This window comes from Rhizobium sp. SG741 (assembly GCF_012275435.1).
Lineage (GTDB): Bacteria > Pseudomonadota > Alphaproteobacteria > Rhizobiales > Rhizobiaceae > Rhizobium > Rhizobium lusitanum.
In genome coordinates this window covers 170518-228188 of record NZ_JAAZQP010000010.1, presented here as the reverse complement: position 1 = coordinate 228188, position 57671 = coordinate 170518, and the positions used below count along the sequence as shown (strand labels likewise).

Below are 57671 nucleotides of genomic sequence, written 5' to 3'. Positions count from 1 at the left end.
ATCGTACTCGCAGGCACAGCGCCCAAGGGCGGCGAAGAGCACCTGATGCAGGTCGTCGAGGAAGCATTCGCGCGAAATGCCGAGGACGTCCGCCTTCCCCTCTTCTTCACTCCGTCGGAAGCAAGCCAGGCTGCTGGACAGGCATTCATCAATCGTGCCGTTGTTCGGACACATCAGCGCGATCCGGAAAGTTCGGATTCCGTCAGCAATCCGCAGGCAGCCTCCATCATCGGATGGTGCGCTGACAAAGACCCCGACCACAAATCGTTGAAGGCGATCAAGCAGCCAACGCTCATCGTACATGGCAGCAGCGATACGATGTTTCCTTCCATCAACGCGTACGAGATGTTCAAGAACATGCCGAACGCCACGCTCGTTCTATACCCTGATTCCGGTCACGGCGCACTTTTCCAGTATCCCCAAACGTTCGTCGCGCACGTCCAGCACTTTTTAAACAGCTAAACAAAACAACTACGGAGAAGATAAATGCACTCCCTCGTCGAGAAAATTATTGCCGCTCATGGTGGCCTGGAAACCTGGCAGAAGTACACACGTCTCACAGCCCACCTCAAGCAAGGTGGCGTCTTGTGGCCGCTCAAGGGGCATTCCGGCCAGCTTGACGTAACCAACGTCTCGGTCGGCCTCGGCGAGGAGTGGGCTTCCCACGACCCCTTCAGCGCCGAAGGAAAAGTGACGCGGTTCGAGCCTGATCTGGTCCAGATCAAGGATGCACATGGGAAGGTCCTCGAAGAGCTCAAGCATCCCCGCACGTCGTTCACCGGCCACACGCTGGAAACTCCTTGGTCCGACCTACAACTTGCCTATTTCGCAGGCATCGCAATGTGGACTTACTTCAACATGCCGTTCCTGCTGGCAGCGCCCGGGGTCGAAAGTGAGGATGTCGGCGAGTGGACGGAAAGCGGAGAGACGTGGCAGCGTTTGAAGGTCACGTTCCCCGCCAATATCGCAACGCACAGCACCGTCCAGACGCTCTACGTGGACGACAGCGGTCTCCTCAAGCGGCACGACTACGACGTTGAGATTGCGGGAAACACTCCGGGTGCCCACTACATCGGCGGCTACAAGGAAGTTCAGGGACTGATGTTCCCGACCGAACGGCGCATTTTCCCCAGACAGCCTGACGGCAAGTCAATGCCGGAACCGCTCGTAGTATCGATCGATCTTTCGGACATACATCTTTCGTGAGGTAGCGGGCGCGCGGGCAACCACCCGCGCCCTATAACGCTAGCGGGGCTCGTTGCCCCGCTTCCAAGACCGGAATTGCTTGAAATCCCACCGAAATAGACCTGAAACATAGACTGGCCGCGTTCATGAAAGAGTTCACGAGAAACGTGTTGCCGCACGTTCCAGCCTTTCGAAGGTTCGCAAGCGGGCATGCGGCGGACATTGGGTCGGCCGATGCACTGGTGATGATTGCATTGAAAAAGCTGAAAGCACGATGGATGTTCCTCGGCTTCGGCGACCTCAGGATCGAAGGCTACGGTCTGATCCATAGTCTTGCGGAAAGCGATGTCGCGATCATCGACGAAGTCGAGAGCCAACAGATGCCGGAGAATGATACCGGGATCGCGTGCACCCTGAGAAGATTGACCGCACTCGACCGAAGCATGATCCTGCTCACTTCAGTCGAACAGCTGACTTTCCAGGAAGTCGGGAGCGCCTTGGGCATACCCCACAGCTTCGTAATTAACGAACTCCCTCTCGCGAGAGAGCGACTGAGGGAGTTCGTCGAGATTCCGCTACGGGCGAGCGCACACAAGGGCACACATCTCAGGAGCATCAAATAATATGCCAACCATAACTGAAATCGAAATCCAGCTGTACATCGACCACTCCCTTCCCGAGGAGCGCAATCGCGCTGTGAAACAATACCTGTACGATGACCTGACGACTGCGCAACGGGTCGGGGCTTACGAGCGCCACGCCGACGCACTTAGGAGAGCGCTCTCTCCTGTCGCCGAAATGCCACTTCCTTCGATCTTCGAGCCGAGCGCGCTCGAGACGGGGTTGTCGCTGTCGCCTTTAAGGCGTCTCAACTCGATCGCCGGAGCAATCCTCACGGCCGTCATCGCCTACATTGGATGGGGATGGTGGCGAGTGCTCGAAGAGCAAATAGCCCATTTTCTAGTACGTTAGCATAGGGAGTGTACGACGTCCGTTTCGCCTGCTCCATCCGGGCCGGGTTTCGTCTCTCGCTATGAAATACATGATGTCGTGGATAAACGCGTTTCCTCCAATAGCCCTTACTGTGCCTGCGCCTGCTTCCGTCAACCCGTGACGTCGAGAAACTTCAGCGCCTGATGTATCTGGCTGACGACCGCGGCCCCCTCGCCCACGGCTGCGGCAACTCTTTTGGTCGAGCCGGCGCGCACATCTCCGATTGCGAAGATGTTGGGTATGCTCGTCTCCAGGGCGAACGATTGCCGCCCGAGGGAAGACGAGAGGTCTTCAGCAAACCCTCTGCCTGTAAGCACAAAGCCGTTGTTATCAGTGTCTATTTTTCCGCCAGTCCAACTCGTGTTGGGGTCGGCTCCGGCGAACAGGAAGAGGTGGTCGAAATCACAGGCTCTCGTCTGCATCGATTTCTTATGCTGCAAGACGCCTGAGACATTTGGCCCATCGTCCCTCCTGACCGAGACTAGTTCGTAGCCGAGATGTATTTCGACATTAGGCAACGCCGCAATCCGTTCGATGAGATATGACGACATCGTCTCGGAGAGATCGCGGCGAACGATCATGTGCAGTCGCTTGACGCGTGGCGCGAGGAACACGACCGCCTGGCCAGCTGAATTTCCACCTCCGATAAGGGCAACGTCCGAGTTCTCGCAAAGCTTGGCCTCTAGCGCGGAGGCCCAGTACGAAACAGTGGAATCCTGTATCTTCTGCAAGCCATCGATCTCTGGCGTGCGATACCGCGCACCGGAGGCAATCACGAGCGACTTTGCACGAATTGACTGCCCATCTTCGAGTTTCAGCGATATGGGTGCTGACCGTACACGAGATATTTCGGGGGCCGTCAGTTCCCTGACCTTCAGCGGCAACGCAACCTCTACTCCGAATTTGAGCGCTTGGCTGAAGGCCCGCCCCGCAAGTGCAGCTCCGGAAATTCCAGTCGGAAAGCCGAGGTAATTCTCGATACGGGATGAACTTCCCGCCTGTCCGCCGATCGCGCGTTGGTCGATAACAATCGACCGCAGGCCTTCGGAGGCCGCGTAGACCGAGGTTGCCAAACCTGCCGGCCCTGCTCCCACGATCGCAACGTCATACAATATCTCCGGATCGAGCTCAGGCGTGATGCCGAGGCATGCCGCCGCCTCCCCTTCCGTCGGGTTTCTGAGCACCGTGCCGCTTGGGCAAATCATTAGCGGCAGTTCGCTCTGCGATATGCCGAGTCGCTCGACGAGAACCAGCCCTTCCTCGTTCGACGCGGCATCGAGGACCGTGTGGGGGTATCCGTTGCTGGCGAGAAAGCCCTGAAGGCGCAGTAGGGACGGATCACTCGATGTCCCGACCAGGATGGAGCCGCCCAGACCAGTATCAAGGTAGGCGACGCGACGAAGTATGTAGGCGCGCATAACAGTCTCGCCGACTTCCGCGGACCCGATGATGAGTGCTCGCAAATGTGCCGCATCAAATGGAATGGCCACACAGCCATCTGGACCGGCCCTAAGGCCCGCCAATGAGGGACGGCCCGATAGCTGGTTGATTTCGCCCGAGAACTGACCGGCCTTATGAGTAGCGGCAGCCTGATCCCCGCGAAAGCCATCGTGCCGAAACGCATCGATCCGCCCTTCGAGAACCAGAAAGGCCGGCGCGTTCCCCTCGCCAACAGGAAATATCTCTTGGCCAGGATTGAATGAAAGCGGCCCCTCACTGGCGAATCTGCGGGCTGTCTCTACCTGCAAAGGAGTGAGCGTCGGAAATCTCTGATAGTCGCGGGAACCGCTATCCATGGTCCATTCCTTTTGTCCACCAGCAGTGAGGCCGCGGACGACGTGCCACGCCTTCGAAAACACTCGACCAATATTTGAAGCTCGGACGGCGGCCTAGCTCTCGGTCATTCCATCTTGCCTGACGCCGGAGGATCGCTCGCCGGGAAACTTTCCTCGAGTGCTTCGTCGAGAAGTGCGTCCGCGGGAGAAGCAGGTGCGTCTCCTACTTCGAGGGTGATGTCCGACAGCTCCGGCAGAGTTTCAATACCGTCCCGAAGAGGCTCTTTGCTGACCTCAAGCTTCTTGTTCATCGATCCCGAGCTCCTTTCGTATCAGAGGTTTCCTAGTGATCATACCGACGTCGATATTGGACGATCGGGTTCCCTCGGGGAGGACCGATCTTACAATCGTTTTTTGCTCGCCTCCGGCACTCTTTTCGGACGTGCAGCATCGGCGTTGGCCTGTGACGCGCTTTTCCGCAACACCACAGGGGGCTTTGATGAAGTACCGCTCTATTCCATTTTCACTTTGGCTCCTCGCTTGTAGCGTCGCTTTGACTTCGGTCGGAGTTGCTCAGGAAACAGGTACCGCGCCGACGGTCGTCGTGGCCAAGCCAGTGCTGCGCGATGTCGTAGACCGCGATGAATTCATCGGCCGTTTTCAGGCGGCCGAAGAAGTCCAAATCCGGGCGCGCGTAGGCGGATACTTGCAGGCGATCAACTTCAAGGACGGTCAACTCGTCAAGGAGGGAGATCAGCTCTTCGAGATAGACCAGCGTCCCTTCGTGACTGCGCTTAATCAAGCGCGCGCAAACCTCGCCGTCGCCAATGCAGGCCTTACCTATGCGCAAGCGGAATTCGATCGCGTCAATTCGCTGGTGAAGTCCGGAAGCCAGACGATATCCACTCTGGACGACCGCCGGCGTGCGCTGGACTCGGCGCTAGCGAGTGTGCAGGGTTCGCAGGCGGCATTCGACCGCGCGAACCTTGATCTGACATACAGCCGGATCACAGCACCCCTCGGTGGCAGGATCGATCGCCATCAGATCTCGGTGGGCAATCTCGTGCAAGCCGACCAGACGCTACTGACTTCCATCGTCATGCTGGATCCGATCGACTTCTATTTCGACATTGATGAGCGCAGGCTGCTGAACTACGCCGAAACGGCACGCAAAAACGGCGAAGTCCTGCAGAGCGGCGGCGGTGGCCTCAAGGTCTCCGTCACCCTCGGTGATCGCAACCGCACCAAATTCCAAGGAATCCTGGATTTCGCCGAAAACCGCGTCGATCCCCAGACAGGCACGCTTCGCGCTCGCGCCCGGTTCGCAAATCCGGATTTCGCGTTGCAGCCGGGGCTATTCGGCAGGGTCGAGCTCGAGGGATCGAATTCCTATCAGGCTATTCTCATCCCTGACGAGGCTATCAGCTCGGACCAGGATGAGCGGGTCGTTTTTGTTGTCGGGAAAGACAATACGGTCAGTACGAAGGCCATCCGGCCCGGCCCGCGAATATTCGGTTACCGTGTCATCCGCAGCGGCCTTGACGGAAGCGAGTCCATCGTTGTGAGAGGCGTGGTGCGTGTGCACCCCGGCATGAAGGTCGATCCCAAGGAAACAACGCTGCCCCCGGAAAACAAGGACCCAGTCGGCTCCGCACCGGAAGCCGCTCCGGCAACGGAGGTCGGCCAATGAGATTCGCTCACTTCTTTATTTCCCGTCCGATCTTCGCCTGCGTGATATCGCTTGTCCTGATGATCGTCGGAACGATCGCCTACTTCGAACTTCCCGTCTCCCAGTATCCAGAGATCGCACCTCCCACCATCGTGGTCAGGACCTCCTACCCCGGGGCCGACTCGCAGACGATCGCCGACACCGTTTCGACGCCGATCGAGCAAGAAGTGAACGGCGTCGAGGACATGCTTTATATGTCGTCCTATTCGAGCGCGGACGGAGCAACGACGCTCACGATCACGTTCGCCCTGGGAACCGACCTCGACAAGGCGCAGGTCCTTGTGCAGAACCGCGTAGCCGTCGCCCTTCCTCGACTGCCGCAGGAAGTGCAGCGCCTCGGCGTCACCACCACGAAAAGCTCACCCGACCTCCTCATGGTCGTGCATCTGCTCTCGCCGAATGGTCGCTACGACCAGCTCTATACGTCCAATTACGCGCGAAACCGCGTCAGGGATGTGCTCGTCCGCCTGCAGGGCGTGGGCGATATCCAGATCTTCGGCGAACGGCAATATTCCATGCGGATCTGGCTCGACCCGGAGAAGCTGTCTTCATATGGAATGACAGCAACCGATGTCGTGAACGCTCTGCGCGATCAGAACGTCCAGGTTTCCGGCGGCTCCATCGGGGCTCCACCCACAGCAAGGGAGAACCCGTTCCAATATACCGTGCGCACGGACGGTCGATTCCAGGATGCCCGGCAGTTCCGCTACGTCATCGTGAAGTCAACGCCTGACGGCAGGCTCGTCAAACTCGAAGACGTTGCCAGGGTCGAGCTCGGCGCGCGGGACTACGTGACGAACTCCTACGTGAACAACCAGCCCGCGGTCGGCATGGGCATTTTCGCGCGGCCCGGTACGAACGCGCTGCAGACAGCTGCGCAGATCAAATCGATCATGAAAGACCTCTCCGGCCAGTTTCCGCCCGGTCTGGAGTATCGGATCATCTATGACACCACGGCTTTCGTGTCGGATTCGATCAACGAGGTCTACAGGACGATCGGCGAAGCGATCGTGCTCGTCGCCATCGTCGTTCTCATATTCCTGCAGTCGTGGAGGACCGCGATCGTGCCGATCGTCGCGATCCCGGTTTCGCTTGTCGGTACTTTCGCCTTCCTTGCGGCATTCGGCATGTCCCTGAACATGCTCACTCTCTTCGGTCTGGTGCTCGCAATCGGTATCGTGGTGGACGACGCGATCGTCGTGGTGGAGAACGTCGAGCGCAATCTTGCGAGCGGAATGTCGCCCCGCCGTGCGGCGCACGTTACGATGGATGAAGTGGGTACGGCGGTCATCGCCATATCGCTCGTTCTCATCGCCGTGTTCGTACCGACGGCCTTCATTCCGGGAATCGCGGGCCAGTTTTACAGGCAATTTGCTGTGACGATCTCGATCGCGACCGCAATTTCGGCACTCAACTCACTGACCCTGTCACCGGCCATTGCCGCGATCGTCCTGCGCGCTCACGGTCACTCGGAGAGGAAGACGAACCTTCTGGCGAGACTGGGGAAATGGTGTGCCGAGATATTCAATCACTGCTTCGACAAACTCAGCTACGGCTACTCCGCAATCGTCCGAAGCATCGTCAGCTCGAAAACCGGTCTAAGCTGTGCCGTTGTCGTCTTCGTCGCCCTCCTCGGAGCAACCTGGTTCCTCAACACCAAGGTGCCGAGCGGCTTTATTCCGATTATGGACCAGGGTTATGCGATCGTGGTCGTCCAGCTTCCGGAAGGCGCATCCCTCGACCGCACCGATGCGGTGATCAAGAAGGCCGGAAATATCGCCAAGGACACGCCTGGTGTCGCCAATGCGGTGCAATTCGCAGGTTTCAGCGGTGCAACCTTCACGAACGCTTCGAACGCTGGCGTGATTTTCACACCATTCAAGCCGTTCGAGGAGCGGCTGGCGACCGGGGACACGTCCGAAAAGATTATCCGGGCGCTCTATAAGAACCTGCAGAGCGTCGATGAGGCCTTCATCATTGCCATCCCCCCTCCACCTGTTCAGGGCATCGGCAATTCGGGCGGCTTCAAGATGCAAATTATGGATCAGGACAACTCGAACATGACGCGCGTCCTCGGCCTGGCTCAGCAGATGATGGTCGAAGCGAACCGGACGCCAGGTCTCACCGGGGTCTTCACCACCTTCTCGGAATCTAGCCCGGAGTATTTCCTGGATATCGACAGAGACAGGGCACAGTATCTGAACGTTCCGATCCCCAATATCTTCGACACTCTCTCCAGCAATCTGGGCGTCGCCTACGTCAACGACTTCAACGCGTTCGGAAGAGTCTATCAAGTCCGTGCCCAGGCGGACAAACAGTTCCGCCTCGAACGCGACGACATGCTCGATCTCAAGGTCAAATCCGCGACTGGAGCCCTTGTTCCGTTAGGAACGCTTGCGAATATCAGGGAGACAAGCGGCCCGACGCTCGTCCAGCGCTACAACATGTATGTCTCTGTCCCTCTCCAGGGCAACGCCGCTCCTGGCGTTTCCACGGGCGAGGCGATCGCAAAAATGCAGCAGCTTGCCGCAAAGACGCTACCACCAGGTACGACGTACGAGTGGACTGAACTGTCCTACCAGGAAACCCACGCTGGAGGCAGCGCTGTCTATATCTTCGCGCTGTCGGTAGTCTTCGTATTTCTCGCGCTGTCCGCACAATATGAGAGCTGGATCCTGCCGGCGGCAATCATCCTCATCGTTCCGCTGGCGGTGCTGGGTGCGCTTTTCGGGGTCTATTTGAGGGGAATGGACAACAACATTCTCACGCAGATCGGCTTCGTGGTTCTGATCGGCCTGGCGGCGAAGAACGCCATCCTGATCGTGGAATTCGCGCGCCAGGCACAAGACGCGGGAAAGACCGCAGTGGAAGCAGCGATCGAAGCCTGCCATCTGCGTCTGCGCCCGATCCTCATGACGGCACTCGCATTCATCTTCGGCGTCTTGCCACTCGCGATCGCCGAGGGCCCGGGAGCCGAGATGAGGCGCTCGCTCGGCACCGCCGTGTTCAGCGGCATGATCGGAGTCACGCTATTCGGCCTGTTCCTGACTCCGGTGTTTTACGTGCTGTTGCGGTCACGATATGTGCCGAGGAAGCACGTCGAGGACGAGTGGGTGCAGGAGACGAAACAGGCGGCTGAGTAACCTTCTCCGATCGAAGCCATCGCGAGCCGGAAGCCGCGGTGGCAATCGCAATATCGCCAATCCATATAGACAAGGTCTGCCGGCGTCTCCGATAGGAAGCAACGTCGGCAGTGCCGCATTCGGCATTGCACTGAAAACAGCAGGAGTAATCAGGACTATGCGCAGCGTGGGTTTCATTCTTGAGAATGGTTTCCAGGTCATGGGACTGGCGGCGCTGTCGGCGTTCGAATTCGCAAACCAGGAACTGGGCGAAGAGGCCTATAAGCTGACGGTGATGTCTGAAAAGGGCGGAACGGTCAGGTCGTCCTTGAGCATCGGCATCCAGACCAAGAAGCTGGAAGAGTATCCCGATACATTGATGGTCGTCGGCGAGCTGGTTCCGCGTGCGCCCTCACCGACACTTCGGCAATACATCGTCAATGCTGCCACGGAAAGCAGGCGTGTTGCGGGAGTCTGCACGGGAGCCTTCCTCCTGGCCGAAGCGGGCCTGCTCGATGGCCGGCTCGCCACGACCCATTGGGCACACGCACGCGATCTACAGCGGAAGTTCCCACAAGTTCATGTCGACGAAGACCGTATCTTCGTCCGCGACGAGAACATCTGGACATCAGCCGGAATGAGTGCCGCTATCGACCTGACTTTGGCGCTCATCGAGGACGACTATGGGGCCGCGCTTTCGAAGACGGTTGCTCGCAAACTTGTCGTCTATCACAGGAGGCCGGGCGGGCAGTCCCAGTTCTCGGCTCTACTCGAACTGGAACCGCGCTCCGACCGCATCCGAAAGGCGCTCATCTATGCCAAGGAGCATCTTCGAAATCCTTTGAGCGTCGAAGAGCTTGCGGATACCGCGAATCTGAGCCCCCGCCAGTTCAGTCGGCTGTTCCGTGACGAAACGGGGCATTCTCCGGCAAAAGCCGTCGAGCGACTCCGACTCGAGGCAGCAAAAGCAATGCTCGAAGACGGAACCCATCCCGTTGAAATCGTGGCACGCGACACAGGTTTCGCTGATCGGGACCGTATGCGCCGCGCGTTTCTTCGCTCATTCGGACAGCCGCCTCAAGCCGTTCGTCGCACGCTTAAAATGATCGGAGGTGCTAGACTGGAGAATGTGGAGAGCTGACGTCCTCGGACGTGCTGCGACCCTAAGAGCCTCTCAACGAATGGATGAAGCCATCGCCAAGCTGACGACCAAATAATGTCCTAAAATGCCGTTTCCTTGACATTTGAGACGATCGCATTTTGGGACATGATCCTCCAATCGAAGCCGAGCCGATACGCCTAGAAATACGCGCGTCTCTCAACGAACAGGAGCGATCCATGAAAACGACAGGTAACACGATCTTCATTACGGGCGGAACTTCCGGCATCGGCCGCGGGCTGGCGGAAGCCTTCCACAAGCTTGGAAACAAGGTCATCATCGCAGGCCGCCGCAAGGCCTTGCTCGACGAAGTCTCCGCGGCAAACCCAGGGATCGATGGCGTCGAGCTCGACATCAACGACATCAACGACATCCATCGCGTCGCCAGGAAGCTGATCGCCGAGTATCCCAAGCTGAACGTCTTGGTCAACAACGCGGGCATCATGCCGTTCGACGATGCTTCCGGCCTGGTTGACGACGAAGTATCACGTCGCATCATTGACACGAACCTGCTTGGCCCGATCCGTATGACCTCCGCGCTCGTCGAGCACCTGAAGGCGCAGCCCGAGGCGACGATCATCAATAACACATCGGTGCTCGCATTCGTGCCGCTCGCTTCGAATGCGGTCTATTCAGCGACAAAGGCAGCCCTTCATTCATACTCGCTTTCGCAGCGGTTCATGCTTCGCGACACCAATGTACGGGTCCAGGAAATCGCTCCGCCATGGGTCGATACGGACCTGGTCAAAAAGAGCGGCGATCCGCGCGCGATGCCGCTGGATGTTTTCATTGAAAAGACGATGAAGGGTCTCGAGACGGACGCCCCAGAAGTTTACGTCGAGGAAATTGCAGCCCTTCGTGACAACCCGGGGAACAACGAGCATGCCTTCGTCCATGGATTCAATGAATCCTTGGCGGCGAACCCGATCCCAGTCTAAGCCTCCAAAATCGCGGCATTGCCTTCCGGTCTACGGCCGGGAGGCAAATTGCGCAGGGAATCCGTCATGTCAAATCGACTGAAATCCAAAGACACCAGGTTGTCGAGTGACGACGTCGCGCAGAACGCGGAAACGTCGGCACCCTCCTTGGTCCCAGCTTATTTCCTCGCTCTCGGTACCTTTGCCATCGGCACCGAAGGCTTCATGATTGCGCCTCTTCTACCAACCATCGCCGACGATCTGGGGATGAGTATTTCGACGACCGCCATGCTGGTCGTCGTATTTACGCTCGTCCTGGCCATCAGCTCGCCGATCACGACCGTCGCCACCGGACGCATGAATCGCCGAGACACGCTGATCGTGGCGATGACGTTGTTCACTGCTGGTAATCTTGCCGCTGCGTTCTCTTCTACCTTTAGCACTCTACTCGTAGCGCGCGTCCTGATGGCGGTGGCATCGGGTCTTTACGTCCCAAGTGCCAATGCGCTCGCGGGTGCCATCGCTGGTCCGCATAGACGCGGCCGTGCCCTGGCGATTGTCAGCGGCGGAATGACCATCGCGATTGCACTTGGTCTGCCCCTCGGCGCGCTGGTTGGCCATGCGTTTGGTTGGCGTGCCACGTTCCTAGCTGTTGCGTTTATGGGCCTCATTGCGATCATCGGCATTCTGGCGGGCATACGCCGTCAGGTGGGAGACGGTATGACCGTTGCCAGCCTTTCCGAACGGGTCAGTGTTGTCCGCCAGACGGCGATACTTGAGCTACTCGCAGTCACCCTGTTCTGGTCTCTCGGGGCCTATACTGCGTACCCTTACATAGCGCCCTATTTGAAATCTGAGCTTGGCTTCGGAGTGACCGGCATCGCCGCAACCGTTTCAATGTGGGGAATCGCCGCTGCCGTTGGAGTAACCACAGGCGGAGCGCTAAACGACCGGTTCGGCTCGCGAAAGGTTGCTACAGCTTCACTGATCCTTCTGGCGCTCTCCTTCGTTGCACTTGCCGCAGTGACGGGCTTGACGCCAACAGCTGCATTAGTTCCAACTCTTGTTGCGATCGCCGCGTGGGGTTTCAGCGTCTGGTCCTTCTTCCCGGCGCAAATGGCGCGTCTCATCCAGGCCTCGTCACCGTCCCAGGCATCGGTATCTCTCTCGTTGAATACCTCGACGATGTATCTGGGTTTCTCTATCGGAAGCGCTATAGGAGCGGCCATCGTTGGTGCCGGCGACATCTGGCTCATCGGAGTGGCAGCAGGTGCAGCTGAAATAATCGCGCTGCTCCTTGACCGGCGCTTCAAGCGCCAAGGGGTTTGAGCACAAACAACCCTTGAATGCTCGGCGGCGATGTCGAACATCGCCGCCGAGCTTTTCGTCATTCGCGTATTACGGCATCGGATCGGGATCGTCGATAACTACGAGCCCGTGCCCCTCTGCGTTCAATGCATCTCGTACCGACTGCCTCTCAGATACAAGTTTGAGCAAATTCCTCACTCGTGGATACTCATCGGTCGCGATACCGAAGTGCCTCGTCCAGCTCCCAATCACAAAGAGATACGCATCGGCGGCCGTGAAGGTTTCCCCGGTCAGGAACGGGCCTTTGAGGCTCTCGTTAAGGAACCCGAGGCGGCTACGGATACGCTGCAAGACGAGCGTCCGCATTTCGTCTTCGATCGGCCAGAACATCGGGACGAAGCTCTTGTGCAGTTCCGCCGCCACGTAGCTCTGCCACTCCATGACACGGTAGCGCGGCATGGTGCCCGGTTCCGGCATAAGGTCACGACGCCCAGCGAGATCACAGAGGTACTGAGCGATCACGAGGTTCTCGGTCAGCATCTCGCCGTTTTCTAGTTCCAGAAGCGGTACCATTCCCCGCTGGGCGACCGTCCAGTAGTCGGAACCATCCGCGCGAACTTTGGCAGTGACATTGATCACCTCGAGGTCGAAAGGTAGACCCGTCTCGCGCAAAAGGATGTGGACGGAGAGCGAGCTTGCCCCGGGATGCGTGTAAAGTTTCATTGCATGATCTCGATTGAAGGTGAGAGGTTAGACAACGGTATCCGGTGTGAATTTTACGCCGGTTGATTTTTGCGACAGAACCATGGGGTTTCCCGACTTCCACGGCAGTCGTCGGCGATTTCCAGCCGAACTCCGGACCGGAAAGAGATTGCACTTACGAACTGCGAACGACGCTCTGTATCGACCAGGTGGTCCCCTGCCGGAGACGGCATGACCCACTTTTTGGTCAGCTGCCGATTCACATGACCGATAGCGGTCTGTTTTCGTTTGAGCCAAGAGACGTCGCGCGATCACAGTTGAGCCAACGCCGTCTCTCAGTTCCCGTTGTTAGCTCAGAGCTGCCTCCGCGAGTGGCAGCGAACGGATGCGTTTTCCGGATGCCGCAAAGATGGCGTTCGCGAGCGCACCTGCGGCAGCAGCCGTTGCGGCCTCACCCACGCCGCCCGGGCTCTCCTGGCTCTTGATGTGATAGATTTCGATCTTGGGGATCTCGTTGATCCGGAGCGCACGGTACATATCGAAATTGGTCTGGTCGACCGCCCCTTCGGTGAAGGTGACCTGATTGTACATGGCGCTGCTCAGCCCGAAAATCACACCTCCCTGCATCTGGGCTTCTACGGTATCGGGGTTGATCGTCATACCACAATCGACCGCGATGACCGATCGAAGAAGCTTCACTTCTTCTTTCGTAATCTCGATATCGAGGACGTGTGCGAGATAGCTTCCGAACGCCACCTGAAGGGAGACCCCCCGGCCTCTTCCGGCTGGAAGCTTTTCGCCCCAGCCCGCCTTCTCCGCCGCCTCGTTCAGGACCGCCAGCGCGCGCGGGTTTTTGGTCAGCATCCTGCGTCTGAATTCAACGGGATCCTGATTTATCGCCGCGGCCATTTCATCCACGAAGCTTTCAACTACGAAGAGATTGTGCGACGGACCAACTCCACGCCACCAGCTCGTATTGACGCCGTCGGGCTCGTTGCGGACATAATCCACGAAAACCGCGTCCTCGTCGTAGGGCGTCTCCGAGGCGCACTCGATGGCATCAGGATCGACGCCCTTGATGAAGGCAGCGGGCGCGTAGCGTGCAAAGATCGAGGATCCTGTCACACGGTGCGTTCGCCCAATGAGCCGACCATCCTCGTCCAGTCCTGCCGCGACCCTGTCATAATAATAGGGGCGGTAGTAATCGTGCGTCATGTCCTGTTCTCGGGTCCAGACGAGCTTCACCGGATACCGGATATCCTTGAGAAGCCGGGCGGCGAGTTCGATCGAATCCACATCAAGGCGACGCCCGAACGCCCCGCCGATCAGCTGATTGTTCACAACTACGCTTTCCTGCGGCAACCCTGTTGCTTCGGCGACTGCCTTCTGTGCCCGGACTGGAACTTGTGTGCCGACCCACATCTCTGCCTTGTGGTCCTGAATGTGAAGCGTGCAATTGAGCGGTTCCAGCGGCGAATGGGACAGAAAGGGCGATTCATAGACAGCGGAAAGCTTCACCGCTGCATTCGAGATCACCGCGGCGGCATCCTTGTCGTTCCGGATGATCACACCCTGTTGCTGCGACGCCTGTGCCAGCTTCTTGACGATCGAATTGAGGTTCATCGATCCATTGGCTCCGGCCTCCCACTCGATCTCAAGTGCATCGACGCCTGCCTTAGCGGCCCACATATGATCGCCGATTACGGCCACAGCATCCGGCAGCTTGACGATATCGCGGACGCCTTTCACTGATCGAGCCGCATTTTCATTCATCTTCAAGATGCGCCCTCCGACTACCGGGCTGATGGCCAGGGTCGCAAATTTCATATTGGGAATGATGATATCTATCCCGTAGATAGCGCTGCCGTTCACCTTATGTGGGGTATCGAGGCGTTTGGCGCGGGTGCCGATCACCCTGAATTCAGAGGGCTCCTTCAGCACAACGTTTTCAGGAACTGGCAACGCCGCAGCTTTGGGCGCGGCCTCGAGGTAGGTCATGGATCGTCCGGTGGCATCGTGATGGACCACACCTAGATCGACACGACATTCGAAGGCCGGCACCGACCAATCGGAAGCGGCGGCCTGAATCAGCATCGTCCGCGCGGCCGCCCCAGCTTGCCTCAAGCGCATCCAGTCGGCCCTCGTCGACGTCGAACCACCAGTTGACTGGTCGAAGAGAAGCGGATCGAGATATTTCGAGAGGTCTGGAGGCGCGGCTTGGAGCTTGACCTGATCAAGTCCGACCTCGAGTTCTTCTGCCATTAGCATAGCGCTGGACGTAAAGATGCCCTGACCGACCTCATGATGAGCCATGATCAGAGTGATGCCGTCATCATCGATCTTGATGAACGCATTCGGGAAGAACGATTTCTGGTTCTCCTGACCGGCGGCGGCTGCGGCTCGCCCGAAGCGCGGCAGCTGGACCGAAAGCACCAATCCACCCGTGGCCAAAACCGTACCCCTCAAGAAATTCCGTCGCGAGTGCAAATTGTTGATCATCGCTCTCTTCTCCGGTCCGGCACCATGGATCTGACAAGGAAGCCCACATTCCGGACAGACAAAATCTGTGAACTTCGATCCGAGAACTTGCCTCCGTATCGAATGGGTTTCTTGAACGATCCGGCAGCAACGGCGAGAACTTAAAAAAGCCTTCCAATCGGAAGCAGTCTCGGCCACAGGCGCATCTTACCAAGTGATTGTTGGAACCGGCATCCGATCCAGGACTCCGCTGAAACGATCTGCCCGGTTATGCGTTGCTAAATGTCTGCAGGAGCTGGTCATGTGAGCTCTGAGCACGCGCAAGGAAGCCTAGAGGCGGGAAAGTGCGGAGTTATGTAGCAAATGTCATAAGCGCCAGATTGTTATTCGCCCTCTCGAGCTTCCCTTACGAGCTGAGTGGCTTCTTCCATTATCTCGATCTCTGTGATTTCCGCATTGGGTCCGCCGAAACGGTGCTCCGAGGCTATTTCCAATGTGGCTTTCTCAAAACGGGCGCGCGCCGCGGCGGCTTGGCGCTTCCTCTCCGGGGAATGTTGGTTTTCACGCGGAACTGAGCCGGTGCGCCTAACCGGCTCAGTTCCGCGTGAAAACCAACACGGGGAATCTAATGCGGTCTTGTCCGGCACTTGCTCGCCCCTAACAATAACGGCCCAATCGACATCCTAAGCCGTCTGGTGGCATTTGCTACATAATTTCGGAAAAGTGCGCCGTGCGCGATGATACAATAATCAACATCAGCCTCGTCGTAGTCTGCTCCCACACGATGAACTGGCAATAGCCGCTGGTAGACCAAAACGTGACAGTCGAGGCATGCCGTCGAAAACAGGGAGTTTGGAAATGGACGCCACCAACACGATCGAAAGCTTCTCAGGAACCTTCAAAGTTGGCGACTACACAATCAACAGGCTTGGGTTCGGTTCCATGCGGCTCACCGGCCGCGGTGTCTGGGGACCCCCGGCGGATATCGAGCAGGCGCTGGCCACTCTGCGCCGCGCTCCAGAGCTCGGCATTAACTTCATCGACACCGCCGATTCCTATGGCCCGGACGTCGCCGAAGAACTGATCGGAAAAGCTCTGGTAGGCCGGAAAGATATCCTAGTCGCCACCAAAGCGGGACTTCGTCGACCAGGCCCCGATCAGTGGGTACCTCACGGCAGACCGGAATACCTGATCGAACGGGCCAAGGGCAGCCTCAAGAAGCTCGGCGTAGAGCGAATCGGCCTTTGGCAACTTCATCGGATCGATCCGCGTGTCCCCATGCAGGATCAGTTCGCGGCGATTCGGCAACTCCTCGACGAAGGCGTGATCGCCAACGCGGGCCTCAGCGAGGTGTCGATCTCCGAGATCGAAATCGCTTCCCGATATTTCAAGGTTGCAACCGTGCAGAACCGCTACAATCTCGTCGACAGAGGAAGCGAGGACGTCCTCGACTACTGCGAACAGAATGGGATCGGCTTCATTCCGTGGTTTCCGCTGGCCGCGGGCGATCTCGCCCGCCCGGGAGGCGTTCTCGACTCCCTCGCAAAACAGCATGCCGCGACACCGGGACAGATCGCCCTCGCGTGGATGCTCAAGCGCAGCCCGGTTATGCTGCCCATTCCCGGGACCTCGAAGGTAACCCACCTCGAGCAGAATGTGGCTGCCGCCCGCATCCAGCTCTCCGCCGACGAATTCCACGAGCTGGACCAAAGCGTCCGTTGACTAACGAGCGTTCTATGCCCTGCCATCGCGAATAACGCGTCGGCGATCTCACTCAAACGCGCAATACAGGTTTATCATGACAATCGACTCGACAGGGTGTTCACCACGCGCGAGTATTTTCCCGATGGTCGCCGGTTCGAAGGCGTGGGTGTAACGCCGGACGTGTGGAGCCCCTTGACACGAAACGAATTGCAGGGCGGTATCGACACGCAACTCGAACTCGCCTCTAAAGCGGTATTCGCCCACTAGCCCGCTAACCGGTGGAAATCTCTCTAACTCAAAACCCGATGATCACACTGCCCCACAACTCGGCGGCTTTGCGCAGATATCTTTGAAAAACTAATCCGGCGGGCCAATTGATGCCGAATGTGCGGCGTTGACCTGACCTAACTCAACTCGTAGCATTTTGGAGAACGCGAAGTGCCACTCCCCATTCCTGCTTCGCCATGGTGGCAAAGTTCCCGGAATGTAGCTTGTCGTCGTAGTTCCAGATGCAGAGCATTGTCGTCTCGTTGTGGATGAAAGCTAGTCCAATGACACTATTGGTCCAGAACCTCGTTCAGCGTGGCGATCTCAGAGCTTAAAATCGCTTCTTCGGTGTGATCTGAAAATTGGTGGACCGAACGGGAGAAAGTTCGAACCAACTGTGGTTAGCAATCACTGAAATGTCGACGTGGGTGGCCCTCCTAAAACACACGAGTTTAGCGTTGGCAGCTCAAACACTCCCCCGGCCTGGCCGATAAGGCTCAAACAAAATAAATGCTGAAATCATCATGCAGGTGGGCGCATTTCCGGCCTTTGCATTGCGTAGGTCTGCGATTTAGTTGACGCGATCACTCGCAGCCAAGTTCGGCTAACGGCAGGTTTACGGGGGACGACCGTTTCGTTTCCTTCCGTCATCCTATGGCGGTTGACCTCGCCAAGTTATCGCAGCGAGCAAGACCTTCAAGGTGGAGTTCTTTCGAGGAGCCCGTAGAGCCCCTCTCCAGACATGGCATGGGCGTCTTGCGGCGAGTCCGGCTTCGACCTCCCTCGCAGCCTACCAATGACGTTTCCCCGACTGAGTATTGTAGGTAGTCCAGCCGCCGCACCCACCCAAACTTAGATTGCAAAAGGCTCCGTTCATAAACCAGTTGTCAAACTACTGATACTAATGTCAGAGCTGATGCATGAGTGCGATGGAATCCGCCCAACGATGATCGGGGGTTGGCGCTGACACGCGACTTAACGCTTCGAGGCGCTGGATACGCCGCGGAATTGCCGCAGTTTTTGTCTTTTGGATCGGGAATCTTAGCATTTCTGTGCAAAGGCGCGATACCGAGGCTTTTCCAATCGATCAACCTTCGATAGCCATTCGTCAAAGGTAGTCTGCAAGTCAAGGGCGCAGGGGCAATTATCTTGAGTGCGGTGATTTCAATCGGAATGTTCGTTCGCGACCTGATCCTTCAGGTCGCGGGAATGCTTACGCAGGAGTGGGTGCCGGGTCTGGTGGCCTTGGTGCTTGTCCTGATCCTGATTTGGGCCGCCGGAGCGTTTTGGAGCCGGACGGGCCGACAGTTGCGCGCTATCCGTTGGTTGACCCTGTTGATCAAAGGCAAGACTACCAGCCGGGATTTTAGTGCGGACATCGAACAGCTGTCGGACACTATCAAAGCAGGCGTAGGCCGATCAGGCTCCCGGCGTCATTTGGCAACGGCATGGGCTGAGTACCGAGAGACCTTCGTCGCGCATGAAGAAGATGGCGTTGTTGTTCTACGGAACGCCGTCCGTCCGTCTGTCTTCATGAACCCGGAGGATCTCGATTTCGGTCCCGGTATGTGGCGCATCGCTCCCAGCCTCTTTGTGACGGGTGGATTATTTCTCACATTCCTCGGCCTGATCTCCGCGCTGCACACGATGTCAGCGAGCGAGATCAATAGCCACACGATGGCGACGCTTCTTCAGATCGCCTCGGCCAAATTCATCATGTCGCTAACAGGCCTGTTTTGCTCTATCGTCTTCACGCTGGTGTTCCGAAGCTTCTATGGGCGGGTCGACAAAGGGCTGCATGACCTTTGTCGAGCCATTGAAGACAAGCTGACCTACATCAGCTTGGAAGAGCTGGCTGCAGAACAATTGAGAGCCACCCGCGAGCAGCGTGAGCATTTCCGTCTGATCGGCATGGAACTGGTCGCGGAAATAGGCCGCCCTCTCCGCGAAGAGCTTCCTGCCGCTATCTCCAATTCCATCAGCAAGGCGATGGATCCCCTGATGGACCGTGTCGGCAGAATGGGAGCCGAGGGCGTCGGTGATCTCGTTTCGGGCCTTTCGACCCAGTTGACCGACAAGGTCGGGATCGCGTTATCCGAAGCGGCACAACGCATCTCAGATGCAGGATCGCAGATCGGCCGCCTGGCAGAACGCATGGACATAAGTTCGGGCCGGATGGGCAGCGAAATGGAAACCGTTGCCGCGCGTGTCGCCCAGGCGGTCGACGATCTTCGCGCATCGATGTCCGCAACAGCCGAGAGTACGGGCGGCGCGTTCACCGAGGGCGCGGAGAGGCTCTTGGCTGTCATGAACCAGACGCTCGAAGGCATCCGCGACAACACAGGCGAAAGCGCACGGGCAATGTCCGCGGCCGCGGAAGATATGCGGGGGTCGGCAGCGGCGTTCCGCCAGGAAATTGAAGCCGCCGCAAAAGACGGGACCGAGGCCGCACACGCACGTATGCAGGCGGCGACCGATCAGGCGAGTGGCATTATCGGAACCGTGGGCCAGGGTGTGGCCGACGCGTTCGCCAGAACCAGCTCGGACATTGCCCGCGTTGCCGCAGAGCTTTCCGAAAAGGCGGCCAGGGAAGTGATTTCTCCGATGGAGAGGATTGCCCAGCAGCTGGGAGACATGGTGACAAAGCTTCAACAAGGAAGCTCTGACCTTAGACGCATGTCTGATGGCGTACGCGCGGGCGCGGACGCTTCGTCCGACGCTGCCGCGAACTTCAAGAGCGCTTCGGGCGATCTGATGGCAGCCGCAATGCCAATCCGGACGATCTCCGAACGCATGGAAACGTCGCTGCGCCACTTGGCCGAAACCACGCGGGATACTGCTACGACTGTTTCGGAAGCCGCGGAGACGACCGCGCAATCGGCCGCGAACGCGCTTGAAAGTGCACGGATGATCCTCGGCAGCGAGGCACGATCGATCGAAGCCGCGCTTGCCGGGATCTCCAACGTGGTCGAAAGGATGAAAGGCCAGGGAGACAGGCTGGACGACATGGACGAGAAGCTGGGCCGAGCGTTCGAGACCTACGCCGATCAGGTCGCGAAAGCCGTGGAAGGTATGTTCGCTCATGTGCGCGACATCCAGGAACGGCTAAGTCCGGCACTCGATACCATGAGCAGCATCGTCGCCCAGATGGAAGAATTCTCGCCGCAATCCAGGAGAGCATGATGCGCGGCAGCGTTAGGAGGAGCCATCAAGAGGAAGAGGAAGAAAGCGCATTCGTGTCGATGACCGACATGACGGTCAGCTTCCTTTTCATTGTCATGCTGTTGCTCGCGTTCTTCGCCAGCCAGTACAGCGAAACCGACAAGGTTCCGCGCAGCCAGCTTGTGGCTGAACAGGATGCTCGGAAAGCCGCCGAAGCGAAGGTTGAGGATCTGCAGAAAGTGATCCTCGAAAAAGACGTTCGCATCCAGGAATTGACAGACCTCGTAAAAGCGCGGGACTCGACGATCGATGCCCAGAAGCAGCTGATTGCCGATCTTCAAGCCGAGATCGCCCAACTGGTGGCGAAAATCAAAGAACTCGAAGCGAAATTGAATGTCGCGGATCCGCTCGAAGCATATCTTGCCGATGCCCGTGAGGAGCGCCGCCGGATCCTCGAAAAGTTGAAGATACAGCTCAATATCGATTTTCCGGATCTGAAGGTTGAACTGAGCGAACAATCGGATGCCCTGCGCTTTCAGGGAGATGGGCTTTTCGCGACGAATTCTTTCGAGCTAAGGCCAGACCGCAAACAGATAGTGACGAGCGTTGCGAAGCGCTTGTCGGAGATCCTGCCCTGCTACACCGTCGGCCAGCGCTCTTCCTGGAATGATCACTGTAATCCTGGCGGCGTCGTGATTGAAGCTTTACAGATCGAGGGGCACACCGACGGCACGGGCCAGCCCATTGGCAATCTGACACTGTCGACCAACCGCGCGAACTCGACGTTCATCGCGATGACGGAGAGCGAGCCCGGGCTCATCGATTTCCAGAACCTCCGCAGACAGCCCGTTCTATCCGTCGCCGGCTACGGCCAGATGCGACCTGTCGCCGACAATGCAACGAAGGCGGGCCGCGACACCAACCGCCGCGTCGACATCCGCATCATCATGTACACTCCCGGACGCTCCGAAGACGTCGAAAGGATCAGGAAAGCCCTGGCCATCGGTAACATGGAGGGGATTGAAAACTGAGCCTCCGAGACAAACTCCTGCGGCCGCCGCGTTTCGAAATGACGGCCCTGCCCGCCCTCAACCGGTTACTTGCGTCTGCCGATCGGATCTACTCGCGCTGGCCCGACGCGGTCGGCAATCCGCCAGAGAGCGATAGGGAACGACTCGTTCAGGAGGTCCGAGAGCGCGTCCTTACCGACTCTTGGGATGGGGCGAAGATGTATCTCGTCACTTCGGCCGCTCGAGCGCTGTTCGACGAGGAGCGGCGAGCCAGGCCGGATCTGCAGCCGCTGAGGGAATTCTACTTTGACGAAATCAGGGCTTCTACCCGTTCCGGCTTCCTCAACGCGATTTTCGCCGTCTATCTGTCGACATTTTCACCCGGCGCGCAGCATACCCGGCAACTGGCCGAGGCTCTTTCGCGATCGACCGAACATCTCGGACCGAGATCGCGGCAGATCATCGATGCAGTCCCGATCATTCTCGATCCCTACAGGGCACACGAGGGCGTCGCGAGCCTGATGTCGACCATGGCGGACCCGTGGACCGAGCTGAAGCAATTGGGACTGAGAAAACCCCATGACATGGGGTTGATGGCTGAAGCGCATCTCGCCTTCGTCGATCACGTCAGACCGGGCCTCAAGCACCGCGGCGAGATGGAGAGATTGATCGGCTGGCTCAAGCCGGAACGGCACGAAGCCAAGGTTTCAGGCGCTTCAGAGGCGATCGAAGGTCTTCTGGATCATTGGCGGCTTCAAGCTCCGCCCCCCGACGATCTGAGATATCTGACAGAGAATCTGGTTTCCCTATACGGAGACCCGCGGGTGACGCGCAGCAGTGCCTGGATGGGCGTCACGGCAGAGACGATGGCTGTATTCATGCGATGGCTGACCGGAGAAAACATCCGGTTTTTCCTCGATGTAGTGTCAGCAGTCGAGAGCAGCCATATGTGGGAGCCACGACGCAAGTTTTGGCTGGGTCTGCATCGGCAGGGTCGGATTGACGCCGCTTGGGTTGCCTTCAGCGACAAAGGTTGGATCGAGGCAAGCAAAAGGACCTCAGGCTCGCGAGCTACGGGCAGACCGGGTTATGGCTCTCAGTCGGCACGCGGCAGCCGATTGGACACGTCACTGCTGATCCTGCAAATCGGTCGGAAGACCGTGGTCGAGGGCTCCCACAACTATATGGTCCACATCTTCGATCAATCGAACCAAAAGGCACCGGTACTCTACCAACCTGCGTACGATTGCGAGGCAATCAGGCTCACACCGGGAGCCAAGGCGAAATCGCACTTGGGTTACTGGGAGGGCTGGGTCATGGAAAACATCTGAGGAACGGTCAGTGAATTTCGATTTCTCGTTCGACAGTGCCGGCGTAGCGCTTGCCGCAAAAGCCGAAACAAAGGGCTTGTTGTCCCGTCTGCGTGGCAACGCGACAAAGGTTGACCTTACAAACCTGTCGGCTGATGCACGGGAGGTCGCGTTCGCGATCGCCGACCTGCGGGCGCTTGCCGACCTCATGGGGATTGACCTTTCCGTGTCATCGGACCGGATACAGATACCCCATAGGCTGGCGGCCGCGATCAACGGCGGGACGGCCAGGACCTTGGGAATGCCGCCCACGGTCGACTTCGTCCTGAGAACCGACGCCGAAGGCATAGTCGGCTCATCGAGCTTCCGGCTTCGGTACGAGTGGATCCGGAACGGACAGAAGACTTTCCCGAAGCGAAGCGGCTCTATCTTATCGCTTGGAGCGAGCCGTTACCGTCTGCCCTTGTGGATGGTTGAAGCTTTGAATGTCGCCGACGGCTTCCAGTCCGGACAGGGCGACGCCAGCGACTGGGAAGCATTGGCGAAATTCCGACAGGCACTCGATCCGGGCGTCTCGGTGCACGTCCAAAGCCAGGCGGCTCGTGCGTCAATGACTGACTTTCTCAGCGGTCTGGAAGTCTGCTTGGCGGACAGCTTTTCCATATCGCCAAAGGATGACGGCAATTTCGACGTCGTCCCGTTTTCAGGCAAGCGACTTTCTGACGAGGGTGCCGATTCCGACCTGTTTACGGCCACGGAGGAAATGAGCGAGCTCTCGGGGTCCGCGTTGCAAACCTTTCAGGCAAGGGTGCGAGACCGCGGTGCGCTCGGAGCCTACCGCCTATCACCTGGGAGTTATCTGGTCGTCGACCAAGCCGCAGCGCCCGCGCTGGAAGTCATGGCGAAGATGCAGCACGCGCCCGCCCAAGAGCGGAAAGCGTTCATTGAAAATCCCCAGGCTCTGATTACCGATGCGGTCGAAGCCCGACTCCGGGAGCGCGGCAAGCTTGATGGTCTGTCCGATATTGCCCAGCAGGAGGCTATCGAGGCCGCTGCAGGCCCGCTTCTCGTCGAGACCAAGGAGTTCTCCGAACGTGTCACGGGTGTCGTTGCCTACGAGAAGCTCTCTCTCGACGTAGACATGGGTAGCGGAAGCACATGGCTGCCGGAAGATTTCAGCAAGCGTTTCCAAGCAGCGCTCGCGAATATGCCCACTTCGCGGTTGATCTCCCTGCGCGACGAGGTTAGGGCCGACGTGTCCGCGGGACGTGTGTCGACGCCGCTCGGCGACTTGGATATCCCTGCCCGTCCCGAAATGGTGAAGCTGCTCGACGACCGCATTTCGGAACGCGAAGAATTGCCACAAGCGCCTGAACCGGAAGAGGAGGCCGCCGAGCGGGCTAAAGGGCCTTTCGTGCTCGCGACAGAGGTCAATTTCGACGACTTGAACTGGCATGCGAAGCTCGTGCCAAGAGCAGCGGCCATATCGCCGACGGTTCCGCAATCGATCCGCACCTCGTTGAAGCCCCATCAGATCGAAAGCTTCAAGTGGCAGGTCGACGCCTGGGAGGCTGGTCTGCCAGGCATCCTCAACGCCGACGAACAGGGGTTGGGAAAGACCCTCCAGACAATTGCGTTTCTCGCCTGGTTGAAGGAACACATGGCGCAGCCGGATGCCAAAACGCGCGGTCCGGTCCTGGTCGTCGCGCCGACCTCGCTGCTTGAGAACTGGGAGCAAGAGGTGAAGGGCCATATGCACGACCCTGGCCTTGGCCATGTCATCAGGCTATACGGCGGGAATATTTCCGGGCGAAAGATACACGGCGCGAAGGGCAAGGACACCGATGACGGAGACGTCAAGCTGGATTTCAGCTCGCTTCACGAGGCTATCGCGGAAGACCGTGCCCACAGATTCTGGATTTTGACGACGTATACCACGCTCACCAACTACCAGCATTCGCTGGCGCGCATCCCTTTCTCAGCGGCCGTTTTCGACGAGATCCAGTCGATAAAGAATCCGGTCAGTCTCCGCGCTGTCGGTGCTCGCGCCATCAACGCCAATTTCCGCATCGGGCTGACGGGCACCCCGATCGAAAACGCGACGGTCGATCTCTGGGCGATCATGGATCAACTCGCTGGCGGTGCGCTTGGTACTCTCAAGGAGTTCCGCGCCAAATATTCCGAGCCCGACACGGGCAATATGACCGAGCTGTATCAGCGGACGTTTGCATCGGTCGACGGCAAGCCGCCTCTCGCGATCAGACGGCTGAAAGAGGATGTGGCGAAAGACCTGCCGGAGAAGACCCGGAAAGTCCACCCGCGCTTGATGCCCCGAGACCAGGCGACGGTTTACGACGACGCGCGGGTCAAGCTCGCCGCTGGCGGTCTGGGTGCACAATTAAAAATGCTCCATCATATCCGCACTGTTTCGGTGCATCCGAATATGGCCATGGTCGGCGGGGACGAGGATTTCATAAAGGCATCGGCGCGACTGAGCGCCGTGATCGACATACTCCGCTCGATAAGGACCAAGAATGAACGTGCGCTCGTATTCATCGAACATCGCCAGATGCAGTATCGCTTCATCGAGTTGGCGAAGGCAGAGCTCGGTCTCAAACACGTCGACCTGATCAACGGCGAAACACCGATCCATCATCGACAAGCCATCGTAAACAGGTTCCAGCAACATCTGAAGGTAGATGCCGGATTCGATCTCTTGGTCCTCGGCCCCAAGGCGGCTGGCACCGGGCTGACGCTAACGGCCGCAACACATGTCATCCATCTGTCCCGCTGGTGGAATCCCGCTGTCGAAGAGCAGTGCAATGACCGCGTTCATCGGCTGGGGCAGACCAAGGCAGTTTCCATCCATTTGCCCTTGGCTATCCATCCCGAGTACCGGGAGGATTCATTCGACTGCCTTCTGCAGAGCCTGATGACGCGGAAACGTCGCCTTGCTAGTTCGGCGCTTTGGCCGATGGGCGATACGCAGGCGGACGTCGCCGAGCTACAGAAGCTCATCGGATCCGAGCGGAAAGCTGAAGCCGGGAACCCGCTCGAGCAAGCGGTCAAAGGCATGTTCGCTCGTGACCGCATCGAACCCACGTCCTCGGAAGCAGACGGATCGATCCGGCTGCCTTAGGGCGGAAGCTTGCGATGTATCTGTTGCCCCGCTCCACATACAACCTCGCTGCTGGCGGCCCAACACCCGCGGCGGGATCGCAACGTGAAATTGGTTGATCGCAATATCGTTTTGGGAGCAACTACGCGCCCAAAACGCCACCCCCATCAACGATCGACTTCTACTAACGCTTTGGCTATCGCCGGCAGCGCATCGATCTCAAGTCGCTCGAATATCGTGACCAGCCTCATGAGATCCGGCGATAGACAGTAGTCAAAGCGGGCAATAATCGGCTTTGCGACACGATCGACGAGCGCCGCATCGGCTGGGACTTCTCCATCGGCGATGCTGTTCAAGAACGTTTCGACACCACTCAGAGTGCATTCCTGAAGTTCGATGGCGTGAGAGAACCGGACGCACTTGAAATCTTTGTTCTGTAATGCAAGCGCAAGCGTATCCAGCTTCCGCGTGCCCAGCCATGGCAGAACCAGCACCCCCTCGCCGTATGGCATGAGACATGAGCGATCCAGGCCCATTTCGACATATGCTGTCCTCGCGTCCTCCAACATCGCGTTGGCGGCCTTGTCGAGGTAGACATATCTTTCCTGGCCCAAGAGCACCTGCCTCATGGTGGCGACCACATGGTCGTGGATCACCCCTCCGCTTCCCGAGAAATAGGGCGGCTTGCCGCCTCGGGTCGGGCGCACGGTGATCACCCGCGCGGCGTCGTCGATCTCGAGGACAAGCCATCGACGCCCGGCGAAGATCAGCGTCTCTCCTGGCATGAGAGGCGATTCCAGCGGATATGTTCCAAGCGTCTGCGTCTCATGGATGATGCGGTATTCCCGCTCCGTCATGAAGACCGGATAGAATTCATGGGACTCGGTGATCTTCTCGCCGTACTCGCCGACCATGAGCAAACCCTCGGGCGATTGCTCGATAAGCTTGTTTTCAGGCAACGCCATGCAGCGCAACAAAGAAGCGAAAAGGGCACGGTCGACCGCTTTGAAGGGCCCCCTCTCGCAAAGGGTCTTAAAGGCTGGGATCGGTCGGGTACCCCCGGTCTGGAGTATCAACGCCAGGATCTGGTGGACCAGTGTCGACAGGTGAAGGCCTGCAGGCAAGGGAGGCTCGCACCAGTTCGCCCTGAGGCATTCGACCATCGCGATGGACTGGATGAGACCTAGATTGAGCCGATCGACGGGATGCCGACCACGTATAGGCGGTTGCTCGATAACGAACATGCGAAGGACCGCGGGCTTTCCCGACCGCCTGCCGGAACGTCCTAACCGTTGCCGGAGGGAGGCGACGGAAAAACCGGGCCCGATTTGGCCGATCGTCTCGACGTCTCCGATATCAATGCCGAGCTCGAGCGTCGTCGTGGCAACGGCGGTCGTGGGTCGGGGATCGTCACGAAGCCGCACTTCGACGTCTTCGCGTTCGACTTTGGACAGATTACCGTGATGCGGAAAAAACTCGTTCGGAAGATGAGTGTCTTCGCACATGGTCCGCAGTCTGTCCGAATACATCTCGACCCTTTCACGCGAACCCGCGAACAACAGGTTGCGGCTTCCCCTCATGAAGCGGAACAAGTCGTCGGCCAGTTCGTGAGGTATACCGTGTCTTTCGGGACCGACCTGTCCCTCCAAAGTATCTTCGTCAGGTTCGGGCTCGGCCCCGTCAGTGGGCTGCTCGCGCTGATTTTCGTAGTATCCTCGGATCTGAAGCTTCAATCCGTTGCCCTGGTCCTCGCCCTGGACCAGTTCGACTTCGTAGCCTTTGCCCGGCCGAAGCGCCGCGGCGGCAAGCCTCATGTCGCCCAGCGTAGCGGACAGACCGATGCGGTCGATTCGATCCCGCCCCGCTTCGATCTCGATGCGGTTCAAGATCGACTGGAGCTGCATGCCTCTCTCCGTGCCGATAAATGCGTGCAATTCGTCGATAACCACGGCGTCCAAGGAGGAGAAGAGATAGCGGATCTCGTTGCCCCGGCGGACGAGCAGCGCTTCGAGGGATTCCGGGGTTATAAGGACGATACCTGACGGTCGCCTACGAGCGCGGGTCTTGGCGTCGGCCGAAACGTCGCCGTGCCACTTATGGAGCATGACGTCACAGGCCTCGCACAAGGGCTGAAGACGTCGATACTGATCGTTGATCAGGGCCTTCAGCGGACTGACGTAGAGGACCGCAAATCCTCCTTCGGCATCCACGCGCTGTTTGATGCGGGTCAGAAGCGGCAACACCGCCGCCTCGGTCTTACCAGCCGCTGTCTTCGCGGAGACGACTACGTCGCCACCCTTTAACACCGCCGGAATGGCTTTTTCCTGAACATCGCGCAGTGATTTCCACTTCTGCTGCCATATCCACTTGCGGACCGGCTCCGAAAGACGGTCAAAGGCTGAGGGTTGCAAGTTCGTCGTCCGGATCCTCGCCGTCGGCCGCAAGGTCATGGTCCGATGCGCCCTGTCGGTCTTCGGGTACTTCCAGGCCGCTGAGGAGCTCTTGCCATTTCGTCCCAGGGTTCTGTTCCAGAACGGCAAGCAGATCAACAAACGCCTTTACCGTATTGCGTGGCGTACGGAAGTACGCCTCGCCGATTCGGTTCGCACAATGGTCCATGAATGCAGTCAGGGCCTCATCTGGCACGAGCCATTTACCTTGGTCGCCCGCGGCGAACACGTCTCGCAGACGCTCGAGCAGATGGTACAATTCCTCGGGTGTGAGGCTAGGAAGATTGATAACAGGCCCGGCGTAGTCCGTTAGCCCGTTCACGGCGAAACTGTTTTCTGCGAGGCGGCTCTGCAGGGCTTCGTAGGAATAGAGTCCACGGCGTGTATCCAGCAGGAACTCCGGTGTTCCTCCCAGAACGAAGCCGATGCCTTCGGTGGTTCCCTGAAGCACGTCGTTCAATATCCTCAGGATTTGCTCGTAGTTCTGCTTCCTCGCCTGCGCGCTTTGGAGCTTGTATAGGTTGACAAGCTCGTCAAGGCAGACAAGCAGACCCCCGAACCCAGCAATTCTGACGAAGCGGGCAAGCAGTCTGAGACCGTCATAGAAGGATGCGTCGTCGATGATGGTCCGGACGCCGAGATCAGCTTTCGCCTCGGTTCGGGTGGTATATTCGCCGCGAAGCCAGCGCATTGCGGCATCCTGAAGTGTCGTATTTCCGTCCTCGTAGCCACGTGCATACGCGGCGATCACGGCCGCGAAATCGTATCCCGCTACCATTTCACGGATATCGCCGAGGCCTTCCTTTACGGCTGTATCAACCGAGATCCTGTTGGCGGTCGCTCGTTCGGTCGCCTTCTGGATATAGCTTTCGAGGATGTTTCTGAGAGCCCCGCCGTCGGGCGCGGTGCGGGTGGCAAGGCTTCGTACCAGTTCGGCATAAAGCGAGCGCGCCTGACCGCTGGTCGCGTGGATTCTCCTGTCGGGAGACAGGTCCGCCTGGCATACTGCCAGCTTCGACTGAAGCGCGATCTGGCGGACGAGAAACAGGAAGAAGGTCTTACCCGCGCCATACGCGCCGATCACGAATCTAATGCTTGCGCCACCGTCCGACACGCGCTGGATGTCGCGGATCATAGCCTCGATCTCGCGCTGGCGTCCTACCTGAATATGCTGCAACCCAAGGCGGGGAACCACCCCTGCCCTGAGTGCGCTGATTACCGTATCTCGATCGCGCGGCTTGATGGCCGGGGGCTTGCCTGTCATGTGGATATGCCTTCTGCGTTCTGTGAGTTGGATGGTGGTGCCTCTAATTGAGGCAGAAGATAGACGTTGATGTCGACCGGATCGTCACCCTCGAGCAACAACTCGTCGAAGCGGTCGAGGCTCCAGTCATTGATGGCTTCCCGCGCGGCTCCCGGCATCAGGCCGGCCTCCTTGACAACCCGCTCGAAATCGGGGAGCGACCAGGAGTTCCTGTCCACCAGAATCCTGAGCAGAGAGCCATAACGCTGCTCCAGCCCTTCGAACAACTCGTCCTGGCGAATTTCCGGCTCAGGAGCAGAATCGACAGTGATTGCCTCCTCCGTGGCATCATCATCTGTAAAGATGTCTGCCAGCACGCTCGCGGTGATCCGCGTCTCGCTTCGGATGCTGTTGAGGAGCGTGGCGTCGATCTTCGTCGTCGGCCGATCGGACGGTGCAGGGGGAATAGGCGATCCTGCGGCTCGATCGCCGGGCGGTATGATCATGCTGAGGCCGTCATTATCCGCGAGCCGCCGCTGGGCACCGTCGTGGAGCCGATCGTAGAGGACCTTATTATCGAGGCCCATACGCTTAAAGAGGAACTCGAGTTTTTTGACTTCGTCCGCGTGAACCTGGCCATCCGCAGCAGCTGTAGCAATGAGCTCCGACGCGATCGCCTCACGGGCGTTGAGCGGGATGTCCTTGAGCTTCTTCATCCAGTCATCGAGTTTGGATGGCGCGACCTCGTAAAGACGAAGTTCTGCCTCGAGGCGAGCCCGTTCGTCTGCATTGATGTTTGGGGTCTTCGCTAACTTCTCTTGAAGAGCCTTGCGCTCCAGCTCGTGGAAATGCCCGTCCGCATGCGCTACCATCACCCCAAGCATGAGACCGAGCTGTGCCTGCCGAAACGCCTCGCCGGGTTCCCGGAGGCTCTCGTCGGCGAGTTTAAACAGGATCACGTGGTCGTCGGCAGCCGCATTCTTCGAAGCGAAAGCCGGGTCGCAGGTCACACCGTAACCGAAAGCGGCCACGAGCTGGCTCAACTCGCGCAGCTTTGGCTTGCTCGGTAGCGCGCCGACGTTATGTTCCGCGAGCGTCGCCAGATCGCTGACAGTAATCGGTTGCATGGCCCGTGCGAACAAATCGAACTTGGCGAGCGGATTTTCTTTTAGGGAAGCGGCTGCGTTTGGTCTCAACGATGCGGGCAACTTGGAAATCGCAGGGAGGTTCGGCGTAAGCCCTGGAAGGCGGCCAAGTGCCCGGCTGTAATCATCGAGCTGGTCCGAACAGTAGTCGAAAATTCTGCGCGCCGTCGTGATCGGCTCCGCTCTTCCCGTAATGTCCGGTATGGCACCGCCGTGGACCGGTATATCGATCTCGAAGCTTGCACTGCACGCCCGGTAGCGCTTGCGAATGGACTTGAAGTTAGATCCCTTAATGCGAAGTCCGTTCGGGTATGTTTTCTTATATTCGACTTCGAACAGAGCCTTCAGAAGTTCGGGCGCACGCCGCGCCGGAGTTCTGACGCGCGTCTCCGGATGCGTCATTGCGAAACTCAAAAGCAGCTCGGGTTCAATGTCCCGTCCATCCCGAACGCGGTGCCCAAGCGCCACCTGGATAACCGAAGGGACTTCGTACCCGTTTGCTTCCACATTGATGAACGAGACCGACGGCTCGCTGTTCTGCAGTTCCGCCGCGTTTAGAAGATCCGATGCATAGCGATGGAATGAACCGTTCCCACCATAGATCGAAAACAGACGCCGAACCTCGGCGAGGACCTCCGCACGGTCTGGTGCGTTGGGCTCCAGCATCAGACGACGCTCGAGCCCGTAGAAGTATAGGAACACGTACCCGATATAGGTGCTCGGATCCGACCGCGGGCTGGCGAGCCAGTCAATATAGGAGCGACGTGCCTCTGGCCTAATCGCGGAATAGGACGGCCAGTAGCCCATCGTATGGCCAGCGGTATCGCCAGTCCTGCCGACGGAAAGCTTGGGATTGATGAGACAGTTCTCGTCCTCAGCGCTGCCACGTTTGCGGAGCGAGGAACCGACATAGATCAGTCCACGAGTTATAACGGTCGACCCGATCGTCACGTGGGTGCTGGACGAAACCCAGCCGCTCTTTGGATCGATCTCCGCTTTCTTCGCATGCGCGGGCTCGTAGCTTTCTTTTGGCGTCGTTGTACGCTTGGCAAACCAGCCCTTTATCGAGGCGTCATGTGCTTCTAGCGACGCTTTCATCGATTGGATTTGCGGGGACTGGGACCTCTTAATCTCTTCGGATTCGGGAGGCGCGACAGGTTGCGAAGCCGTGACCGGCCTGCTGACTTCCGCCGCTGTCGGCTTCGACGCGCGTTCGGAAATCCATTCTCTCACCGCTGCATCATGGACCTCCAACGAGGTCTTCAGCCCAGTCACTGTTTCGGCGGCAGTCGTGGGACCATGCGTTGCCATGACCGGAACCGCCGAGCTTATATCGGCGTCAGGTTGCGCGGCCGTCGGTTTTTCGTAAGCCAAACCTGCGTGGGGGCGGGTCTGCCGTGACTCCTCCTCCGACCCGGTCGGCAGCAACTTCCGTTTCGACTTTCGGCGAAGCACGAAGATAGTTCCAGCCATCGCAAGTGCCGCCACGAGGCTCTCGAAAATCACCAGATCCGCGCCCTTATCCTGAACCTCCGTCGGGGAAGACGGAGTATTAGCCGCAGGCGTTGGGTTCCCCTGAGGTAGGCTTGGCGATTGCGACGAGGAACCGCTAGCGGGGGTTTGAACGGGACTCTGTGGAGCTGATTGGCTGACGGGAGCGGGATCGATCGAGAAGTTTTGCGCGGCAGGTGCGACAGATATCGCCTCTGTCGGAGCTGCAGCCGACGGGACGGACTGATTGTCAGCGGGAGGAGCATCTCTTCCGCCAAAGGCCGCATCCGAAACAGCGGGCACGATAGGTTTGTGAAAGAGCTGCTCGATCGATTTTGTATCAATCACCCCTGTCGGATCGAGGCCATGCGCCTTTTGGAACGCCTTCAGCGCGACAATGGACTTCTTGCCCCACACGCCGTCCGCTGCACCCGGACTAAAACCTTGGTCGGTGAGAGCCTTCTGAATTTCGCGCGGGCTCCGATCGGCGGCATCGACCGGGTCAGTCTGAAACTGAAGCAGCATGCAGGCGGCGGCTGCCGCGTTTAATAACGCCCGAATCTTCAAGGGTGGCCCCACGCCATAGCAGAAGGGCAATATACACGGACAGATTTTGCGGCCAAGCAGAAGTTACCGCTTGAGCGTGAAATGTGTCCCAACCGTCGATGCGCTTCCAAAGGTTGCCCCTGGATTTGAACTCGGCCAGATCGTATTGCCAGAGCGTGCAGATGGTAATTCAATTTTCACACCATCAATGTGTTTGGTCAGATTACGGCGAGCCACTCGATCTCGCCGACTGACGTGAGGCCGTGGCGTCGCGATGCACCCGTTTGTGGCGTTGGCGGCTCCCAACTCGCAACCCGCCTTCTCTCGAAAGTTTGCGAAGATACATTTGCGCGTTAGTTGTTCGCGTTGGCACGGAATGCTATCTGAAGGTTGCGTCAATCTTCTTGATTTTCGGTATCCCTCGATGAAAAAAGTCCCCTCGGGTTTCCAGCTCACTGCTTCCGATTTGGTCGGGCATTTGAACTGCGCGAGACTTACCGCGCTCGATATAAAGGTCGCTTCCGGCGAATTGGCGAAACCGCACGTCTGGGACCCGATGCTCGAAATTCTTCGGGAACGAGGCTTCCGCCATGAGCAGGAATTCGTGGACCACCTAAAGAGTACCGGTCTGTCCTGCCAGTCGATCGAGGGTGTCGACATAAGTGATGCCAATGTCGCCGCCACGGTCGAGGCAATGAAGGCTGGCATCGATGTAATCATCCAAGGAGCGCTCCGCCACGGTTATTGGGCGGGTCGAGCCGACATTTTGCGGCGCGTTGCGAAGCCAGGCGGGTTCAGCGAGTGGTCATACGAGGTTATCGACACGAAGCTCGCGAGGGAAACCAAGGGCGGAACAGTACTTCAGCTATGCCTTTATTCAGATCTGCTCGCGGAGACCCAGGGCTGCCAGCCTGACTATGCCTACGTTGTCGCTCCCTGGTCTGACTTCGAACCCGAGCGCTTCAGAATGGCGGACTATCTGGCCTATTTTCGGAGGTCGAAAGCGGCGATGGAACTGGCGATCCGGTCCGATCCGGCGTCAGAGCCGTATCCCGATCCCAATATCCATTGCGACATCTGTCGGTGGTCCGAGGGATGCGACAAGCGCCGCCGCGACGATGATCATCTCTCCTTCGTTGCCGGGATAACCGGAAACCAAATCGTCGAACTCGGCGAACACGGCATCAGCACATTGCAGGCGCTCGCTGAAACGCCTTTGCCAATGCCTTGGAAACCTCAGAGGGGATCGGTCCAGTCTTTCGAAAAGGTACGGGAGCAAGCCAGACTTCAGGCCGAGGCTCGAACGGAAGGAGGTATCCCGAAGTATGAGCTTTTACCAGTGCAATCGGAGTTCGGCCTGTGCGCCCTCCCGGTCCCCGATCCAGGCGATATTTTCTTCGATCTCGAGGGCGATCCCTTCGTAGGCGAACATGGTCTGGAATTCCTGTTCGGGTATCACTATCGGAACAGAGACGGTAGCTCGTCATACGTTGGCGACTGGGCCTTCGACCGCACTTCGGAAAGGGCAGCGTTCGAGCGCTTCGTTGACTTCGTGATGGAGCGGAGAGCGGAATACCCTCGCCTCCACATCTATCATTTCGCTCCCTACGAGCCTGCCGCTCTCAAACGGCTCATGGGACGCTATGCGTCGCGCGAAGACCAGATCGACGTATTGCTCAGAGGCCTCGTTTTAATCGACCTCTACTCAGTAGTCAGGAATGCGCTCCGCGCAAGCGTGGAAAGCTATTCGATCAAGCGCCTAGAGCAGTTTTACGACTATACCAGGCAAGTCGAGCTCAGAGCCGCAAATTTGGCGCTCTCCGCTTTTCACGCGGGCCTCGAGCTTAACGATGTGGCGTCAATTACCGAAGCCGATAAGGTAGTCGTCAAAGGTTACAACCAGGATGACTGCGTTTCGACGGAGGCCTTGCGAGATTGGCTTGAGGAGCGGCGGACCGAACTCGTCCAAAGAGGTCAGGATGTTCCCCGCCCAGCGCCGGGGCAGGACGCGCCCAGCGACGAAATTTCCGAGCAGCAAAAGCGAGTCAGCGAGCTAGTCGAACGGCTGACAGCTGGAATCCCGGTCGACCCCGAGAAACGGGACAACACTCAGCAAGGCCAGTGGCTTCTTGCGAATATCCTCGACTGGCATCGACGCGAGGAAAAAGCAGGTTGGTGGGAGAAATTCCGTCTCCAAGACCTAAGTGTCGAGGAGCTGATCGACGAGAAGTCGGCACTCTCCGGCTTGACTTTCATCGAGGCGGTACTGGGCAGCGGCAGAATACCAACGCATAGATATACCTTTCACGAGCAGGAAACCGATATCCTTCCCGGAAAATCACTTCATTTGCCCGGCGGGGGAAAATGGGGTTCCGTTGCAGCGATTTCTACCGCTGATCGGACGATCGACGTGAAGAAGATAGGAGCCACAGCCGAGACACACGCTGACGCTACCTTCGCCCACGACATGATTCAGGCCAAGGAGCAAGCTGCTTGCCTTTTGAGGATTGGCAGCCACGTCGCAGAAGTCGGTTTTGCCAAAGATGAGCGCTATAAGGCGGCACTCGACCTCCTCTCACTGACGCCAGCGGATCTTTGCGGCCAAATGATCCAGAACCATGGGGAAACGACGCTCGATGCGGCGACCCGCATAGCCCGGAACATGCAGAGCGGCGTCCTTCCTATCCAAGGTCCTCCGGGCACCGGAAAGTCCTTCACCGGGGCGCGGATGATCTGCCAGTTTGTCAAGGACGGGAAGAAGGTCGGCATAACCGCGAATAGCCACAAGGTGATCCGGAACCTAATCGACAAGGTCATCGAGGCGTCGAAGGAACTGAACATCCAGGTCAGATGCGTGCAGAAGCCCGAGAGCGGCAACAAGGAAGACGATACGGACGATCTGGTATTCGCCCGCGACAACAAGGACGTCTTCTCTGCCCTGGGATCGGGCGACTGTCACGTGGCTGGGGGCACCAGCTTTCTCTGGGCGCGCGAAGACGCGGAGGATGTTCTCGATGTGCTGTTCGTCGATGAGGCTGCGCAGATGTCGCTCGCCAACGTCCTTGCGGTTTCGCACGTCGCTAAGCGACTGATCTTACTCGGCGATCCGCAGCAACTCGATCAGCCTACTCAGGGAACCCATCCCGATGGAACGGGCGTTTCCGCGCTCCAGCATATTCTCGCGGGTAAACAGACGATCGGTTCCGACAAGGGTCTCTTCCTTGAAGAGACCTGGCGAATGCATCCCGATATCTGCGCATTCGATTCCGAGATGTTCTATGACTCAAAACTGCATTCCGTCCCAGGCTGCCGAATGCAGGTCATCGTATCGGACGACCGCATTTCGGGATCAGGTCTCCGCTACCTTTCCGTGCCACACGTCGGAAATAACAACGTTTCGGTAGAAGAGGCTTGCGCAATCAAGGAGCTGGTTGACCACATTCTCGATACCGAAACAAAGTGGATCGATCGCCACGGTGTCACTCGATCTGTCACATTGGAAGATATCCTCGTCATCACGCCATACAACGCACAGGTCCTGGAGATTCAGAAGGGGCTTCCGAATGCTCGTGTCGGAACGGTCGACAAATTCCAGGGGCAAGAGGCACCAATCGCTATCTACTCGATGGCGACTTCTTCGTCGGCCGAAGCTCCGCGAGGGATGGAATTCCTCTACAGCTCAAATCGACTGAATGTTGCTATATCTCGCGCAAAATGTATTGCGATACTTGTCGCGTCACCGCTTGTATTCGACACCGAATGTCGGACGCCCCGGCAGATGCAGCTGGCTAATGCCTTTTGTCGCTATGCGGAGTTGGCAAGCGAGGTTTGATGCAATTTAGGAAGCGCAAATCAACAGTCAGCGCCTGCTCGACGCCTTCAACACCGACCTGGTAGGATTGCTGCGCAACGAGCGCCTGAACCCTCCCCTCCTTGAGAGCCTTGATCTGACCAGGGCCGGCGTCGGATGTCGACTGAATTGAGAGCTCGGCAGTCCTGCTGCTACCCGCGTTATTTTGGTTTTCTGATTGCCGGAAACGAGTTCCAAAAAAGTTTAATTCGAGACTTGTTAGCTGCAAATTCTCACGCCAGCATAGTCGTATCAAACAACTTCGGCCCGCCCGAAAGCAGGAAAACCAAATCGATATGAATGAATCAAGTGTTCGCGGATACGCGGAGGCATTGGACCTTTGCGCGCTCTACAATGGCGATTGCGCCGACATACTGCCGAGCCTTCCGAATTCCTCAGTTGATCTCGTTGTGACGAGTCCGCCCTACAATATCGGGAAAGCTTACGAGAAAAAGTCCGCTCTTGAGGACTACATCGACTTTCAAAGAACCGTTATCGAGGAGTGCGACCGACTGTTGTCTCCGAACGGCTCCATTTGCTGGCAGGTCGGAAACTGGGTTCACGCCGGCGAAATCGTGCCAATCGACAGTATTATCATTCCGCTCCTGCGTCGGCTCGGCATGAAGGTCAGGGGCCGCATCGTGTGGACGTTCGGTCACGGTATGCATTGTAGCCGTCGCTTTTCAGGACGCCATGAAACCATCGTGTGGGCGACGAAGTCGGACGATTACCACTTTGATCTGGATAGCGTCCGGGTACCACAGAAATACCCGAACAAGCGTCACTACAAAGGACCTAACAAGGGTGAACTCAGCGGTAATCCGCTCGGTAAAAACCCGGGTGATGTCTGGGACATCTCAAATGTCAAGAACCGCCATCCGGAGAAAACCGCGCACCCCTGTCAGTTCCCTGAGGAGCTCGTCGAACGTCTGGTGCTGTCTCTAACAAGGGAGGGGCAGACAGTTATGGACCCATTTGCTGGCTCGGGGACAGTCGGTGCAGTGTGCAATCGACTGAGACGTTCGTCCGTGCTCGTTGAGAGGGATCAGACCTATCTGGATATCATTCGGTCGCGCCTTCGCGGTCAAGACGCGGTGCAACGCGATCTCTTCAGTTCGCCGTCAGTGTTCGAGACGATGTTTCCAATAAGTTCCGTCAGCCTTGCGAAGATTTCGCGCCAATCGACGAGCGATCTGGTGCCGGCTTAAAAGGGCCACGGACGACATTGTTCAAGAGATTGTTCGCAAGCACGCCTCGGAAGTGTATAGAGGCATCCCGAACATCTCCGGATTGAGTGTCTGTACCGCGTCTGTTGACCGTACCGACCGATATACACCCGCTCAGCCCCCAACGCTGACTTCAAAACAGTCTGAATTTTAGCGAGAAGTGGACGACCCCCTCGCCATTGCTGATAGTCGCGCAAAACAGGTCCACCTTCCGGAGGAATTGAAGAGCTTCACGTGCCCCGTTCATCGGGCAAGCCATTTCGGGACAACGCAAACGGAAATGATCGAGGAGCGGACCTGACAACTCACCAGGTAGCCCGAATGATGCGACAAGCGTAGGATAAAGGTCGGACTTTTTTACGAGGCCTTGTTCTTCGAGTTTGAGGTAGCGTGCTGCATACTGATCTTGCGACAGAGCGTCACCGAACTGTCCGGCGACCAGTTCACAATACTGCAATGCCAAGAATTCAACTGCTGCTGCCCGCCGATCCAACAGTGTCTCGTCGAGGTCGAAGAGGACGGCCTTTATCATTTTGGTTCCCTGGAATTTGCATGCACTGGCTTCGCATACCCAAAACGGCAGACGACCGCCATCTTGGTTCGGCGTCGGCGAACCGGACATCATCAGTATGGTTCTAACACCTTTGGGTCGCGCAAGCGGTGCGGCAGCGTGGCCTTATGGAGATTGCGGTATCGCTTGAGATTGTTGGCAGATTCGATGGAAATCAACTCCCCGCCAACATCCATTAAGGCTCCATGCAGAAGGGGCGTATCCCAAAAGAACGGAACGTCGCCCCAAAAAAGCGTCAAAGGCCGCTCTTGCTCTTGCACTAAAGTTACCTCGCACAGCGTGCCAAAATGCCGAAATGCTCGCTTATGCCGGAAACGCTTTAGAGGTATCTCTTCGAAGTCCAGAATATTTTGCAGCTTGATGTCAAATTCTCCGAAGGATTCGCAACGATAAACCAAATCGATGTCGCTGTGCGTCGAGGGCTCGCGGAGACCTAGAATTTCCTCTGCCCAACCACCGAAGAGATCGCAGATAATGCCCGAGCGTCGGAGGTTCGCCGTAACGGCGGCGACTTTCTCTCGGGTATTCTCCATTGATCTCTCCGAAACTGAACGAATCACCCAAACCGATACCATATCATGAGGTGAGGCAATGGTTGCTGTTGGCGCTTTGCCGCTCAGGCTGAGGACAGCGTACTGCGGACATGTGGCCGTCCGTCAACAATCAGAGAAACAGTCGGTCGCCCGCTAGTAAAACCGTTCGGAAGCATGTCACCGAGGTAATCTTCCTTGGATTTTCCGGACATTACTGTCGAAATCCATGCTCGCCGATACTGATCAAACGGCATTGCTTTTATCAGCGAGCCCTAGCCGATTCTTTTACGCTACGTTTAGGAAATCGCCTTAGACGTTTATCTGTCAAGAAAAACACAACCACGCTATGTCTCGAGGCGTAATGGACAGCAAAAGCAAGAACCTTCGGAAATTTTTCGCTGAGCCTAAAAATCAAACCACTCGAGAGAGAATTTTCTTCAATCGACTATCTTTCGATCTGAAAATCGCCGCGGCTCGCAACAAATACCACTTGCACCTCTACGAACCAGACGTCGATCGCGACGGGTTTGATATCGTCGTCGAAGACGGAGACAACACTCTGTGGTTCCAAACGAAAGCCGTTTTGTCGAGCGCCGGTACGTCTACATGGGAGGCATCAACGGGTCTGCTGCGGCCAAATCTCATGGCAGCTGAATCCTACGGTTTCGATCCTGTCGAGGCAGGTCGTGGCGGCGGCATCATTCTTATCGAGATCGATGACAGCAATACAGGTGGTCAGGTCACTTACAGTTACACAGACTTCGACATCATCGTGGCTATCTCTGAAGGCTTTCTGATTGAAAGACCCAGGAGAATACAAACTGGACGACCGCCGGCCGCCGCGCGACAGGTGGCGAATGAAGCAATTCAGGCGCTTCGTGTCGCAAAACGTGACGAGAAGGTCTCCATTCCCGAAAAGCTCTTTGTCAGATTGAAGTCGCCAGATGACTTGCTAGGCGTGATGGGTTTGCATACGCAAACCGGCTATGGATCATTCGCCCTACGAAAGGCCTACCGACGCGTCATAGTGGAAGACGGCGGAAATTGTTTCGCTGACACGCCGGTAGACGAGACCAGCCTCCTGCATTATCACATCGGACTACTGTTGGCCGCACAAGCGGATTCCTTGCCCGCGAACATAAACGGGTTCGATTGCTTCAACTGGACACGACCAACGTCGCACGGCAATATTCCGCCCGCGAATGGTCCGTAATTGGTACCATGGCATCGCGGCCCCTTCCCCGTTTACGCTTGAGAATGAACAGACCTTGCACCCCACCACGTGTCGAAATCAGGCAGTCCTGGCGTTATGCTTCCACTTGATGAATATTTGAAACTTTCCCCCCGCCGGGCCGCGAGCCGGCTGAGACGGCTCCAGAAACCACCCTATGATTTCGATGACGGGAACGATCGTTATTCTGATGCAGCAAGGTATTGGGGAGAACGGCTTAGCTTGCCGGACCTGTATGAAACCTACGATGACATCTTCCAGGGAAGGCATGCCGTTGTCCAAAAACAGCTATTCGATCTAGCAGGTTCAGGCAGTTCGGTCGATGACGCGTGCGTGCCTAAACTCCGAACATATCTTTCGGCTCTGAAGGAGAAATACCCAGTCATCGCGGAGATCAAGGTCAGCAATAAAGGGCAGGCTTGGGCGGTCGTGCTCGGTTGCGTGAGTAAATACTCGCCTTCCGATGTAAGATATTTTTTAGGCGGAACATACAGCCGCGAGGCTTTTAAAGAACGACTGCGCTTACTTCGTGTCCAAGAATGTATTGGCCATTGTTTGGAATGGAGGGTTGGCCCCGAAAGCTTGGCGATGTTGGAGACCCATCTTTCACTCGAGCCGTTCCCCAACGAGATTGCAGGTTCCTAAACCGATCAAGAACCTTCAATTCCTACTCAATCGGCAACATCGAACCAACTTTGCCCGGACATCGCAAACTTTCCACGATCACCTCATTGTTGGTGTCGAAGGAAAGTGTCTGAGTTTCAGACGCGCGCAAGCGTTAGTGCACCCAGAAGAACCTTAACCACCGAATTAATACTGATTTTGTATTCAGCCCGAACTTGGTATTCGATAATCGCGAAGGTTAGTGTATGAAATGCTAGTTATAAGCGCATTTCAATAGCATTTGATCTCAACCTTTGGAAAAAAGGCGGCCGACCATGAGATCTGGGCGATTGACCTTTATTTTGTCCGCATTGCTGTCGTCTTGTTCTGTTCATCCGTTGCCAGAGGACTACACGGGTGTAGACACCGTTGATATTTCCGACCACGTTCGGTGCTAAACTATTGCCGGAGTGGAAGACACCCTGAGGGTGTATCTCTCAAGCCGGACCGTCCCCGAAACGAAGCGCATATGGGCACAGTATGCGGCCAGCCCGACGGGCGTGGAACAAATTAACCCGGCCCAATTTCCCGGTGAAGTCGGCACGCTCCTCTCTATTTTTTGGCGTACTGGCGTCGCTTACAATTTTACGCTCGACATGACCGAAATCAATAATATCGACACGACAACCGCGTTTCTGAGCCCTCTTCGTCGTGTCGGGTGGGACTTGGGTATCAAGGCCAACCTCGATCGCACTCGGGCAAACGAACGTACATTTACCATCACCACCAATTTCGCTGACTTGATCAAAGAAGGCCAAGCAAGCTGCCCCAGGCGCACTTGCTGGACGAGATCGAGATCACGCATTTCAGAAATCGGATCGATGACATCCTCCGGAATGGGCGACCGACCAGGTGGCAGCGTCAGTTCCTCTACGACGTCCAGCAGAAACTCGTCCGCTATGGGGCCTGGACACGCCTCACCGAGAAACAACTGTCGATCCTGAGACTGCTGACCCAGCCCTCGGGCGCTTCCGTCGTCCAGCTTGCGGACAGGCGTTCGGCCTCACCCGTTTCGACCCCACGGAATTTGCCGCGGAGAACCTACGGCAATCGACGCCTGCAGGTAAAGATAGCCGTTTTTCTCGTCGCCTTGATGGCGGTCCTGGCCAGCCGCTTCCTTCACGGAGACCCGAGTTCTCTTTGGACTTCATCGACTTCGGAGACCGTTGCGACGCCGACGGCCTCCGGATTCACCACACAGAACTTTTCAATCATCGACGGGGATACCATTCGCATGGGCGACGGCACCCCTGTACGCTTGGTCGGCCTTAACGCGCCCGAGGTATTCCATCCCCGATGCGCGAGCGAGGCTGCGCTCGGAAACAAGGCCACCGAACGGGTAAGGCAGCTCGTCGCGTCCGGTTCACCTAAGGTGACCAAGATTGCATGCTCCTGTAAACCCGGGACGGAAGGTACGGATAAGTGCAACTACCGACGAAGCTGCGGCATCCTAAAGGTTGATGGAAAGGATGTCGGCCAGACTTTGATGGCGGAAGGACTGGCAGTGTCATTCGTATGCGGCCGGAACGGTTGTCCCCCTACTCCGAGCCCATGGTGCGGCTAATACTCCCTGGGAAATTTCTCATCCCTCGGCTCTCTCATGAAGCCTCTTGACCGGATCGTGGCCGCAGAGAAAAATGCTTTGCATATTGTTCCGATCCGCAGAGGTCGGAACGGAGCGCTGTTCGATTCTAGCAACCAATGACGTCTGAAAAACAAACCGATCTGGTGACCACCCTTTGGGGAATAGGGGAAGCGTTTAACCAGTTCTGGAAAGCAGCCGATGGTTGGCTGAAGAAACCGGAGGTCCAAGCGGCGTTTAAGAGGCTGGTCGAGCTGCCCACCGCGATTGACCATAGGATCAAGACGCAACGCATGCTTCTTCGACGCGGTATTCTTCCCTCGGACCCGGTACTTGCCTTACACACGGAACAAGGAGCGCTAACCGCTGCTCTGGTCGCGCGGGACTATGCTGCCAAGCTGGATAGCAAAGGTCATTCCGATGACGCAAGGATATTTCGGGAAATCATGCCGCTGGCAGAGTTGGGCAACGCTACTCACACACTCCGGGTGATCTATCCAGAAATAGAGGCGGTCGCTCGTCGGTACATGTACGAAACCGGGGTGACAGACGGGATAACCAGCCTGGTGGAGATGAGATTCGCTATAGGAGACCTCCAGAACGACTCGTTAGGGGTTACTGCCGAACTCCTTGCGACCGAGACCTTTATCTTCGTAAATCTGTTTGCCATCGACTATGCCTATAGGGCCTCATATGACACGAGCAAACGCGGTCGAAGGGCGTTTGCGAAAGTCGCCAACCGTCACCAGGTCTGCCACGGCATCTCTTCCGACTTCGACGAGATGCACGTGATCAACGCCCTGACATTGCTGTACATCTCCGTGGTTGTCGGCCAGTTCATGGTGAAGGAAGGGAAGCGGTTTGCAAAGGAAAACCAGAAGTTCATTCAAACGCTCAGCCAACAACGGAGCGATATCAAGGAGGCCAATCGGGAGATGCTGTCGCTAATCCTGTCCCTTCGAGCAGAGGGTCTCGACCCCAAGGCAGACGTCTAGCTAGGTCGGACCAGAGCCGCGACGAAGACGACAGCTCTTCGCTATGCGTATGAAGCCAACAGACGTCGACGAGCCAAATCGTTCAACTGCCACCTCACACGGTACTGGCGACATCCATAGACGCTGGTCGTTTTAAGCAGGTTAAGACGATGGATCAAATGTCGGAAGCAGCCCGCAAATTGCCGGATAGAAGTAAACGGTGCGCCAAGACGACTAAGAAGCCGCTCGATACGGCTGCCCGCCTGTCGCCCGTGTCGAGAAGTCTCTGCAGATGCTATGGAGGAAGAGTTTGTTGCCATATTGCCAGACGGGCGAGACATGGAATTGGTCGAAGACTTGATCCAACGACTTGGCGACGAGGCTGCAAGTTCCGTTCTGGAACAGATTTGGAATCGCCCGATCTTAAAGCGTGATGCACTCCATCGGCGTTCATGGGACGCTATTCTATGACAATGAACATCGACGGGACCATGTCCCGCCGTCGAAGCGCGAAATCGATTGGCATGTTGGGTCGGTCAATAAAGCCCAGCGAGCCCTATTTGCGAGACATCGGTAATCTGTGCACGCTGCCTGGCCCAGGCGGGCATTCCGGCTGCAGCGGCCGGGAACACCTGACGATTTCCTACCATGGCTGCAACCTGAGACGCTTCTCTGGTAGGAAAGAGTTCGAGATTTTTGGGCTTCGGCAAAGCCAATAGAGCCGGACGCTGCCATCGCCCCATCCACTGACTACTAGGTCCTGAACCCGCAAATGAAAACGTCCGCGATTGAGCGTGCCTCGCAGAACAGCGCATTACCAGACTAGCGCGACTGGTCCATCATTCGAGACGGCTGTTCGACAGGCTTCAAACAGGTCCTCTGCGCATTCGTTGAACATCGGTCGAGGGTCGTTCGGCTTGCTTTCTATCCAAACTCGCAGGGGGTCAATAAGTTTGGCCGCATCGCTCGCTATCTCAAGCGCCTCATCGATTCCTCGAACAACACTCTCGACTTCAGGTCCGGCTCCTTCCGAAATCTCAGCCAACACCGCCTCAAACGGCGTCCCGGATTTATCGCGTCCGACGAACGGTGGACAATGAATATTGATACCACCCATAACGGCTTTCCCCTTGCTCGGCGAAATGCTTAGCAGCTAACCATGATATCCACGATTTAGGGGCGAATGCCAGCGGGCAGCTCCCACAATATGCCGAACTTTAATTCACCTTCAGCATAAGCCGATATGATCCAACCGACTTGGGCTAAGGCGCAGTTTGGGCAATAGCCAGCAATGCATCTTTCACGCCAGCAAACGTCAGAGCCTTCACGTGTTCTCGACTATATATGAGCGCACCGTCGCCGATTTCGAATGCTCTGCGCGTGCCGACGCCTTGCCGGAGCTCCAAACGGCTCAGCTTCGCGCCAGTTGCCGGGTCAGAGAAACAGACACCGACAATCCCGGCCTGTATTACTTTCCGAATTGGATCATCCATATTGATTCATCCGTTTCTTAGCTCGTGTCGCGTGATAGCCGCTTTCAAGGCAGCATGTAATTCAATGATCACAAATCGATACGCCGGCTATGGGTGACGGTACCTACTACCAGTGTGTAGATCGCCACCGGCTCTTATACAGCGACTCTCGCAGTGCTATGACTGTGGTGCCTCGAACCAAGAAAACCTGGCCACATTAAATGTCCACGATAAAATCGGGGTCGAACCCTGTCGCCTCGCCCGGATAGCCCCTCGGATTTGACACTATCCTCGTTGAGCCCACGGAGTAATCGTTTCGATGATGAAGATGTCCGTGCACCCATAACGTCGGCCCCGTCTCGCAAATCAGGTCTTCTAAATCCGAAGCGTAGCATGCCGCGAGCGGATCGTAGCGAAACCCGCCGTCAACCGAACGCGGCGACGGGGCGTGATGCGTCACGACAACGGCCCTCTGACCCGGGTGTTCACGGAGTTCACCTGCGATGAAGTTTCTCGTTTCGACGTGCTTCCGGTAAGCATCAAGCGGCTTGAACTTTTGATAGGGCATCTTTGAGAGTTTGATCTTCTTGTAGTCGTTCATCCCACTTCGGGCATATGACATCGCGACCTGTGGATCGCGACCGAATAGCTTGAAATCGGTCCACAACGTCCCCCCGACAAAGAGTACGCCCTTGATCTCCACTATATCGTTTTCCAGGAAATGCAGGTTCGGATGGCTATTGGCCTCCCCCACCTGACGGATGCTTTCGTGAATGGACGAATGATAGAATTCGTGGTTTCCCGCCACGAAAACCACCGGCACTTTTAGAGCGATATGTTGGGTCAGCCACCTTATGCTTGGGATAATGCCTTTCGATAAGACGTCGCCTGCGCATACCACGACATCAACGTCTTTCGGCGGATCGTTGTCAAAAGGCACCCCGAACTCGAGATGCAGGTCGGAGATCACCCATATTTTCACGGCAACACCATGAGTTCATGGGCAGATTGGGAGTCGCTTTTGCTTACGGCGTCTGCCCTACGCCTCTCATGCCATCGTAAGAAGTTCATGTTCATCGAAACCTTACCTACACGTTCGGTCCATGGAGAAACGGAAATTCCGGCAGATAACGAGCCGCGAATTCGCCCCTCATCGCGATCGCAAGCGGATCAAGCTGAAGAAACAAGGTGCGTTTGCATTCATCGGCGGAAAGCCATCCGTCTCTCAACCGCCATCGCTTTGCGAATAGTTCACTCAGAAGGCGTCGGCTGCACTCCTGCAAAAATGAGAGGGCCTCGTCTTTCGTCGTGTGTCGAGATGCGTACCGCTCTGCAAACTCCCCTAACTCCGCGGCCTCTATCGTGGGCATCGTCGCAATGTCTTTGATTTTTGCCGCGACATCCTCAGAAAGGCTTGTCAGCGCAGCATCGAGCGCCTCGATGAAACGATGGTCCTTGGCGAAATTCATGCCTGCTTCGTAAGGAGAGTCGCGCCAAAGGATGGTTTCAGCAGCCGGCGTCCAGCGGCAATCCAAGATCAGACCGAGAGCCTGGAAGGCTGAAAACGCCTTTCCCGCCAGAAAAGCAGGTGGGCATCCGTAGCCGGGGCGAATGTTCGGCCTTCGACGCCCTGTCGGCCCCTTTGCACTGCCCGTTTCCCAGAGCTTCCTGTATCGCAAGAGCCGCGATTGACTTGCCGCCCAGACCACGGCGGTGGCGATGTCGTCCCATCGCGGGAGGACTGCTGGCAATATCGGCATAGAGACGGGTATTGCACCACCATCAACGACAATTGCGTGTCCCAGCGCCTCCAAGGCTTGGCAAGCTAGCTGGTAAGCGGCGATATGAAGATGCTCCCAGTTTCCAGTTGGGGTTCGCGGCAGAATGGACAGAAAGAACTCAATTGCAGGGCCTACCCAATCTGTCGAGACTAGAGGGTTCTTTAGTATTCTCTTTTGGCCGACCGCGATCCGGCGTCCGATTGGGTGAAAGTCGACTTCGTCGAGCGGTTCTCCCATCGAACCGGGCAAGGACACTTTTGGTCTATTGCCCCTTGAAGGTGACCGTGGGGGCTTTGACATCAGATTCCCACCTTTCCTGCATTTGCGAGATAGAGCTTCGAAGCAACCATCGATGACGGCCGGCCGGCACGTCGTGACACAGACGGATTCCTTCACTGCTAGACCTCAATGACGAAGCCCCAATCGAACTGTCGGAAACACTCCTCCCGGGGATAGCCTCTTGGATTGGCGATCACTCGTGTATCGTTGATCATGTAGTCGACGAAGTGGTGGACGTGTCCATGGACCCAAAGGGCCGGACCGCCTGGGGACATCAAGCCTTCCAGATTGGATGCAAACGCCGTAGTGAGAAGATCGGTCTTATACTTTTCCTCGACGGACAGCATGCTGGGAGCATGGTGAGTTACGACCACGACCTTTTGATCCCGATATTTGGCGAGCATACCTTCCAGAAAACGGCGGCTTTCCTGATGTATTTTCAGGGTGTGTATAGGCCTGAAGCGATCCCGCGGTTCATCGCCAAAGGTGATCAACCGAAAGTCGCTCATCGCAGCGGCAGCATTTTCCATCCCCTTTTGTGACCAGGCGGGTCCGAACAAGTTGAAATCGGTCCACAGGGTCGCGCCTGCGAAAACGAAACCATCGATCTGCACGCACTTGTTTTCCAGGTAGTGGATGTTTCCAATCGCCTCGAAGCGGCTCGCCGCGGCGTGTCCTCCTATGAAGCTATCGTGATAGAACTCGTGGTTGCCGGCCACAAAGACGACCGGCATATGAGCTGCGATGCGGTCATCGAGCCATCGCAGGCTGGGAACGACCCCATGCGTGAAGATATCTCCGGCGACAACGCACACGTCGGCCTCCGGAATATGCAGGTCTGCAAGCCCTTTAAAGTCGAAATGGAGATCGGATAGAATCCATAGCTTCATGAGATTGCCTTCTCTGTTTGCGGCCGCCGGGTCTCCATTTTTTCCCACTGTTCACTCGACAGTGCTGCATCTACCATGACGACTTGCGTTGCCGACCATGGAAACTTCACCGCTTCGGTTCCGCTAATCGTTCTTCCAATGATGACTTCGCATACGTCTGCACCGATGCGTGTTAGAGGCGACTGGCTTCGCTCTGCCATCACATGCCTGCCTTCAGGTTTGTTTTTGCAAGGCTGACCGTAGAACGACGATTTCGGTGGATGATTTCTAGGACCTCGTCACCGCTCATCGCTCGTGCTTCCATCAGTCGCGTCACCATCTCGTCCAAGACATGACGTTGTTCCCGAATTATTGACCTCGCGCGCCCGAGCTCTTTCTCGAGGACTTTATGAACCTCCCTTCTGATATCGGGGTTATAGGTCCGCATACTCGCGAATTCCCTTTCATCAAGCTGCCCAACCATCAACGTGTGGCCCATGCCGAGCGCGCCTTCCAAGGCCGTGGCAAGATCGGTGGCTCGGTTGAGGTCAGAGTTACTGTTTCCAGCCGCACCATCTGCAAATGATCCGAACACCTCGATCTCGGCAGCGATACCGCCCAAGCATACTGCAATCCAGTTCTCGTAATGCGCCCTGGTCTTTCGTTGCGGTGTTGGCGGCTCGTATTCGACGGAGCCCATTTCCCGATATTCGCCGTCGATCCGATACGACGAGATTTTGATCCCAGCAACGTGACTGTATCCGACCTCGGAACCGATGATCGCGTGACCCACCTCATGAACAGCAACGGATCGGATGTAGCCGTCGGGGAGCGGTGCCAACGGGCGTAATTGACCAACAATATGTTGAGCTCCGAGGTCTTCGTATTGCCGTCGCGCTAGTCGCCGCGCCCGCCTGACCAACTGCTCTATGTCCGCACCGGATTGTTCCTCTGTTGCCAGATCGAACTGCTCGGCTTGATCAGGCTCGAGTACGATACCGCTATGAAATTTCAAAATGGACCTACGCGATTGGGCGTCGGGCAGCGTGACCTCAATATGTCGGTCAAGCCGGCCCGGACGCCGAATGGCCGGGTCCAGCCGATCTGGAAAATTGCAGGCTCCGACTACGACGACACCCACGCGTCGCTCGAAGCCATCCAGTTGCTCCAGGAAGCCGGTCATCACGGCCCTCAGGTAGAGTCCGTTGCGATCCCTTTCGGAACGGTCACCGAACGTATCAACCTCATCAACGAAAAGGATAGAGGGCGCTTTCGCCTTGGCCTCAGCGAATGAAGCTCTCATCGCTTTCAGGTGCTCGTCGAGCGCTCCGGCCTCCTGCCATCTGGAAACCGACCCAAATATGATCGGCACCTGACAGGTATTCGCCAATGCGCTTGCGAACATGGTCTTTCCGACGCCGGGCGGCCCCGAAATCAAGACTCCGCCGTCAACGTCGCCCCATGGGATGACACCCGCCTTATAGTCGGTCAGGTCCTTTGCGAGATCGTATCCCCAGTCGATGAGGCCGCCATACCCATGCATATCCGACAGCGTCGGGCCACCTGGCTCTGTAGGCTTGGTGGTCGCGTTCGCGGACGGCCCGGGCTCTCGAAGCCTCCGCAATAATTGCAGAGACTTCAACGGATCGCGTCGCTCCTGGAAAGCCTTGTAGAGACGCGGCCAAGGTTCCGAGATCAGAATCTCTATGTCTCTCTGGGTTACAGGAAGGCCAGCACGCCGGAGTGCGGCTTCCGCATGGCGATCGGAACGAGCGCACAATGGAAAAACGGCGTCCGATAGCAGTTGCTCATCTTCTTTTAGCTCGTAGTCAAATGACGCGAAAAAGATCGCCTTTCCGTTCTGGAGCGCCTCCATCTGATCGCGGAAAGACTTTTCTTTCCACTCAAAGACATCCCAACCCACTTCGTCGGGCTTCCAGATTTCCCAAACGAAGTGGCGCGCTGCGTCGGCGTAGACGGGAAAATAGAAGTCTTCGTGCGCCTTTAGCGTGATGATGGAATTCAGCTTGGGCTTATTCCAGGCCCGCAATGTCGCCGCGATAGCGCAATAGGCCATGAATACTGGCATGGTGATAGCCGCACCGCGGGGATTAGTGGTTCGACGCCAAGGCACGCGGGTTCGCTTGCCGGATCGGTTGCTCGGCATTTGGTGTCTCCTAAAAGATGGAACTCGATACGGCTATCTATCCGGCGGTAATTCCCGCGCGCGATTTGCGCGCTGCTCCTGCATGATGGGTGGCACAGCGAGACTACATTGCGACGACCACAAAGGCTGAGGACGTGGCGTCTTCGTCACCGGCTGGAATTTCGAGGACGCAAACCTCCTTCAACTCGGTAGAGCGCGCCGCCCTTTTAAATCTGCGGCTGCGCTGGCGTGCCAAGGCGATACCAGCGAGAAAGGGTTCGCGCGATATGTCGTTCGTCATCGATATAAAAGAGTTCCGATGAAACCGACATTCTCCCGTCTGAAAGCTTTGGATGCCCCTGCACCATTCCAACGAGGCACGGAACATCTCTTCTGGCGGCTCTCCAGCGATCCAGGAATACGGGGATGTCGCAAGCGTTGGGATATGCTCCCGCTTCCAGATCGTCGACAAGGGACCTGAGCTTTTTAAGCAGGCGTTCGCGATCGCCACCAAGGTACACACCCTTCTCACTCATCGAATGCCTCCGTCTTCATAAAACATGATTCGGCGTCTTGAATAACCAACTCGTAACCGGAATGGAGCTTAATGTCCATCCAAAGAATCTTTTTGCGTCTTTAAAAGCGCTTTTTGACTCAATTTGACAACGCAAGAATTGAGCTGGTTTCTGCGTTCTATGAAGATGGTTGCAACTCCAGAGCAAATCGTTGCCGCGCGCGGATTGCTGCGCCTAAGTCAGAGCGAACTCGCCAAGTGCGCGGGTGTGTCGCGGACGTCGATTACGCGTATCGAAAAGGGTGACGATCCCAAAAACATTGCGTCACTCGCCAAGCTGCAAGCCGCCCTTGAAGAGAAAGGCATACTGTTTCTGCCAGAGACCGACATTGTCGGTGATGGAGTCCGCTTCTCGAAGCCTGAGGCTGAGAGACAGGTTTCTGTGGCTGGGTCCGACCGCGGAAGGGCTGCCGAAGAGACTGACAGCTAACCATCGCAGCACAAACGCCGGTCAGTCGGTCGGCTATGTTCTTTGCACGAAACCAGTGCGCAGATCCGGGTTATCGTTTCGAACTTCAGCCTGATGTAGCCAAACCGCATTCGGTCTTTCTAGCTTTGAAGGGAACATGCGCATGTCGTGGTCGCTTACTGCGACTGATCGTGGCTGACCATTTAACGGCCGTTTCGATGTCGATCTATTCCCCGCCCCTCTTATGCGAGGGATGTGGCTATGCGTAAAGCTTTGAAAACTCGCGACAAGGGAAAAAATTCTGATTCCGAAGGGCGGATTTCTTCCGAACGAAATGGGAGAAATTTTCCTGCCATAGCTGTCCGCCCTCGAACGAAAGCCCGGCAAGACCCAATCGTTCAAGAATACTAATGACAGATATAAGATCTATTCGTTTGATTGATGAATAGGTCGGATCCATATTGTTGCTTGGGGATTGCGATCTTTTGAGCATCTAAAGCCGAAAGGAACCTGGAAATGACAACGATCACCTATAGACATACAGACAGGGTGCAGAGCCCGTTTCCATCGGGTGGCAGCCACATGCCTTTTTTCTCCAAGATCGCGGATCGCTGGCAGCAATGGCGTTCGCTACGCGAGCTTGAGTCACTGTCCGATGATGTACGCAAGGACATGGGCTGGCCCGCCGCGAACGAAACCAACACTCCCAAGGCTATGCGATGATTGCGAATGATCGTAAAATCTGAAGGCGACACTCAACCCCAACGAGTGTCGCCTTTCGAACATTTGTGCATCTGGACGCGCATTCCAACTTAATCTTGATAATCAGTCCCATATATATTTGGTTGTTTCAGTAGATTGCTTGCACTCCTTCATCTGCTTTCTTCACCGCGGCATTTTTTGTAGCAAACGCAAATATTCCTTTGCGGCCGCGATTATCCATGCCAATGTCGCTAATAGACCATCGAGCCGACGTATTTGACGCAAGGAATACGCAATGGTCCTGGAGCATGGATTTTCACGATATGAGCAAGACTCCGATTAAGACGCGTTCCCTGGTTTTCTTCCTCGTTCCGCATTTCACCATGCTGCCGTTTTCCGCCGCGGTAGAGACATTGCGCATCGCCAACCGCATGCTGGGCTACCCCGCCTACACATGGCGTCTCGCCTCCACCGACGGCCAGAAGGTCTATTCCTCCAGCGGCATCGGCCTAGAGGTCAACTCAGCGCTCGCCGACGAACGCCGCTATCTCGGCGGCGAAAACCGCCCGAATATGGTGCTGGTCTGTTCCGGCATTTATGTCGAGGAATTCAACAACAAGTCGGTCAACGCCTGGCTGCGCGAGACCTATAATCGCGGCGTGGCTGTCGGCAGTCTCTGTACGGGTGCACATGTGCTTGCCCAGGCGGGCCTGCTGAATGGCAAGCGCTGCGCCATCCACTGGGAAAACCTCCCCGGCTTCTCTGAGACCTTCCCACAGGCCGAAGTCTATGCCGATCTCTACGAGGTCGACAGCAACATCTATACCTGTGCCGGCGGCACAGCTTCGCTCGACATGATGCTGAACCTGATCGGCCAGGACTTCGGCGAGAACCTTGTCAATCGCGTCTGCGAGCAGCAATTGACCGATCGCGTCCGCAGCCCGCATGACCGCCAGCGCCTGCCGTTGCGTGCGCGCTTGGGCGTGCAGAATGCCAAGGTACTGTCGATCATCGAGCTGATGGAAAGCAACCTCGCCGAGCCGTTGTCGCTGCTGGAAATTGCCGATGATGCCGGCCTGTCGCGACGCCAGATCGAACGCCTGTTCCGGCAGGAGATGGGTCGCTCGCCGGCCCGCTACTATCTCGAAATCCGGCTGGATCGCGCCCGGCACCTGCTCGTGCAATCCTCCATGCCGGTTGTCGAAGTGGCCGTCGCCTGCGGCTTCGTGTCCGCCTCGCATTTTTCCAAGTGTTATCGCGAACTCTACAACCGCTCGCCGCAGCAGGAGCGCGCCGAGCGCAAGCTGACCATGTCGACGAACCGCACCGGCATCGTCGTCTGAAAACAGCATCAATCAGCAGCGATTATCGATGCAAGCGGCCTATTCGGCCGCTTCTTCGGTCATCCTGAAGTCGGAATAGACCTGATTGCGGCCGTTATGCTTGGCCATGTAGAGAAACTGGTCGGCCGCGTTGAGATAGTTGTCGAAGGATTCGTAGCCGGCGATCTCGGCGACGCCGATCGATACGGTAACGGATAATTCCTCATCATCCGCGCTGACCTTCAAACCGGCGAGATCGATACGCACCTCGTCGCAAAGCATGGTTGCCGCGCGCGAATCCATTTCATTGAACAGAATGGCGAATTCTTCGCCGCCAAGGCGGGACAAAAGGCTCGTGGTGCCTTCGAACAGCGCATGGAGCCGACGAGCGACAGCCTTAAGCACGAGATCGCCGATTTCGTGACCGTAAGTGTCGTTTAGCTTCTTGAAATGGTCGATATCGAGAATGGCAACGGAACTGGGGCACTGTCGGCGCAGGCATTCATTCACCAGCCGCGGGGCGTGATCGTAAAAATACCGCCTGTTGTAAAGACCCGTCAGATAGTCGCTCGCCGCCGCCGCCCGCAATTGCTTGAGCTGCGTCAGCGTCTCGACATTCAAAGCAATGCGACATTGCAGCTCTTCCGGAACGAAAGGGCGGTAGATGAAGTCGCTGGCGCCGGCCTTGAGGAAGCTTGCCGACAACAACCGGTCGTTTGAAGAAGAGATGCCGATGATCCGCATCCTATCCGATCCATAGCGATGGCGGATGCGGCGCGTCAGTTCATGGCCGTTCATGTCGGGCATGTTGTAATCGGTGATGACAATTTCGATATCATCAAACTCTTCGAACGCCGCCAGAGCCTCGACGCCTGTGCTGGCCTCGGTAACCCTGAATTGTTGTGCCTGCAGGAGGTCTATGAGCATCTGCCTGGCCGATGGCAAATCATCGACAACCAGTACGCGTGTCGTCCGATTGGTGATGGCGCGCCGAACGGCCGCGACGAGATTGTCGAGAGCGAACTCGCTGTCCTTCAGGACATAGTCAACGACACTGCGCTCCATGATGCGATTGCGCGTCGCCGTATCGAAAGACGCCGTAAAGACGATGCTTGGTATCTGATGCTTGACGGCGACGTCCAGCGCCTCGCCATAGGCAGCGTCGGGCAGGTTTAGATCGATCACCGCCATGGTAAAGCCGCGGCCACCGTCCGCCAGCGCTTCGTTCAACATTTTCAACGAGGCGCAATGCGTGACGGCAAGACCGAGTTCGGTTTCAAATCGATGCGACAATACGGCGGAAAACATGCGCGAATCCTCGACCAGAAGTATCTTCTGGCTGCCAGTGCGATAGCTGCTGCCATCGCTGAGGGCTCCCACATGCAGTACCATTTCCCTTCAATTCCTCCCGTGCCATCCGGCACACGAAATACTCAGTCAGTCTCGCATCTGCTAAAACCGCCGATACACCTATCCTGAACAGGATTCGTGAAAAATTGGAACCGCAGATTGCAGACATTTGCATAAAAATGAATTTTCCTCACATTAGGTCGACGCCGCTACGCCGGCCTTGTGGTATTTCATGCTACTTCGCTGACACGCCGCGCTGATTGAATCTGAAGTAACGTGTCGAGATTCTGGTTTACGCGGCAGTAAAACTCCTCGTCGATGAATGGCCGCAGAATGAAATCATTGCCGCCAGCCTTGAGGAAGCGTGCCGAAAGAAGCCGATTGGTTGATGATGAGACGCCGATAATGCGCAACTGGTGCGAACCGGTCGCTGCGCGAATACGCCGCGTCAGCTCGAAGCCATCCATGTCGGGCATGTTGTAATCCGTGACCATCAGGCCGATGTCGCGATTGGCCTTCAGGATCTCCAACGCCTTGACGCCGCCTTCCGCGATACTGACGCGAAAATTGTAGCGTTTCAGCCGGCTGGACAACAGGGCCCGCGCCGTTGGACTGTCATCGACGATCAGAACATGATGGCGCTGGTTGGTGAGAAAGCGGCAGATCGATTCCGCCAGCAAATCGACGGCAAAAATATTATCCTTGAGGATGTAGTCGACGACATTCTTGGCGATCAACTCATCACGCGTGCCTTCCAGAAAGGTGCCCGTGAAAGCGATCGTCGGAATGGAGAGATCAAGCAGATAAGCCAGCGCTTCGCCCTTCTCGGCTCCCGGCAGGTTCATGTTTGAAATCGCCAGCTGGATCGGCTCCGACGACTTGTCATAAGCAAGCTGCAACTCCTCGAAATTGCGGCAGATTTCGACATCGATGTCCAGAAGCTCTCTCAGCCTGGCCCGGATCATCGAAGTAAAGAGATTGGAATCCTCAACAAGAAGAATACGCGATCCAGCAAGCGACGCGCCGGAATATTGCATCCCCGAAACACCCAGAAATGGCATAATAAAAACCTGCTTTTGAAATTGGCCCCTCTGTTATTGTTTCTAGAACAAAGCTTTTGAATATTTGTTAAGTCGACTGGTTTCCCAGAAATGAAGGAAACGGCCAGATATCGACGAGCATTTCGCCGGTCGGATAGGCGATACCCCAGTTTTCAAAAACTGGAATTGCAGAATAATACGCTTTGAAGCCTTCGACCGGGGCAGGTCCCTACTGCGCTGAACGAGGCGCAAGCGAACTGGGCCGCTTCGCATGGCCTCCGGCAAGGCGAACCCGCCGACCCCCGGCCCGTCCCCCGGCCCGTCCCCCTACTCGGCCGCCGTCCGGCCGCGACGGCGGGCGGCGCTCTTTGCCTCCTGAACCTGCTCCTCGCGCTGAGAAACGACAGGCTCTGCAATATCCTCGCGTTCCTCTTCAGGCCCGTCCGCGGAATCCGTCAATTTACTGCCGGCGGCATCCATCTGCCGGCTTCGCTTGCCATCGCGAACGATGTGCAATTCCTGATGCGGATAGGGAATGGAGATTCCCTCCTCGCGAAAACGCTTCAGGATCTGGATGCGTAGACTGTTGCGGATATCCATGCCGTCGGAAAGATCCGAAAGATAGAACCGCATCTCGAAATCAAGCGAGGACGGGCCGAAGCGCAGGAACTCCACATGCGGCTCCGGATTTCTCAACACCTTCGGGACGCCGCGCACCAAATCCAGCAGGATTTCCATCACCTTCTGCGGATCGGACTCGAAGCTGACGGATACTGGAATTTCCGAGCGCGCCAACCGGTTGCGGTGCGTCCAGTTGCCGACCGAGGCATTGATGAGCTCCGAATTCGGCACGATGATCGACTGTTTGCGGAAGGTTTCGATCTCGGTCGCACGCACCGAGATGCGCTTGACGATGCCTTCGGATGTGCCCGACACGATCCAGTCGCCGACCTTGAAGGGCCGCTCGACCAGGAGGATCAGGCCGGAGACGAAATTCGACACGATGTTCTGCAGGCCGAAACCGATGCCGACCGAGAGCGCGCTGGCAACGAGCGCCAGGCTGGACAGGTCGATGCCCGCGGCAGAAATGGCGATGATCGCAGCCACGGCGACGCCAAGATAGCCAATACCGGTCCTCACGGAGTTGCGGACACCCAGATCCACCTGACCGCGCGCCATGACATTGCTGTCGAGCCACCGCTGGAACCAGCGCGTAATCAGATAGCCGCCGGCAAACAAGAGGATGCCAGCGCAAATGCCAAGCAGCGATATCGATATGTTGCCGATGCGGATCTCGGTGAACAGCCGGTAGGCAATCAGTTCAAGATCCTGGATATGGAAACCCCAGGAGAGCAGGATCAAAGGGATGCCGGTCAAGAGTGCCACGGCATAGGTCGCAAGCCCGGCGATGAGGCCGCCCTGATCGAGCGCGACATCGCCAAGCTTGAGACGGTTTTCCAGAAGGCGCCCGATGATCGTCTCGGCAAAGACACCCTGCTTTGATACCGCCTTGCCGAGCTGGAAGCCGAGATACATGGTCGCGATGACGGCGCTTGTCACGATCATCTGCGTTGCCATGAAGCGAGCGAGGCCGACATAGCCGATGAACGATATGAAGATCACCAATGCGCCGAGAACGCGAAGGATGATCGCCATGCCGTGCGGCCAGCGTCGGCCCGGCGCATCGGGATCGCCGTTCTTGGCCAGCATCGGCGAGCCGAAGGACGCTGCAATCAGGATGAGGCCGATCAGCAGCGCGGCAAAGAAACTTTTCACCACGGTTACGACGACGGGCGATCCCATGGACTCGCTGATGCGGTCGAAGACATAATCCAGACCGTTGACCACGGCCATGGCCTGCAGGCACCAGCTCAACGAGCGCGCGCCCTTGTTCGACAATTTGACGAGACGCCAATGCGGCCTGAACGGCGCAAAAACGGCATTGGTCAGCCGCCCGACGAAATAGACGAGGCCGATAAAGCCGAAGAATGCACCCAGTATCGGAGCGATATCCGGCCGCAGCACATTGAAGTTCGAGAGAAAGAAGAAGGACGTGACCAGAAACGCAACCAATGACAGCGTTCGGATCAAAGTCGACCAGAAGGCAACCGAAAGGCGGCTGATATAGGGCGGGTTCTCGATAGCCTCGTCCTGCACATAATAGCGGCGGAACAGCCGGTAGCCGCCGAAGAGGAAAATCAAGGCCGCGCCGATCGACAGGCAGACGGCGGCCAGGAATGAGGCAAACTTGGCCTTCAGGACGAAGCCGATCCAGCTCGTCAC

The 57671-nt window shown here is 57.1% G+C and carries 40 protein-coding genes (2 of these 40 only partly in view); 22 read left to right on the top strand and 18 right to left on the bottom strand.

Going from position 1 to position 57671, the window contains the following annotated elements:
• From FHT29_RS24270 to FHT29_RS24255, 4 genes are all read left to right on the top strand, one after another.
• Positions 1-462 carry the 3' portion of an alpha/beta hydrolase gene (locus tag FHT29_RS24270; RefSeq protein WP_168596887.1) on the top strand. 369 nt of this gene lie to the left of the window's left edge, so only the last 462 of its 831 coding nucleotides appear in the window; the start codon falls outside the window, past its left edge; the stop codon is at positions 460-462.
• 24 nt (positions 463-486) lie between these two features.
• Positions 487-1206: a hypothetical protein gene (locus FHT29_RS24265; RefSeq protein WP_095436651.1), complete on the top strand. Its 720-nt coding sequence runs from the start codon at positions 487-489 to the stop codon at positions 1204-1206.
• A 125-nt stretch (positions 1207-1331) separates the two neighbouring features.
• Entirely contained in the window at positions 1332-1808 is a 477-nt protein-coding gene (locus FHT29_RS24260; protein WP_168600224.1) for a hypothetical protein, read from the top strand.
• A 1-nt stretch (position 1809) separates the two neighbouring features.
• Complete coding sequence (locus tag FHT29_RS24255) at positions 1810-2157, top strand: hypothetical protein (protein ID WP_168600223.1); 348 nt, start codon at positions 1810-1812, stop codon at positions 2155-2157.
• Positions 2158-2288: 131 nt separating this feature from the next.
• On the opposite strand, the gene FHT29_RS24250 is transcribed toward FHT29_RS24255, so the two are convergent.
• Together FHT29_RS24250 and FHT29_RS24245 are read right to left on the bottom strand one after the other, a co-directional pair.
• Positions 2289-3974 carry an FAD-dependent oxidoreductase gene (locus FHT29_RS24250; RefSeq protein ID WP_168596891.1) on the bottom strand — a complete coding sequence of 562 codons (1686 nt, stop codon included), beginning with the start codon at positions 3972-3974 and terminating at the stop codon, positions 2289-2291.
• A 104-nt stretch (positions 3975-4078) separates the two neighbouring features.
• Positions 4079-4264: a hypothetical protein gene (locus FHT29_RS24245; protein WP_168596892.1), complete on the bottom strand. Its 186-nt coding sequence runs from the start codon at positions 4262-4264 to the stop codon at positions 4079-4081.
• Between the two features lie 242 nt (positions 4265-4506).
• On the opposite strand from FHT29_RS24245, the gene FHT29_RS24240 reads away from it, so the two are divergent.
• The 5 genes from FHT29_RS24240 (at position 4507) to FHT29_RS24220 (ending at position 12209) form a co-directional block, all read left to right on the top strand.
• Positions 4507-5643: an efflux RND transporter periplasmic adaptor subunit gene (locus FHT29_RS24240; RefSeq protein ID WP_168596993.1), complete on the top strand. Its 1137-nt coding sequence runs from the start codon at positions 4507-4509 to the stop codon at positions 5641-5643.
• The gene (locus FHT29_RS24235) at positions 5640-8825 is read left to right on the top strand and encodes a multidrug efflux RND transporter permease subunit (RefSeq protein ID WP_168600222.1); all 3186 of its coding nucleotides are present in this window, start codon (positions 5640-5642) and stop codon (positions 8823-8825) included. Before FHT29_RS24240 ends, FHT29_RS24235 begins: the two co-directional genes overlap by 4 nt.
• Before the next feature lie 157 nt (positions 8826-8982).
• Positions 8983-9945 (top strand): GlxA family transcriptional regulator, encoded by a 963-nt coding sequence (locus tag FHT29_RS24230; RefSeq protein WP_168596894.1) that lies wholly within the window; start codon positions 8983-8985, stop codon positions 9943-9945.
• 197 nt (positions 9946-10142) lie between these two features.
• The gene (locus FHT29_RS24225; protein ID WP_168596895.1) at positions 10143-10901 is read left to right on the top strand and encodes an SDR family NAD(P)-dependent oxidoreductase; all 759 of its coding nucleotides are present in this window, start codon (positions 10143-10145) and stop codon (positions 10899-10901) included.
• Positions 10902-10967: 66 nt separating this feature from the next.
• Complete coding sequence (locus tag FHT29_RS24220; RefSeq protein WP_246703092.1) at positions 10968-12209, top strand: MFS transporter; 1242 nt, start codon at positions 10968-10970, stop codon at positions 12207-12209.
• Between the two features lie 69 nt (positions 12210-12278).
• On the opposite strand, the gene FHT29_RS24215 is transcribed toward FHT29_RS24220, so the two are convergent.
• Together FHT29_RS24215 and FHT29_RS24210 are read right to left on the bottom strand one after the other, a co-directional pair.
• On the bottom strand, positions 12279-12911 hold the full coding sequence (locus FHT29_RS24215) for a glutathione S-transferase N-terminal domain-containing protein (protein WP_168596896.1): 633 nt from the start codon (positions 12909-12911) through the stop codon (positions 12279-12281).
• 327 nt (positions 12912-13238) lie between these two features.
• Positions 13239-15389, bottom strand: coding sequence for a molybdopterin cofactor-binding domain-containing protein (locus FHT29_RS24210; protein WP_168596897.1), 2151 nt, complete (start codon positions 15387-15389; stop codon positions 13239-13241).
• Between the two features lie 837 nt (positions 15390-16226).
• On the opposite strand from FHT29_RS24210, the gene FHT29_RS24205 reads away from it, so the two are divergent.
• From FHT29_RS24205 to FHT29_RS35085, 5 genes are all read left to right on the top strand, one after another.
• Positions 16227-17090, top strand: coding sequence for an aldo/keto reductase (locus FHT29_RS24205; protein ID WP_168596898.1), 864 nt, complete (start codon positions 16227-16229; stop codon positions 17088-17090).
• 1422 nt (positions 17091-18512) lie between these two features.
• A complete protein-coding gene (locus FHT29_RS24200; protein WP_210255519.1) occupies positions 18513-20522 on the top strand; it encodes a MotA/TolQ/ExbB proton channel family protein in 2010 nt (669 codons plus the stop codon).
• Entirely contained in the window at positions 20522-21532 is a 1011-nt protein-coding gene (locus tag FHT29_RS24195; RefSeq protein ID WP_168596899.1) for an OmpA family protein, read from the top strand. The genes FHT29_RS24200 and FHT29_RS24195 overlap by 1 nt, the downstream gene beginning before the upstream one ends.
• Before the next feature lie 38 nt (positions 21533-21570).
• Complete coding sequence (locus tag FHT29_RS24190; protein ID WP_168600221.1) at positions 21571-22842, top strand: EH signature domain-containing protein; 1272 nt, start codon at positions 21571-21573, stop codon at positions 22840-22842.
• A 10-nt stretch (positions 22843-22852) separates the two neighbouring features.
• Entirely contained in the window at positions 22853-25960 is a 3108-nt protein-coding gene (locus tag FHT29_RS35085; RefSeq protein WP_168600220.1) for a DEAD/DEAH box helicase, read from the top strand.
• A gap of 146 nt (positions 25961-26106) precedes the next feature.
• Here the strand turns inward: FHT29_RS35085 and FHT29_RS24180 are convergent, their stop codons facing one another.
• From FHT29_RS24180 to FHT29_RS24170, 3 genes are read right to left on the bottom strand one after another with little or no spacing between them, the layout of a single operon-like run.
• On the bottom strand, positions 26107-28350 hold the full coding sequence (locus FHT29_RS24180) for a DEAD/DEAH box helicase (RefSeq protein WP_246703091.1): 2244 nt from the start codon (positions 28348-28350) through the stop codon (positions 26107-26109).
• Positions 28331-29653 carry an ATP-binding protein gene (locus tag FHT29_RS24175; protein WP_168596903.1) on the bottom strand — a complete coding sequence of 441 codons (1323 nt, stop codon included), beginning with the start codon at positions 29651-29653 and terminating at the stop codon, positions 28331-28333. Before FHT29_RS24175 ends, FHT29_RS24180 begins: the two co-directional genes overlap by 20 nt.
• Entirely contained in the window at positions 29650-32835 is a 3186-nt protein-coding gene (locus FHT29_RS24170) for a TerB N-terminal domain-containing protein (protein ID WP_168596904.1), read from the bottom strand. Before FHT29_RS24170 ends, FHT29_RS24175 begins: the two co-directional genes overlap by 4 nt.
• A gap of 403 nt (positions 32836-33238) precedes the next feature.
• On the opposite strand from FHT29_RS24170, the gene FHT29_RS24165 reads away from it, so the two are divergent.
• Both FHT29_RS24165 and FHT29_RS24160 read left to right on the top strand, forming a co-directional pair.
• Complete coding sequence (locus FHT29_RS24165; RefSeq protein WP_168600218.1) at positions 33239-36646, top strand: TM0106 family RecB-like putative nuclease; 3408 nt, start codon at positions 33239-33241, stop codon at positions 36644-36646.
• A gap of 314 nt (positions 36647-36960) precedes the next feature.
• Positions 36961-37872 (top strand): site-specific DNA-methyltransferase, encoded by a 912-nt coding sequence (locus FHT29_RS24160; RefSeq protein ID WP_168596997.1) that lies wholly within the window; start codon positions 36961-36963, stop codon positions 37870-37872.
• A gap of 151 nt (positions 37873-38023) precedes the next feature.
• Here the strand turns inward: FHT29_RS24160 and FHT29_RS24155 are convergent, their stop codons facing one another.
• Both FHT29_RS24155 and FHT29_RS24150 read right to left on the bottom strand, forming a co-directional pair.
• On the bottom strand, positions 38024-38515 hold the full coding sequence (locus FHT29_RS24155; protein ID WP_168600217.1) for an HAD family hydrolase: 492 nt from the start codon (positions 38513-38515) through the stop codon (positions 38024-38026).
• Positions 38515-38994 carry a hypothetical protein gene (locus FHT29_RS24150; protein WP_168596906.1) on the bottom strand — a complete coding sequence of 160 codons (480 nt, stop codon included), beginning with the start codon at positions 38992-38994 and terminating at the stop codon, positions 38515-38517. Before FHT29_RS24150 ends, FHT29_RS24155 begins: the two co-directional genes overlap by 1 nt.
• 361 nt (positions 38995-39355) lie before the next feature.
• Here FHT29_RS24150 and FHT29_RS24145 point away from each other — a divergent pair, with 361 nt between their 5' ends.
• The 3 genes from FHT29_RS24145 to FHT29_RS24135 all read left to right on the top strand — a co-directional run bounded on the left by FHT29_RS24145 (position 39356) and on the right by FHT29_RS24135 (position 43465).
• Positions 39356-40207 (top strand): hypothetical protein, encoded by an 852-nt coding sequence (locus FHT29_RS24145; protein ID WP_168596907.1) that lies wholly within the window; start codon positions 39356-39358, stop codon positions 40205-40207.
• A 96-nt stretch (positions 40208-40303) separates the two neighbouring features.
• A complete protein-coding gene (locus FHT29_RS24140; RefSeq protein WP_168596908.1) occupies positions 40304-40870 on the top strand; it encodes a hypothetical protein in 567 nt (188 codons plus the stop codon).
• A gap of 1719 nt (positions 40871-42589) precedes the next feature.
• The gene (locus FHT29_RS24135; protein ID WP_168596909.1) at positions 42590-43465 is read left to right on the top strand and encodes a hypothetical protein; all 876 of its coding nucleotides are present in this window, start codon (positions 42590-42592) and stop codon (positions 43463-43465) included.
• A 793-nt stretch (positions 43466-44258) separates the two neighbouring features.
• Here FHT29_RS24135 and FHT29_RS24130 read toward each other — a convergent pair.
• The 6 genes from FHT29_RS24130 to FHT29_RS24105 form a co-directional block, all read right to left on the bottom strand.
• Positions 44259-44561, bottom strand: a complete 303-nt coding sequence (locus FHT29_RS24130) for a hypothetical protein (RefSeq protein ID WP_168596910.1) — start codon at positions 44559-44561, stop codon at positions 44259-44261.
• 572 nt (positions 44562-45133) lie between these two features.
• On the bottom strand, positions 45134-45898 hold the full coding sequence (locus FHT29_RS24125) for a metallophosphoesterase (RefSeq protein WP_168596911.1): 765 nt from the start codon (positions 45896-45898) through the stop codon (positions 45134-45136).
• Between the two features lie 106 nt (positions 45899-46004).
• Positions 46005-46934, bottom strand: a complete 930-nt coding sequence (locus FHT29_RS24120) for a hypothetical protein (protein ID WP_168600216.1) — start codon at positions 46932-46934, stop codon at positions 46005-46007.
• 161 nt (positions 46935-47095) lie between these two features.
• Positions 47096-47866, bottom strand: a complete 771-nt coding sequence (locus FHT29_RS24115; RefSeq protein WP_168600215.1) for a metallophosphoesterase — start codon at positions 47864-47866, stop codon at positions 47096-47098.
• Between the two features lie 199 nt (positions 47867-48065).
• A complete protein-coding gene (locus FHT29_RS24110) occupies positions 48066-50012 on the bottom strand; it encodes an AAA family ATPase (RefSeq protein WP_168600214.1) in 1947 nt (648 codons plus the stop codon).
• A 206-nt stretch (positions 50013-50218) separates the two neighbouring features.
• Positions 50219-50527, bottom strand: a complete 309-nt coding sequence (locus tag FHT29_RS24105; RefSeq protein WP_168596913.1) for a DUF6634 family protein — start codon at positions 50525-50527, stop codon at positions 50219-50221.
• A gap of 159 nt (positions 50528-50686) precedes the next feature.
• Between FHT29_RS24105 and FHT29_RS24100 the strand changes: the two genes are divergently transcribed.
• The 3 genes from FHT29_RS24100 (at position 50687) to FHT29_RS24090 (ending at position 53019) form a co-directional block, all read left to right on the top strand.
• A complete protein-coding gene (locus FHT29_RS24100; protein ID WP_246703090.1) occupies positions 50687-50995 on the top strand; it encodes a helix-turn-helix domain-containing protein in 309 nt (102 codons plus the stop codon).
• 495 nt (positions 50996-51490) lie between these two features.
• The gene (locus FHT29_RS24095; protein ID WP_037202606.1) at positions 51491-51697 is read left to right on the top strand and encodes a hypothetical protein; all 207 of its coding nucleotides are present in this window, start codon (positions 51491-51493) and stop codon (positions 51695-51697) included.
• Positions 51698-51999: 302 nt separating this feature from the next.
• Positions 52000-53019 (top strand): GlxA family transcriptional regulator, encoded by a 1020-nt coding sequence (locus FHT29_RS24090; RefSeq protein WP_348644881.1) that lies wholly within the window; start codon positions 52000-52002, stop codon positions 53017-53019.
• A gap of 39 nt (positions 53020-53058) precedes the next feature.
• Here FHT29_RS24090 and FHT29_RS24085 read toward each other — a convergent pair whose 3' ends face one another.
• The 3 genes from FHT29_RS24085 to FHT29_RS24075 form a co-directional block, all read right to left on the bottom strand.
• A complete protein-coding gene (locus FHT29_RS24085; RefSeq protein WP_037202608.1) occupies positions 53059-54390 on the bottom strand; it encodes a diguanylate cyclase in 1332 nt (443 codons plus the stop codon).
• Positions 54391-54578: 188 nt separating this feature from the next.
• Positions 54579-55409 (bottom strand): response regulator, encoded by an 831-nt coding sequence (locus FHT29_RS24080; RefSeq protein WP_168600213.1) that lies wholly within the window; start codon positions 55407-55409, stop codon positions 54579-54581.
• 306 nt (positions 55410-55715) lie between these two features.
• Positions 55716-57671, bottom strand: the 3' portion of a protein-coding gene (locus tag FHT29_RS24075) for a mechanosensitive ion channel family protein (protein WP_092573926.1). It continues 639 nt past the right edge of the window; only the last 1956 of its 2595 coding nucleotides appear in the window; the start codon falls outside the window, past its right edge — the gene reads right to left on this strand; it ends in the stop codon at positions 55716-55718.

Excerpts from the sequence above, each read along its gene's own strand:
- FHT29_RS24265 (WP_095436651.1), top strand. The coding sequence starts at position 487 with ATGCACTCCCTCGTCGAGAAAATTATTGCCGCTCATGGTGGCCTGGAA.
- FHT29_RS24260 (WP_168600224.1), top strand. The coding sequence starts at position 1,332 with ATGAAAGAGTTCACGAGAAACGTGTTGCCGCACGTTCCAGCCTTTCGA.
- FHT29_RS24255 (WP_168600223.1), top strand. The coding sequence starts at position 1,810 with ATGCCAACCATAACTGAAATCGAAATCCAGCTGTACATCGACCACTCC.
- FHT29_RS24250 (WP_168596891.1), bottom strand. The coding sequence starts at position 3,974 with ATGGATAGCGGTTCCCGCGACTATCAGAGATTTCCGACGCTCACTCCT.
- FHT29_RS24245 (WP_168596892.1), bottom strand. The coding sequence starts at position 4,264 with ATGAACAAGAAGCTTGAGGTCAGCAAAGAGCCTCTTCGGGACGGTATT.
- FHT29_RS24235 (WP_168600222.1), top strand. The coding sequence starts at position 5,640 with ATGAGATTCGCTCACTTCTTTATTTCCCGTCCGATCTTCGCCTGCGTG.
- FHT29_RS24230 (WP_168596894.1), top strand. The coding sequence starts at position 8,983 with ATGCGCAGCGTGGGTTTCATTCTTGAGAATGGTTTCCAGGTCATGGGA.
- FHT29_RS24225 (WP_168596895.1), top strand. The coding sequence starts at position 10,143 with ATGAAAACGACAGGTAACACGATCTTCATTACGGGCGGAACTTCCGGC.
- FHT29_RS24220 (WP_246703092.1), top strand. The coding sequence starts at position 10,968 with ATGTCAAATCGACTGAAATCCAAAGACACCAGGTTGTCGAGTGACGAC.
- FHT29_RS24215 (WP_168596896.1), bottom strand. The coding sequence starts at position 12,911 with ATGAAACTTTACACGCATCCCGGGGCAAGCTCGCTCTCCGTCCACATC.
- FHT29_RS24210 (WP_168596897.1), bottom strand. The coding sequence starts at position 15,389 with ATGATCAACAATTTGCACTCGCGACGGAATTTCTTGAGGGGTACGGTT.
- FHT29_RS24205 (WP_168596898.1), top strand. The coding sequence starts at position 16,227 with ATGGACGCCACCAACACGATCGAAAGCTTCTCAGGAACCTTCAAAGTT.
- FHT29_RS24200 (WP_210255519.1), top strand. The coding sequence starts at position 18,513 with ATGTTCGTTCGCGACCTGATCCTTCAGGTCGCGGGAATGCTTACGCAG.
- FHT29_RS24195 (WP_168596899.1), top strand. The coding sequence starts at position 20,522 with ATGCGCGGCAGCGTTAGGAGGAGCCATCAAGAGGAAGAGGAAGAAAGC.
- FHT29_RS24190 (WP_168600221.1), top strand. The coding sequence starts at position 21,571 with ATGACGGCCCTGCCCGCCCTCAACCGGTTACTTGCGTCTGCCGATCGG.
- FHT29_RS24175 (WP_168596903.1), bottom strand. The coding sequence starts at position 29,653 with ATGACAGGCAAGCCCCCGGCCATCAAGCCGCGCGATCGAGATACGGTA.
- FHT29_RS24165 (WP_168600218.1), top strand. The coding sequence starts at position 33,239 with ATGAAAAAAGTCCCCTCGGGTTTCCAGCTCACTGCTTCCGATTTGGTC.
- FHT29_RS24160 (WP_168596997.1), top strand. The coding sequence starts at position 36,961 with ATGAATGAATCAAGTGTTCGCGGATACGCGGAGGCATTGGACCTTTGC.
- FHT29_RS24155 (WP_168600217.1), bottom strand. The coding sequence starts at position 38,515 with ATGATGTCCGGTTCGCCGACGCCGAACCAAGATGGCGGTCGTCTGCCG.
- FHT29_RS24150 (WP_168596906.1), bottom strand. The coding sequence starts at position 38,994 with ATGGAGAATACCCGAGAGAAAGTCGCCGCCGTTACGGCGAACCTCCGA.
- FHT29_RS24145 (WP_168596907.1), top strand. The coding sequence starts at position 39,356 with ATGGACAGCAAAAGCAAGAACCTTCGGAAATTTTTCGCTGAGCCTAAA.
- FHT29_RS24140 (WP_168596908.1), top strand. The coding sequence starts at position 40,304 with ATGCTTCCACTTGATGAATATTTGAAACTTTCCCCCCGCCGGGCCGCG.
- FHT29_RS24135 (WP_168596909.1), top strand. The coding sequence starts at position 42,590 with ATGACGTCTGAAAAACAAACCGATCTGGTGACCACCCTTTGGGGAATA.
- FHT29_RS24130 (WP_168596910.1), bottom strand. The coding sequence starts at position 44,561 with ATGGGTGGTATCAATATTCATTGTCCACCGTTCGTCGGACGCGATAAA.
- FHT29_RS24120 (WP_168600216.1), bottom strand. The coding sequence starts at position 46,934 with ATGGGAGAACCGCTCGACGAAGTCGACTTTCACCCAATCGGACGCCGG.
- FHT29_RS24115 (WP_168600215.1), bottom strand. The coding sequence starts at position 47,866 with ATGAAGCTATGGATTCTATCCGATCTCCATTTCGACTTTAAAGGGCTT.
- FHT29_RS24110 (WP_168600214.1), bottom strand. The coding sequence starts at position 50,012 with ATGCCGAGCAACCGATCCGGCAAGCGAACCCGCGTGCCTTGGCGTCGA.
- FHT29_RS24105 (WP_168596913.1), bottom strand. The coding sequence starts at position 50,527 with ATGAGTGAGAAGGGTGTGTACCTTGGTGGCGATCGCGAACGCCTGCTT.
- FHT29_RS24100 (WP_246703090.1), top strand. The coding sequence starts at position 50,687 with ATGAAGATGGTTGCAACTCCAGAGCAAATCGTTGCCGCGCGCGGATTG.
- FHT29_RS24095 (WP_037202606.1), top strand. The coding sequence starts at position 51,491 with ATGACAACGATCACCTATAGACATACAGACAGGGTGCAGAGCCCGTTT.
- FHT29_RS24090 (WP_348644881.1), top strand. The coding sequence starts at position 52,000 with ATGAGCAAGACTCCGATTAAGACGCGTTCCCTGGTTTTCTTCCTCGTT.
- FHT29_RS24085 (WP_037202608.1), bottom strand. The coding sequence starts at position 54,390 with ATGGTACTGCATGTGGGAGCCCTCAGCGATGGCAGCAGCTATCGCACT.
- FHT29_RS24080 (WP_168600213.1), bottom strand. The coding sequence starts at position 55,409 with ATGCCATTTCTGGGTGTTTCGGGGATGCAATATTCCGGCGCGTCGCTT.